The organism is Cupriavidus sp. FW305-F7, from assembly GCF_058782875.1.
This window is the reverse complement of record NZ_JBYSYC010000057.1, coordinates 1-45,015: the sequence shown is the minus strand read 5'-3', so window position 1 is coordinate 45,015 and position 45,015 is coordinate 1. Positions and strand designations below refer to the sequence as shown.

Here is a 45,015-nt window from a genome sequence, read left to right as displayed (position 1 = left end):
TTGTTGTTTCGGTCATAAGGGCGTTTCTTTCGATATCGTCTCATGACCTCAACACACAAGAAATCTGACAGGCTCTGGGGCTCTGGTTCGCGCTGGCCAACTGCTTATCGAACTGCAATAGCGAGAAGCACCGTGGTGCCGGCACCGATGGGTGCCGGCCCACCGGCCAGCTAGTGTTCGACGCCTTCAATGACATCAAGGACGGTGCCGTCCCGATACTCCACGATACCGACCACTTCACCAGACGAGCCGTTTAGAGTCCGCACCTTGCCCAAGCCGTGGTTGGCCTTTGCATGCAGCTCCTCAATTGGCACAACGGGCAATCCGGCGGCGATGAGGCGTTCCTTTACCTCGCCTCGACGGGGATTGACGGAAATGCCAGCTTCGGTGACAACAATGTCGATTGTCGCGCCGGGGGTAGTAACAGTACGGACCTGCTCGACAATTTTTGGAACGTTACCCGCGCGTAGGCGCGTCGTCACAATGGCCAGCTCGGCACCAGCCGCCGTATCGCTGTGACCACCAGAACCGCCAATGATTCTTCCGTCGTTGGCGGTCGTGACGTTGACGTTGAAATCTAGGTCAACTTCAGCTGCGCCGAGAATCATGGTGCTCAGGCGGTTAACGACGGCACCTTTGTTCCAAGGATTGGCGTACATCGACGCCGACATGGCTTGGTGGCGCGGATTGTCACGGAAAGAGTCGACGGCTCGCAGGTCAAAGCACTGGACATCCAGGAGGCTGCGAAACAGGCCTTGCTCGAGCATGTCTACCAGATAGCCGGTGATTCCGCCTGCGGCAAAGCTTCCTATTACGCCTCGCCGGACCATGATTTCGCGAAGGGCGGCTGCTACGGCGAGCGAGATGCCGCCTGCTCCGGTCTGAAAGCCGAAGTTATCATCGAGGAGACCTGCCGCTTCAATGACTTTTGCCGCCTGAGCAGCGATTTCGAGCCCGACTGATTCCCCGGTGGGCCGCGTTGTTCCAGAGACAATCATCCCCCGGTCGCCAATGGACGGAACCGCCACCACATAGTCGACGTCGTCCTGGCTAATCGAAATAGGGCACGCAGGATAGGGAACCAAGTTGTCGGTGACTGCTATCACGGTCGTCGCATAGCGAACGTCCGTCTCAGCGTATCCCAGGGTGCCACACGCTGAAGGACCTTGTACGCCGTTCAGGTTCCCATAGGGGTCGGCAGTAGGCGCGGCAAGGAACGCGGCGTCTATATGCAACGCGCCAGACTCGATGAGCCGTGCGCGACCGCCATGGGTGTGCATCACGATTGGGTTGGGGAGGGCGCCGCGAACGATGGCGTCGGCCACCGGGCCAGACGCGTAGGCCGTGTAGATTCGGCTAATGACCCCGGCTTCGATGAGTGCGACCCACGGGGCGTGTACGGGAAAGATAGAACTGGCGGCAATCGTCAGTCCGCGCAGCCCCATGTTTGCTGCCTCGCACAACACGGCATTGGCCACCGCATCTCCATTCCGAAGGTGGTGCTGAAAGGAGATGGTCGAGCCGTCGCGCAGGCAGGCAGCGTCAAGACTTTCACGTATCGAACTAAGAACCTTCGGCGTGCCTCGGCTAAGTGAGCGAAAACTGGCGCCTACGCGGTGGTGCACTTCTGGGTAAGTGCTGATTCCGGCATATGGCACCAGGCGAAATCCGCCTGCCCACGAGGGAATGACCCGGCCAATAGTGTTCTTCACGACGTTCTCCGATTTGCTGATTATCTAGAGGCTGCCTTCTCGCAGACGCGAAACCGCCTGGAGAGAGACACCAAACCAGTCGTAAAACGACGACTCCAAGTCTCGGCTGTCCGACCAGCCCACTCGCTCCCTAAGGTCGGAGACAGACAGGTTGAACTGGATGGACTCGAACAACGCCCTCATCAATCGTTGTGTGCGGCACAGTTGCGTAAAGGCGGCCCCTTGCCTGAATAAGGTGGCGCGAATCTTGTCCGGGGTCGTGCGAAGGGCACTGGCCATCACTCTTGCATTCCACTCCTGCTGCGGGTGATGGAACACCGTCCCGGAAATCAGCTCACGTAGATACTCAATTTTGGGAGCGGTGCCGCCATCCCACTTCAACCCGGAGCGTGAGTCCGCGATGTCAATCCGTGCGTCGTCGAGCACGAGGACGCAAGCGCTGGGGTAAAAGAGGCTGCCTGCCAGCTGCAGGTCGAGGGACTCGAAGGCGGGAATGCTGACGGTTTGACCTTCGCGAAGTGTGCGAGAAAAGCCGCGCGTGACGAGGGTGTTCTGCCCGCGGGATGACGTAATCCGCATCGGAAAGGCTGGAATGAGCCGATGAAGGGATATCCGGGTGCGGGAACGAATCTGGACTTGCATAGGGGCTGCTCAACGCTATGTCATGTCCAGATGCTGGCCGCACTTTTGTTCACGGTAAATCCATTTCTTCCGAATGCTGCATTCGGATATCCGGGAAGGTCGTGCTTTCTGTCTGGTCGAATGGCTCGTTCCGAACTTTCGAATTGGAAGCGGCTTGCACCCAGTGCATAGTTGAGGCCAAGCAATCAGACCAGAGAGACGTGATGGACGTTGTGAAGTTGAAAGAGTGGGTGGGAAAGACCACGGAAAGCCAGGATGAGGTAACCGCATATCCCGTCAAGGCGCTGGCCGCGACCCTGGACTACGAAGGCCCTGCGCCCGTTCGCGGTGACGCCATAGCGCCGCTCTGGCACTGGCTCTATTTCTTGCCGCTGCACCGACAATCCGAGCTTGGTTCGGACGGCCATGCGAGTCGGGGCGGCTTTCTTCCTCCGGTCCCGCTGCCACGCCGCATGTGGGCGGGTGGCCGCCTGAGGTTTCATCAGCCACTCCGCGTTGGCGATGCCGCTTCCAAGGTATCTACCATTTTGGATGTCAGTGCGAAGACAGGACGCAGCGGCACGCTCGCCTTTGTGACCGTGGAGCACAAGTACTACGGCTCTCAGGGATTGGCGGTTACCGAAGAACACGACATCGTCTACCGGGAGAATGCATCTCCGAACGCGCCCGCACCGGAGGCTATTCCGGCGCCCCAGGGCGAAGAATGGGTTCAGGAGGTGGTGCCTGACCCCGTCATGCTGTTCCGCTTCTCCGCGCTGACCTTCAACGGCCATCGCATCCACTACGACAAAGAGTACGTGAGCGGGGTCGAGCATTACCCCGACCTAGTGGTTCACGGTCCACTGCAGGCGATGCTCTTGCTGGAACTGGTGCGCAAGAACTTGCCGGACGCGGAAGTCAAGAGCTTCTCGTTCCGGGGAGTCCGGCCGACATTCGTGCCTCAGCGCATCTTTGTCTGCGGTAAGCGCAGTGAGGACGGCAAGTCCGTCGAGCTGTGGATTCGTCACGAAGACGGTTCCCTTGCGATGAGCGCATCCGCTGAGCTGAACTAACCCCAAGATTTTGGAGACATGCTGTGCTGAACAGAATTGATGAACACCAGGAAATCCGTGAAGCCATCCGCGATTTGTGCGGTCAGTTCTCATCGGAGTACTTTCGAAAGATTGACGAGGTGCGTGGTTACCCGGAGGAGTTCGTCAATGCGCTGACGGCAGCCGGTTGGCTGGCTGCCCTGATTCCCGAGGAGTACGGTGGCTCTGGCCTGGGCCTGACGCAAGCGTCGGTCATCATGGAGGAAATCAACCGTGCCGGCGGCAATTCGGGTGCCTGCCATGGCCAGATGTACAACATGGGGACGCTGCTGCGTCACGGGTCGGCCGAGCAGAAGAAGCAGTATCTGCCGAAGATTGCAAGCGGGGAACTGCGCCTGCAGTCCATGGCTGTCACGGAGCCGACGACCGGCACTGACACGACAAAAATCAAGACCACCGCGGTGCGCAAGGGCGACAAGTATGTCGTCAATGGCCAGAAGGTCTGGATTTCGCGTGTCCAGCACTCGGACCTGATGATTCTCCTGGCACGGACCACGCCCCTGGCCGAGTGTCAGAAGAAGTCGGAAGGCATGTCCATCTTCCTGGTCGACCTGCGTGAAGCCATTGGGAAGGGCCTGACGGTCCAGCCCATCATCAACATGGTCAATCACGAGACCAATGAACTGTTCTTCGACAACCTGGAGATTCCGGCGGAGAACCTGATTGGTGAGGAGGGCAAGGGCTTCAAGTACATCCTGGACGGCCTCAACGCCGAACGCACGCTGATTGCCGCCGAGTGTATCGGCGACGGTTACTGGTTCATCGACAAGGTGACCAAGTATGTCAACGAGCGTGTAGTTTTCGGCAGGCCCATTGGCCAGAACCAAGGTGTGCAGTTCCCAATTGCCAAGGCCTTCGTGAACGTGGAAGCGGCAAGCCTCATGCGTTTTAAGGCCGCCAAGCTGTTCGACGCACATCAGCCTTGCGGCGCCGAAGCCAACATGGCGAAGCTGCTGGCTGCCGACGCGTCCTGGGAAGCGGCGAACGCGTGCCTGCAATACCATGGCGGCTTTGGTTTCGCAGCTGAGTATGATGTCGAGCGCAAGTTCCGGGAAACCCGTCTGTACCAGGTGGCCCCGATTTCGACGAACCTGATTCTGTCCTACGTCGGCGAGCACATCCTGGGTATGCCGCGTTCCTTCTAATTCAACGCGTTTCTTTAACCCATTTCGCCCCGCGGTAGGGCGGGTCGCCTTTCTCAGCTAGGAGCACTGCGAGAATAACCATTTATCGCTTGTTGACGCCCTCTTGGTTGGGTGGCGTGGGTCCCAGAAGCCCATAGGAGCAAATTTCCAGCCGAAATGCTGGTGTCACGAGGTCATTCGCTGCACTCCGGGCGCCGTATGCAATCCGTCAGGTGGTATGCAATTTCTCGATACGAGCATCAGAAAATGCTATTTCATCGTGAGCTGGTCGAACGAGTAGCATTGAAGTGATACGCAAACGCTCTAGCGTCGAAGAAGAAAAGTGCTACTCAGGCACGGAACGCTACGGAGCAAAGGTGCGATGGCTTCCCTGCCACGCATTCCAGGAGACAAGGATGTTGCACAAAGAGGTCGGCCAAACGACGGCCGTCGGGGCCCCGCTTTCCCCTTACACTTCACTTTCAAGCCGAGTCAAAGGAATTATTGGTGCCTGCTCTGGCAATCTCGTGGAGTGGTTCGATTTCTTCATTTACGCCTACACATCGATTTACTTCGCGTCGGCATTCTTTCCCTCCGGGGATCAGTTGAGTCAGCTTTTGGCGACTGCAGGGGTGTTCGCCGTAGGTTTCTTCATGCGGCCGCTCGGGGGCTGGCTTTTCGGCTGGATTGCGGACACGCGAGGCCGGAAGATCTCTATGATTATTTCAGTCTTCATGATGTGCTTCGGCTCATTGATGATTGCGGTTCTGCCGAGCTACGAAGCTATTGGTGTCGCAGCGCCAGTTCTCCTGGTGGTTGCACGGCTTATTCAAGGTCTGTCCGTAGGTGCGGAGTATGGCACCGGTGCGACTTATCTGAGTGAGGCTTCGGTTGCAGGACGCCGGGGCCTGTTCGGCTCGTTTCAGTACTTCACCATCATTGCAGGCCAGCTGCTTGCCCTGCTCACGGTCGTGATTCTGCAGCACACACTGTCCAACGTCGAACTGAAGGCGTGGGGATGGCGCATTCCCTTCTTCATAGGTGCTGTCAGCTCCGTCGTCGTTGTGTATTTGCGTAGGGCGATGGTAGAGACCCTTTCCAAGCACGACATGAAAAGCAAAGAGGCCGGCTCCATCTCTGGCCTGCTCCATCACAAGCGGGCGGTCCTTCTCGTTCTCGCTTTCACTGCGGGCGGTTCGCTCTACTTCTACACGTTCACTACCTACATGCAGAAGTTCCTGGTTGTGTCGGCTGGAATGAGTCCCGAGGTGGTAAGCGTAGTCATGACCGCATCGCTCATCTGCTTCATGTTGTGCCAACCAATCTTCGGTCTGGTGGCGGACAAGCTCGGAATCAAGACTCACATGCTGCTTTTCTCTGGGCTGGCCGCATTGCTGGTGGTGCCGATTCTCTTAGCGCTGAAGTCAGTGACGAGCCCGTACGCAGCGTTCGGACTGGTTGTGTCGGGCTTGCTCATTGCATCCTTCTACACGCCGATTGCGGGGCTGGTGAAGGCTGACCTGTTCCCGGCTACTGTTCGTGCGCTTGGTGTCGGCCTGCCTTACGCTCTTGCCAATGCATTGTTTGGTGGTACAGCGGAATACGCCGCCCTCGCAATGCGCGCCGCACACGTGGAGTCGTCTTTTTTCTACTATGTTGCGGCGCTGTCAGCAATCACATTCCTCGCCTCGGCATTGATGCCGGACCTCGCGAAGCACGGCTACCTCGATGGGACAGGAGAGGTTGAAGCGAACACTGGGCTAAGAAGGCTCTAGCTGCAGACAGTTGGTGTCTCCCCACCAGGCATAGACGTTTCGGAAGTTTGGTGGACTATGGGGGGTCGTGAGACCTCCCCCTTTTTTCCTCGCAATACGCGACCTCGGAAACCCGTCGTTACACCACGGACGAGTCCCAATGCCCCGTGCCTACGCCTTGTGCCTACGGCTCGCCGAGCAGGGAAGCTGGTGTGGTCTGGAGAATGCCACCTTCCGGGAACTGGTCGGAGTGATGGTATGAGCTGTTCTTACCCATCGCTCAAGCCATACAGCCGACCCGACAGGTCGCCTGTTGATGTCGGCCAAGCTCGCAGTGGCTCGCAGAACTGCTGGATGGCCGAGTGCCCCTGTCGAATCGATTCGGCCACGAGAGTTCAGGTAACCTGGGTATAGGGACAACGCCAAAACGCCTGGGACGTACGACCGCCACATTGGCCGCATCCGGGAACGCTCCCATTCCATCGTCATCGGTGTTCAACATTGTGCTGGCTACCGCTCGTGGGCCGAGAAGGCGCTCGCAGGAGGACGCCGAACTCCGGATGGATATTCTCGACAGCGCTCAGTGCATTGCTTCACCGCGACCCCTTCGAGGTGCGAGTTGGCCTCGCTCCTCATTGGGTTTGAGGAGTCAATCTTCGCCGTCGATTTGGCAAAGTATTCTGTGAGCCAAGCGGAGATGAGGGCGGTCAATCATGGTATCTCCAAGCCGTACAACGCCTGAGGCCCCCACACTAGAGAATGCCGCCACCACCTTCCGTGCCCAGGCTACCTCTTCTTCTTTAGGAAGAAAGGCACGATTGATGGCGGCTATATGCGAGGGGTGCCCGGCGGCCTTGGCAGCAAAGCCATCGCGACGTGCTCGCGCAGCCTCGTCTTCTATCTCCGCTTCGTCGCCAAGCTTCGTGCTCACGGCGTCAATCGCGTCAACGCCAGCCTGCGCTGCAGCAAGCAGGCACATGGTGCGTGCGACCGAAAAGGGCGAAGTCAACTCGCGTCCAGCATGCGAGGAAAAGGCACCTAGGTCAGCGGCAAGGTCATCGACACCCCACATGAGCGCGCGCAGACGCATCGGTGCATTTCGGTAGGAGGCAAGACCGAATACCCCCTCCGATGTCTCCGTGGCCATGGCGATAATTCCAGTCTGCTGCGTACTGCCAAGCAATGCGTGCTCGTAGGCGGAGAGAAAGTCACTGAGCCGATGTACATCATCTGCATTGCGGCATTTTGGCAGGACGATTGCGTCCGGTCGATGGGGAATTATGGCTGCAAGGTCATCCAATAGGTGTGCAGTAGATAGCCCGTTGATACGGATGCAAGCTAATGGTGACATTGAGCCTCGATGGGTTTCAAGGAACTGGGCGAGCAGCCTTCTGGCGTCACCTTTGCGCTCTTCCGGGACTGCGTCCTCAAGGTCGAAAATGAGCGCATCTGCGTCCGAGCGTAATGATGCCTCAAGCTTCCTTTCGCTATCTGAAGGAACGAAGAGGAGCGAGCGCAGGCTTGTGGGAATGGAAGCATTCATATTCGTTCCTAGTCGGGAAGAAAACTACCTGTCGACTGCGTAAGCACGACAGGCGTTCCGGAGGCAACTCTATCGTCAGTGCCATATCGGTAAGATGCCTTCTCAACCATGCACCGTCAAACTGATATTCTGGAACGCCCCATTAGGCGGTATGGAATGCGAGCAGTCGCGCTGTCGATGGACGGTACTCTCTGAGGAGCCTGCACCGTCGGGAGGTAAATGCTATGAACCAGAGGCAAATGCCCTGTACCAGTCGCGGGGCACTTCCTCGCGACGTTCGCCGTGCGCCTGCGTGTATGCGGCGCACGGCGCATACCTCTATCGGAGTGTTGCCACGGCCTTCTTTAGCCGGTCACAGCCTTCCTCAATAGCTTCCAGGGAACTCGCGAACGAGAAGCGCAAGTAGGGCGACAGACCATATGCAGCGCCGTCAAGCGCCGCTACCCCTGCTTTGCTCAGGAAGAACATCACGACGTCCAGGTCGGATTCGAGGAATTTGCCGGTATCCGTCTGCTTTCCGATGAGGCCACTCACCGACACGTACAGGTAGAATGCCCCTGCTGAAGGCGTGCAGGCGATGCCCGGAATCTCGTTCAGCAAGGCTGCCATGTGGTCGCGGCGCTTCTCGAAGATGCTTACCATCTCGTCGACGCAAGCCTGGTCGCTTTCCAACGCTGCCACGGCAGCAGCCTGCGACACGGAGCTGGTACACGTCGAGCTCTGCGAAAAAAGGGTGCTGATGGCCTTGACGAGCTCTCGCGGGCCGGCGCCGTACCCGACCCGCCATCCTGTCATGGCGTAGGCCTTCGACATGCCGTTAATCAGCAGGGAGCGTTGCTTAAGCGAAGGCATTAGCGCAATCGGAGAGAGAGCGCTTCCACCGTCGTACACAAACGGTTCGTAAATTTCATCGCTCATCACCCAGACATGCGGATGCCGCTCGAGCACTCCACAGAGCTCTTGCAGCTCGGCCTCCGTATAAACAGCGCCCGTCGGATTGTTCGGACTGTTCAGGATTAGCCAGCGAGTGCGAGGCGTGATGGCAGCCTCGAGCGCGGACGCCGTAAGCTTGAATCCAACATTCGGTCCGCACGTGACAATTATGGGCTTGCCGCCATTCAGCACAACCATGTCCGGGTAAGAGACCCAGTGGGGTGCACTGATGATGACCTCGTCACCTTCCTCCAACGAGGCCGTCAGGGCGCTGAAGATGACTTGCTTGGCCCCGCAGCCGACAACAACCTCGTCGGGAGCATAGTCCAGCTTCATGGAACGCTTCAGCTTCGCCGAAATCGCCTTGCGCAGCGCCAGGGTTCCCAACGTGTTGGTGTACTTGGTTTCGCCTCGGGCGATGGCGTCGTTAGCGGCCTGGCCAATGTGGGCAGGTGTCGGCAGGTCCGGCTCGCCGATAGTGAAGTCCAGAATGTCATGTCCCTGGGCGCGCATATCGTCAACCATCGATTTCGCGGCGACGCTGGGAGAGGGCTTAATCAGAGCCATGCGGCTGCTGACGATGGATTGGGACATCGTGAATCCTTGATTTTGGCAGTTGGCGACTTCAGTGCGAGCGCAGGTCCGACAAGAAGGCGCGCGCACGCGGATGCTGGGGCGATGCAAAAAAATCGACGGGCGAGGCTTCCTCCAGAATCGCGCCCTTGTCCATAAACCAGACACGGTCGGCCACTTCGCGAGCGAAGTTCATCTCGTGCGTGACGCAGACCATGGTCATACCGTCCTTTGCGAGCGACTTCATCACGTTCAGGACTTCGCCCACCATCTCCGGGTCGAGCGCGCTGGTAGGCTCGTCAAAGAGCATGACCGGCGGGTCCATCGCCAAGGCTCTTGCAATGGCGATGCGCTGTTGCTGCCCACCGGAGAGCTGCTGCGGATAGGCTTCTGCCTTATGCGCAAGTCCGACACGTTCCAGCAGCGACATTGACTTCTCGCGCGCTTCGGCCTTGCTCTTGCCGGCAACCTTCACAGGCGCGAGGCACACGTTGTCAAGCGCGGATAGGTGAGGGAACAGGTTGAACTGCTGGAAGACGAATCCGACGTGGCTGCGGAACTTGTTCAGATTCAGCGACGACGAGTGGATGTCTTCGTTGGCCAAGTGGATGGTTCCCTGCTGAATCTCTTCCAACCGATTGATGGTACGGATGAGTGTGGATTTCCCGGAGCCAGACGGTCCACAAATGACGACGACTTGCCCACGTTCGATTTGTGCGGAGACGTCGACCAGGGCGTGGTAGTCGCCGTACCACTTATTGACTTTGGAGAACTGAATCATTTGCATAGCTCCGTGTGCTTGCGGTACTCCTGGTCCTCTTGCGGGTGACACGACGTTCAAGGGCGTGCGCAAGCTGGGTGAGGCAGAAGCAGACAGTGAAATAGGTCAGGGCCAGGATGAGGAAGACCTCGAACGGCCGTGTCAGAAGATTGGTGTTGACCTGATTGGCGGAGTAGGTGAGCTCCTGGACGCTGATGACATAGCCGAGGGACGTTTCCTTGATGGTCGAGACGAACTGGCTGACGATGCTGGGAATCATGTTGTAGAGCGCCTGCGGTAGGATGACCTTCGTCATGGTCTGCACGTAGCTCAGTCCGAGTGCTCGAGCCGCTTCGGTTTGACCGCGGGGCAATGCCTCAATGCCTGCTCGAACGACTTCCGAGATGTAGGAGGCTTCATAGATGACCAGCGTGCACAGCAACGTGGTGACACCCGAGACGCTATGTCCGACAAGGAGTGGAACGAGGAAGTAGCTCCAGAAAATCAGCATGACCAGCGGCACGCCGCGGACCACGTAGACGATGATGGTTGCCGGGATACGGAAGGCCTTCCACGGGGAAAGCCGTGCCAAGGCGAGCAAAATGCTCGCAGGGAAGGCCAGTATTAGTCCTGCAATGGACAGCAGCAGGGTCAGGACCAGGCCACCTACTGGGCCGTTGGGATACTGGCCAAGCAACAGTAGCTGCCAGTTGTCGCGAATGATGTCGAACATGCTTACCTCGCCGGAATGCGCGTGCGCTGTGCGGTTGCTGCGCCGATGGCCATCAATCCCAGGGATATCGTTAGGTAGAAAGCTGTAGCGAGCATGTAGGCCTCGAACGTGCGGAAGGTGTGGTTCTCGACTTCCCGCACCGCGTAGGTCAGTTCGGCTGCACCCACCGCCATGGCCAGGCTGGTGTTCTTGAACAGAAGCACCGTGTGGTTAATGAAAGGTGGCAACGCTATGCGGAAGGCCTGCGGAAGAATCACGTACCGCATCGACCCGATGTAGCTCAGACCGAGCGAGCGCGATGCTTCGTGCTGCCCGACGGGGATTGAACGAAGGCCGCTGCGGATGTCTTCGGAGAAATAGGCCGCCATGCACAGACCGATTGCAATGCTGGCGAAAATCATCTCCCCGCCATTTGCGTTTGCCCATGTCTGGACCGACTCGGGCAGTATCGTTGGGATACCGAAGTACCAGAGCAGGATGTGAACAAGCATGGGCACGTTCTGGTGGTAGGCGACGTAGCAAGCGACAAACCGCTCGGCGATGGCGCTACCGGATACGCGCACGGTGGCGAGGACGGTGCCAAGTACGAAGGCAAGAATCCAGCTTGAAGCAGTAAGCCAGGCGGTGAGTTCCAGGCCCTTGAGCAGCTGCTCGCCGTATGGTGCGGCGACGATTGCGGAGAAATTCAGATGGGAGAACATAATTCGCTCCTACGCTGGGGCCATGGCGCTTAGCCAGGCCCCCGCCGATGCCTTAGCCCTTGATGGGCTGGATGCGGAACTCGCGCTTCATCTGGAACAGCGTCTTCTCGCCGAGCCACTTGTCGAAGATTTGGTGTGCCTCGCCGGCCTTTTCCATGTCGTCGAGAGCCGCATTCACAGCCTTCTCCAGGGCGGGCTCACCCTTCTTGATACCCAGGCCCCAGTCCTCGCGGCCGATGGATGGCGAGATAACCTTGATGTTGCCGCTCGGGCCGAGCTTCGCGACGAAGCGGCGCAACATCGACTCCGACAGGCCGAAGCCATCCACCTTGCCTTGCACGAGTGCCATGAACGCCGACGGGGCATCGTCGTAGCTGACCAGTTGTGCCGACGGGAGCACCTTCTGGACGAAGAGAGCCGAGCTCGCTCCCTTGATGGTGCTGATGCGTTTGCCGGCCAAGTCATCACGTTGGTTGAATGGGCCGGTGGTCTTCACCGCCAGCCGGTGTTCGCTGACGAAGTAGGCCTCGGAGAAGGCAATCTGTTCGGCACGGGCCGGGGTGTATCCAAGCACAGCTGCAAGGATGTCCACGCGGCCCTGGCTCAGTTCAGGAATGCGTGCTTCGAGCGAAACAGCCTTCAGTTCGGGCTTCACGCCGAGGGACTTTGCGATGGCCTTGCAGAAGTCGACGTCATAGCCGGCCAGCTCGCGCGTATTCGGGTCCTGAAAGCCAAAGGGCTCAAGATTGCTGAGCACGCCACAGACCAGCGTGCCTCGTGCTTTGATATCCGCCAGTTGGTCGGCGTGGGCAGTTCCGACCACGGCTACGGCACAAGCCAGTGCAGCGAAGCTTGCTTTGACGATGGACTTCATGGGGTCTCTCCAAGTGGGGGTGCCTTGGGAAGGGCAGGTGTTATTTCCCAGCGGTGAGCGCCTTGTTGGCTCACCGTTGCACGAATTCTTGCAGACGGATTTGATTAGTTAAAGAGACATTTTCGGAGTATGATTAATTCCAAATTGAGACGAATCGACGGGGTTAGCCCTTAGGTAATGACGACCATCAAGCAGCTGGAAGCCCTTGTGGCGTTTGCGGAATGCGGGTCGGTTGACGCTGCGGCGCGCCGGCTCGGCGTGGTCCACTCGGCGGTGTCGCGCCAAATCCGGGAGTTTGAGGAGGGGTTCGGATTCCCCTTGTTGGACCGGGAGGGGCGCTCGGCGCGGCTGTCGGTTGAGGGTACGGAAGTGCTCAGTCGAGCCAAGGCTGTCCTGCGCCAGCGCGACGTGCTGCTTGAGCGAATCGTCAGCAAGGAGATACTTGTTCGGAAGCTTCGGCTCGGTGTCACCGAGCTCACTGCCCTTACCTGGTTGCCACGGTTGCTGGAGGCAATTCGAGCCGAGTATCCGCAGGTCGTTATTGAACCGGAGGTAGACCACAGCGCCCACCTTCGTGACCGGCTCCAGGCGGGTCATATCGACATGGCCATTCTTCCCGATGCATTCGGTGCGTCGGGCTATGTCAAGGACACCTTGGCAGACGTACAAAATGAGTGGTATTGCAGCCCAATCCTGGTATCCCCGAACGCGAAGCTGTCTCTCCCGGAGCTCTGCGAGTACACGATTCTGACGCAGGGCGAGCTGTCCGGGTCCGGTGTCTTAATCGGTGAGTGGTTGCGCAAGTCCGCCGCATTGCCGCGGATGACCATCACCTGCAACAGCGTCATCGCTTTGGTTGGGCTCGCGGCGGCGGGACAGGGCATTACCTATCTACCCCTGTCTGTCATCGCAAACCTTGTCGAGTCGGGGCAGCTTGTCGCGCTGGACGTTACTCCGCGGATGCCTCCCTTGCGCTACGTCACGATGATTCGTTCCGACGTCGCTACCCCGTTCTTGCGGAACATCGTTGCTATCGCTCGGAAGACTTGCGATTTTGAGGGCTCGTACCAGGTCTTCAACGGGGCGCGCGAAACGGCCACGGGAGGGTCCGCCTCTTGATTACCATTAAGCAAGTCGAGGCGTTCTACTGGACGGCCAAGCTCGGAACGGTGCAGCGTGCAGCGTTCAAGCTGCACGTCACCCAGTCTGCTGCAACCAAACGGCTGCAGGAACTGGAGCGCGTTGCAGGGCTACCGCTTTTTGAGATGTCTGGGCGCAAGTCAGCATTGACGCCGAAAGGTCAGGAGTTGCTAGCGTTGTGTGAGGGTTTCTTGGCTGCTACGGTCCGCTTGGAAGAGGTGAAGGCGTCCGCAAAGCACGTCGCACGTACGCTCCATATCGGCATCACGGAGATGGTGGCGCTCACCTGGTTCCCCGCGCTCGTGCGCAAGCTCAAAAGCATCTATCCGCAGGTCACGTTGCAGCCCGACGTGGACTTGTCTGCGTCGTTGCATGACAAGGTAATGGACGGACGTCTCGATATTGCTGTGATTATCGAGCCCTTTAATGATTCGAAGTTGGCGTCAGTACGCTTAGGCTCAGTTGAGTTCGGCTGGGTGGCGCCGTCAGGTGCTTTCGATGCCACGAAGGTGTACTCACTCCAGCAGTTATCGGAGCTACCTTTAATCCAGCAGGACAAGGGGTCCGGCGCACGTATGCTCTGCGATACCCAGTTCGCCCAAGCCGGCGTTGAACCTCAGCGTATCAATGGCAGCAACAGCCTAGTGGCCCTGGCCGGCCTCGTTGAGGCAGGTGTAGGCGTGAGTTGTGTCCCATTGCGCTTGTTCAACCACGAGATTCGCGAGCGGCGCATACAGGTCGTTCACACGGACCCGGTGGCTCCGAGTCTCACGTACTATGCCGTGTTTTTGAAGCAGCATCAGGCGGGATTGGGCTACGCTGTGGCGGACATCGCGCGCCAATGCTGCGACTTCGAAGCGAAGCACCGGCAGACCAGGCGTCAAAAGGCCAGATGAGCAGACGCCTCACTCAGTCTGGAACATCAAGCTGAAATCGCATGTCTCCTGTGCCAGCGCGATGATGGAAGAAATCAGGATGCTCTTCCTGTCGGCCTTACAGATGGCGGCGTAGTTCGCTGGAGGCAAGGCGGGGGTAACCTGAAGAACTTCGAGGGCGCCTGCCTCCACCATAGGTGCGAGGCATTTCTTGGGCAGATAGCTGATGCCCATACCGGAGACAGTCAGCCCGATGATTGCGAGGACGCTGTTACTGTACAAAGCGTTCTCGGCCTGCACCCCTTGGGCGCGAAGCCATTTGTTGTAGAGCTGGCCGGTACCGGACCGGTCATCCTGCGCCAGCAGTCGCTGGTCTGCCAGTTCGTGCATGCGATGACGACGTCGACGTTGCACCAGGCCTGGTTTGCACATCCATGCGTTCTCGACCGCGCCGACCCGAGTGGACACGAAGCGCTGGTCGTCGAACACCTCAGGCGCAATCATCAAGTCCACCTCATCAGCAAGCAACTTGTCGCGCAGCATCACGCTGACGTCAACGTGAGGCTCAATCACCACTTTCGGATACTTCGTCTGAATGGCACTCACCAGCCGGGGCAGCCATGTCATAGCCGTCAGCTCCGTGACGCCAATCCGGATATGGCGCTCAAGGACCTCGGGACGCTGGAATTGCTCGACGGCAGCGTCCCGTTGCTCCAGCAGTCGCTTAGCGAGCAGGTACATCTCCTCGCCTTTCTCGGTCAGCCGTGCTGAGCGCATTGACCGGTCGAACAGCGGCGTGTCGAACAACGCCTCCAGCTCCTGGATGCGCTTGGAAATGGCCGACTGCGTGGTGTGCATCTTGTTTGCGGCCTGTGCGAAGCCGCCCAAATGCACGACCCAGTAGATGGCTTCGAGTTGCTTGAACGTCATTCTTCCTGTTTCTCCGTGTCCACACACATTGCCGTAAGGAATATATAACTATTCCAATTTATCGCTTTTTTTGGCGCGAATCGAGTACCAAAATACATCCACATCAAGGTTGCCCGCAACGGTGACCCAGAACAGAAACAGTGCTTCCCCACAGCAACCTGCCACCTGCGCAGACGATGTCTGCCTTCAAGTGGCGATGCCTCGGAGCTGCACGTGATTGATTTCAAGCGCGGAAAGCCTGGACTTTCCTAGCCCAAATACCGCGGCACGCGGTCAGGGTTGTACATGGAGACATCAGTATGTTACTGACTGAAGAAGAGACCCAGATGTTGAATGGGGATAAGGGCCCTGCCGTCAAGAAGGCCATGGAAATCCTGGTCGCCTTGGGCGAGAGCTTCGGAGCCGCAAGGCTCCTTCCGGTCAACAACGTGCATATGGCTGGCTCTTCCGTGCTGGTCGCTGAGGAGGCGGGAACGCGTTTCGTCGAAGACATCCGCAAGCAAGGCGGTACGTTCATCACCCGCGTCACGACCAATCCTACGGCTGTCGACCCGACCCAGTGGAAAGACATCGGCATTCCCGAATCGGATGCCGCCCTGCAGACGCGACTCACCGACGCCTATGCTGGAATGGGCGCGAACACTTGCAACACCTGCATCCCGTACCTGACCGGCAACTCGCCGCGCTTCGGCGAACACATGGCCTGGGGGGAATCTTCCGCCGTGGTCTTCGCCAACTCCGTTTGCGGTGCGCGAACCAATCGCGAAGGTGGCCCGAGCGGTCTCGCATCGGCGCTGACCGGCCGGACGCCCGAATACGGCTTCCACCTGAAGGAAAACCGTTACGGCAAGTTCCTCATCAAGGTCGAGGCTCCGCTGAACGACATGACCGACTTCGGCACGCTTGGCTACTTCGCCGGCAAGATTGCTGGCCAGGACACCCCGGTCTTCACCGGCGTCCCGACGACGCCGACCCTGGAAGAACTCAAGGCCCTGAGCGCTGCGCTGGCTGCATCGGGCGCGGTGAGCATGTTCCACGCTGTGGGCGTGACCCCGGAAGCTCCGACGCTCGAGGAAGCGTTTGGTGGCGGCCAACCCGAGAAGGTGCTGGTGTTTGGCCAGGCCGAGAAGGAGCAGGCAGAAGCCGCACTGAACAAGGAACCGTCCGACCATGTGGACTGGATTCTCGTCGGCTGCCCGAATGCCTCCGTCCAGGAAATCCGTGAAGTCGCGGAAGCGCTGGAAGGCAAAAAGGTCCACAAGGACATCACGCTATGGGTCACCACGGCAGGCGCGATGTACGCGATGGCGGAGCGCATGGGCTACATCAAAACCATCGAAGATGCGGGTGGTGTTGTGGTGCGCGAAACCTGCCCGTTCCTGGCTCGCAGCCGCGTGATTGCGCCGACGAAAGGCTACAAGACCCTTACCACCAACTCCGCAAAGATGGCGTTCTATGCGCCGGGCCAATTTGGTCTTCCCACGCACTACGGGAATCTGCAACGGGTAATGAACGCCGCGATTGCCGGCGTCTGGAGGTAAGCATCATGACGACCACTCAATTCGTACTGAAGGGCCGCAAGATTGTCACCGGAAAGGCCAAGGGTGAAGCGGTAGTAACGAGCGAAGCCATCAGCTTCAACGGCGGTGTCGACAACATGACCGGCATCGTGACCGAACCAGGACACGAACTCGAGGGCGTGAATATCGCCGGCAAGGTTCTCGTGTTTCGCACCGGGAAGGGCTCCACTGGCGGCTCGTACAAGATTTACGACATGGTATCGCGTGGTACCGCCCCAGTGGCCTTCATTCAGGTGGACCCGGAACCCATCACCACGATTGGCGCGATTATCGGAAACATTCCTGTCGTCGCAGGTCTGGACCAGAACCCGACGACGGCAATTGCCACCGGCGATTTCATCGAACTCGATGCCGACGCTGGCACCGTGTCGGTGACGAGCGAACGCGCGTAGGAGCAGTCCGAACCCGAGCAGTTTAAGCACCATCGCGAATATCCCCATAACAAGCGATGGGCTAGCAGGATGCGCTGACCCACAGCGCATTCGCAAAGAAAACCACCAATGGAGACAACCATGTCCCGACGTTACTTCCACGTCGCTGTTGCCGCCTGCGCGGCGATTGCAAGCCTCACAGTCAATGCCGCTGACTGGCCATCGCAGAAGCCCATCACGCTAGTGGTGCCGCTTGCAGCAGGCGGTAGCACCGATTCGACTGCACGCTTGCTTGCCGAGAAGCTTGGCAAGGAAATCAAGCAGCAGATTATCGTGGAAAACCGTGCGGGTGCCGGCGGCAACATCGGCGCTGCCTACGTCGCGAAATCTGTCCCAGATGGCTACACGCTGCTAATGGCGACGAGCACGATTGCCAGCAACGTGACGCTGTACAAGAACATGGGGTTCGACCTCCGGAAGGACTTGGCCCCCATTTCTCAAGTGGCCCTGATTCCGAATGTGCTCGTGGTTAACAACGCAGTGCCGGCGAAGACTCTGCCGGAGTTTATCGCCTACGTGAAGAACAAAAAGTCCCCCATTACCTATGGCTCGGCCGGGAACGGTACGGCATCTCATCTCTCGGGCGCTCTGTTTAATAGCATGACCCACGGCGATATGCTCCACGTGCCGTACAAGGGCGGCGCACCTGCTAATGCAGACGTGATTGGTGGCCAAATCCAGGCAGTGTTTGCGCCCATGGTGGAAATCTTGCCGTTCGTCGACAGTGGAAAGCTGCGAGCGCTGGGCGTGACGACAAAGAGCCGTTCGGCGCGCCTGCCCAACGTCCCCGCAGTGAGCGAATCCCTGCCGGGCTTCGAGGTAACGTTGTGGAACGGTGTGTTTGCCCCGGCAGCCACGCCCCGCCCGATTATCGAGAAATTGGCAGCTGGCATTGCGAAGGTAATGCAAGACCCGGCGATGCGTAAGACGCTGGCGGACCAAGGTTCGACCCCCACTAGTAACACGCCGGCTGAGTTCAAGAAAATTGTGGACTCGGAAATCGACAGGTGGGGCAAGCTCGTCAAGCTGTCGGGCGCTAGCATCGAATAACGCGAGGGCGACGAACATGTCCAACGTCTCGATGCTGTCCCTGCGCTACTTCCTGGTGGTCGCCGCGTTCGCTGCTCTGGCTGCTTGCGCGAACACACCGTCCGCGCCGAAGCAGCGCTCGTACTACCTCTCGGTGCAGGACGGTCGCGCAGGTCTGACCGATGGCAAGCCAGTTGTCAGGCAAGCTGACGATTCTCTGGCCGTCATCGAGCTGTCCGAAGGCCGCCTGCGTGTGGCGCAGCAAGTTGCGATGCCGACTTCGCTGGTAGGACCGCCGAGCTCCATCGCCATTGCGCCTGGCGGCCGCATGGCGCTGGTCAGCGCCTCCACCCGTCGCGACCCGGCGGACGCATCCAAGGTTGTTACCTGCGACCTGGTGTCCATTGTCGCGCTCGACCCAAGTGGCGCGACGGCACCGCGCGTCGTTGGCAGCGTGCACACCGGAGCCGGGGCGTCGGGCATCTCCATCAATCGGGCCGGCAATCTCGCGCTCGTCGCCAACCGTACCGAAGGTTCCGTGTCGGTTCTCGCTATCGATGGCGAGAAGGTCGAGGTCGCCGGGAAGGTACAGCTGGGCGGAAAGGCCGGGCCGGCCCACGTTGCCTTTACGCCGGACGGGCGCCGTGCGCTTGTAAGCCGGGACGGTGACAACCGCGTCAGCCTCCTTGCAATCGACGGCCGCTCGGTCACGCTGGAGCAGCGGGAAGTTTATGCAGGCCTTCGCCCCTACGGTTTGGACATTTCGCCCGATGGTTCCTGGGCTGCGGTGACCAACCTTGGCGGCGGCCAGGGTGACGCCGACACGATAAGCCTGATTGACCTGCGTGCCAGGCAGCCGCGCGTTGTCGACACCGTGACCGTAGGCCAGACGCCGGAAGGCATCTTCTTCTCGCCCGACAGCCGGATGTTGGGTGTGACGGTCATTGACGGCAGCAACAAGCCACAAAGCTCGCCTTTCCATGGAACCGCGCGCTACCGCCTGTTCAGCATCGAAGACAGCCACCTGCGTCCGACGGCGCAAGTCGTTGGTGGGCAATGGTTACAAGGCCACGCGTTCTCTCCGGACGGCAGCGCCGTGCTGGTGCAGGACGCGGCCAACCGGCAAATCCGGCTCTATCGCAACACGAGCGGAACGCTGGCCGATAGCGGCGAGCGACTGCAAATGGGTGCGGCGCCATCGGCACTGAAGCTCTGGCGCTGAAGGAACGGCACTGCAATGGGCAATGTGTCCTCAGGGAAAAACAACTACCTGGAATTGCTAATTAAGAGAGGAACAAACGTGAAGACCAACCCTTCCTTGCTCGAGCGCCTTGCGGAGCTCGACACCAATACCGTCTCCGACGCACTTGATTTTCTGGGGTTACCCGGCGCTACGCATGGCCTGCGTCCGCTGTGGGACTGCCCGAAGATTGTGGGTCGTGCCAGCACGATTCAGCTCGGCCCGAAGGCTGACGCGAAGCCGACGGTTCACCTGATTTCGCCCGTTATCGACGCGGTCACGACTGACGACCGCATCCTCGTGATTTCGGGCGGTATCGACGGCATCTCCTGCTGGGGCGACATCCTGGCCAACGCTGCCCTGTCGAAAAACGTCCGCGGCTCGGTCATTGACGGCTACAGCCGTGACATCGAGGGCAGCGAGTCGATTGGCTACCCCGTGTACGGCCGCGGCATCACCATGATTAGCGCGCGCAACCGTGTCATCCAGACCGGTTCCGGCGAGCCCGTGGAAGTCCGCGGCGTGACGGTGCATCAGGACGACTACGTCATCGCTGACCGCTGCGGCACGGTCTTCGTGCCGGCAGCACGTATCGAGGAAGTACTGGACCTGGGTGAGCGCATTGCCCGCCGCCAGGATGGCATGGTCGCCGCCGTACGCGCTGGTCGCTCGGTTGCCGAAGTCATGCACGACAAAGAGTTTGAAGCTATCAATCAAGGGGACAAGAAATGAGCACACCAGCCATGAGCGCAGAAGACAAGGAGCTGGTTGCTCTGTTCGAAGGTCTGGACACGCCGGGCGTGTCGGATGCCATGGACAAGCTGGGCCTGCCCGGCCAGTGCCTCGGCATCGCGCCGCTGGACAACTACAAGGGCACCATCATTGGCCCCGCTTTTACCGTCAAGTACGCTTCCGCAACGACGCCGGCCGGCTCCGTTGGCGACTTTATCGATGACGTCGCCGAAGGCGATGTGGTCGTTCTGGACAACGACGGCCGCACCGACTGCACGGTATGGGGCGACATCATGACCCAGTACGCGGGTCTGCGTCGCATCCGCGCCACCGTTATCGATGGCGTGTGCCGCGACGTATCAAAGGCGCTGGGTGACAACTATCCGCTGTTCACCCGCGGCCGCTTCATGCGCACCGGCAAGGACCGCGTCCAGGTCGAAGGCGTTAACGTACCGGTGTCCATCGGCACGGCTCGCGTGGCCGCACGCGACATCGTTGTCGCGGACGCCAATGGTGTTGTGGTGGTGCCGCGCGGCCGAGCCCGCGAAGTCGCTGACGTGGCCCGCAAAATCGAAGGCGTGGAATCGCAGATTCGCGACCAAATCGCTCAAGGCAAGACCCTCGGCCAGGCGCGCGAAGCGCTGGGCTACCACACGCTGCAAAGGAAGGCATGATGACCGGAACGCAAAACCCCTACAGCGACGCTCAACTGGAGCAGGCACGCAAGTTGGGCACGTCCACGCTGTTCGAAGCCTCCGGCATCGCCACGACGTCCGTCGACCCGCTGGTCCGCACCATTTGGCCGGGTGCATCGGTTGCCGGTCCGGCATATCCGCTGGAATGCTCGCCGGGCGACAACCTGGCCATTCACGTGGCCATGGAAAAGGTACCGCGCGGTAGCGTGCTGGTCGTGTCGACCGGCGGCTTCGTAGCCGGCTACTGGGGCGAGGTTCTGACCGTTGCAGCCGAGGCTGCCGGCGTTGTCGGCCTGGTCATTGACGGTGGCGTCCGTGATATCGCGGCGCTGACCGTCCGTCGTTTCCCGGTGTTCTCGCGTGGCATTTCGGTGCGCGGCACCATCAAGGCAAGCGTACCGTCGATTGGCCAGCCGCTGAGCTTTACCGGCACGCCGGTCGCAACGGGCGACCTCGTGGTTGCTGACGATGACGGCGTGATTGTGATTCCTGCAGCGCACGTCAATGCCACTCTGGACCGCGGTCAGGCCCGCTTCGACAAGGAAGCGCAAATTATGGAAGACCTGACCAAGGGCCGTACGACTCTGGAGCTGCTGGGTCTGTCCCGCTGGCGCGAAGGCGCATAAGCGCCCGTTCCGGTAGGCAAGAAGGCATTGGCTCAGGCCCGCAAGGCTCCTGGTTGATGCTTTTGTCGGCTGCGCACTAGCCCAGCTCGGGCCATGGAAGTCTGAATTCCTCTGGGGAAATGTCGTGCGGCCGTGTATGAGTGCGCAGGACATTTCCCCATATCTATTTGCTCAATCTCTGAGGTAGGTACGGATGTCCAAACAAGGCCTGATTCGCTATCCCTCGACCGTAGCGGCGCCAATTTCTAGAGCAGTGCGAGCGGGTGACTTCGTGTTCCTGTCGGGGCAGACACCCAAGAGCAGTGACCTGACGCCGTTTCGGGGCGACATCTCGGCGCAAACCGAGAACGTTCTTGACCACATCAGGGTCAGCCTGAAGGAACTTGGACTGGAACTGGACTCGGTTGTCCGGGCGACGGTTTGGCTCTCGGACATGAAGACGAAGGCTGAGTTCAATCGGGTCTACGAGAGCTACTTTGTCGGGAACCTTCCCCGCTCGGAGCACCGTGGAGGCTCAATTGGCCAACGGCGTTGGCATTGAGATTGAGGTGATAGCCTGGGCGCCACAGTCCAACGCGTCGTAAGCCTGCTCTCACACTCCCGTTCGGTGAAATCGCTCGGAAACTCCATGACTTCGCATACCAGAAAGGCTGAAATCATCGTGTTGGGCGCTGGCATGGTTGGCGTGTCCACGGCGTTGGCGCTTCAAGACCGCGGACACCGGCTATGCCTGGCAGGTGCATGAGAGGTTGCGGTGTTCGAGAGAGCTCTTCTCCAGGCTGCGATAGACGCTCCAGAGGGGCTGGCCGACATCGGTGCGATCTGTGATTCCGAAGGCTGCAAAATCTAGCAAGGTTATGGCGGGTGGTCGTTTCGAAGACGGTGTATGGACTCATTCTCGGTTCAGTGCCCGGTCTGTGGGATGGCTGTGGGTCGCATAGCGCCCCCTCTCTGGCATTCGCAATCACGCCGACCGATGGCCGCTTCGGGCCGAGCTACGGTCAGCTCGTAGAGCTGCTATCGTCAGCGCGTCCCTTTCCCTCTGATACGCACCCGTCCGAATGGGGGGCATGCAACGCAAGCTGCTGCAAGTTCCCGAGCGAAGAAGCATTGCCCGGGCCTCTGGATGGATCGAGAAGTTCATCGAGCCCTGTTGAGCGACGCCATCTCGGGCCTGAAACGCAGCGGCGGGGCAAGCCGCTCTTTCGGCGTCATCTTGGTGGAACCTCCGCTCTGGCCGGCCATGCCTGTTGTGCGTTGGCGGCGTGCCGCGGCAGGAGGCCGGCGGCCGCAAATGCACCAGCGGTGCGCGAGGAATTTCCGACGCGTCGTGCTGATGGCGCCTCCGTTCAGCATGTTGCGGGAATGACGGGGAGAAGCAGGAACGACGCGTACCTCTCGCCCGTGTGAACGGTGGTCTGACCGGCGAAGCGGTCAGACCTGCGGTCGTCGGGGTGATCGTGCAGCAGCACCGACGAGCCGCGCATCGACTTGCCATAAATCTGCGGATAGGGCCCGGGCAGGTCGTGCTCGAAGTCCGAGCTGCCCACAGTCAGCACCAGCCGGTAGCCCTTCGGGAAGACGAAGCACATGGGCCAGATCTCGACCTGTAGCTCGTAGATCTCGTTCGGTTCGAGAAGTTGGATCTCCTGGTGCGTGTGCACGGGCTGATACGGCCTGGAGGCTTGAGGATCCAGCTTTCGGTGCGACGCTCTAAGCCAGCCTTGCGCGAGGGGGGCATTGGGTTCGACTGCCCCCAAGATCAGGTGCTCCTTGCCGTCCGGAGCGAAAGCCCGCAGCGTCAGGAACAGGTCCGCATCCCGGGCTGTCGTGGAGATCCAGAGCGTGGCAGCCAGCGGGCCGGTCACCTCGGTGTCGCGCTCGAAGGGTGCAGTGCTGAAGCTTGCCTTGCCTGCCATGCCATCAAACGAGAGGCACGAAGCAGTCTCGGCCGGCTCCGATTGCAGGCTCCGCGTGCCAGCATCCAGGTACGCGGGCGTCCATGCGGTGCGCGCCAAGGGCCATTCATGCTCGTCCCGCTCCTGGAAATGGTCCACGTGGCGCACCTGCATCTTGATGGGCGGCTGCCGATCCCAGCCGTTGTCCTCACCCTTAAGGAAATGATCGAAGAACCGCTTCTGGAGCGCTACGCCGTAGTCCGTATAGAATTCCGTCCAATGCTCGAGCCCGTGGAATTCGAGCCACTTCTGCTTCGAGCCGGCCCCCAAGTAGCCTTGGACATTGCCGCGGAGGTGCAGGCCATGGCCACCCCAGTTTGCGCAGGAAAGCACCGGTACCTCGATTGCACCCAAGTCCGCACGGCGGCCGTCGAAGTAGCTATCCGTGATGAGCTCGGCGCTCAACTGCGTAGCGTTGATGTCCACGCGATTGGCGAGCAGTTCCTCGTCGCTGAGCTCGGCTGGCCCGGAGATAGGCAACCCGGTGTTGGGATTCACATGCCCACGCCGTCCGAGGCCGTGCTGCACGTTTTCCACCTGCTTCGGATACCAGGCCACCATGAACGTGTTGAGGATGCCGCCATGCCGGCAGGCGTCGCGATAGTAGTCGGAGAACCCCTCGAACGGGCAGATCGCGGCCAGATGCGGAGGACGTTTCGCCGCCACCAGCCATTGGGTGGCTCCGTAGTAGGAAACGCCGGCCAGGCCGATCTTCCCATTGCTCCACGGTTGTTTCGCTGCCCATTCAATGCAATCGTAGAAGTCCTGCGCCTCGCGCGGGGAGAAGCAATCGATGACGCCCGGCGATCGGCCAGCGCCGCGCGAGTCCACGCGAATGCAGATGTAACCCAACGGCACCCATCTCTCCGGATCCGCGGTTTCCCAGTTCGCGTACTTGCCGCTGCTGCCCTTCAGAATTTCCGGGTGCTTAGTAGTGAGCGATTGCCATTGTGCGGGGAATCCCACCTGGAATGGCAGGCCTTTGGCGTATGGCCCGTAGGACATCAACACCGGGTAGCGTCCTTCCTCTTTCGGGCGAAAGACGTCGGCCCGAACCACCAAACCATCGTCCATGGGGATTTCAACGTCCCAATCGATTTGCATGTCTGTCTCCTGATCGGTTTATCTTGTAAGCGGCTAAAGCTTGTGGCGCATGCCCAGCGCAAAGCTGGTGCCACTGCCTTTTCCGGTAACCTTGTCGAACATCGTCACAGCGTATACGTCCGTGCGTTTCGACAGAGCATAGTCATAACCACCGGCAAGTCCGTGACGCCGATAGTCCGCCATGACATCGCTACGTACGCGTGAAGACACTGCAGAGGCCAGGATCTTCCCGCTGCCGACCGGAATCTGGGCACCCACCTGCAGCGCGTCGGTCGTCGTTGATGCACCGCTGGTACTTGTGTGGACATACTCGGTCAGCAGCTTGATGACCTTGAAGTCATAGGACAATCCCCCGACCATCGCTGTCTGCGCCCAGCTTCCCGCAGGAAGTCCGGGACCAAGCCGGGTTCTCTGGATGGCAAAACTCGCCGATAATGGCCCGCGCTCATAGAGCAGCATACCGACAGCATTGTTCTGCGAACTCGTGCCCGGCTGCTCGCCAAGGCTATACAAGCCCCGGAACGAAATTCCCGCGAATTCCGGTGAGTAGTAGCCAATCGCGTTATTCCACGCGGTATCGCCGGCAATGTATCGGCCCTGCTGGGGCGTCCACAGGACGTTCTGGAGCGGCGAAAACTTCGTCGAGCCGGAAAACGCATCGAAGAGCGCGGTCGCCAGAAACGTCGGATTTGCTAGTCGCCCGAGACGCACTTCGCCAAAACCGCCCTCCAGGCCGACGTAGGCATTTCGGGAAAAGAGGCCATCCGTGGGAGCGCGCCCATTGGCACCCGTGTCTATTTGGAAGAATCCCTCGAGGCGGTAGTTCGCCTTAAGACCGGCTCCCAAATCTTCGCTTCCTGTCATGCCCCAGAAGGACGTCTGCAGACCTCCACTTTCCACGCCAGTTGCAGAACGTTGTCCACTGAGATGGGTAACGGCGACATATGCGTCCGCGAGTCCATATAGCTGTGCGTTGGTCGCGTAGGACGCGCAAGGCAGCGCAAAGAGTGCCAGCGCATACAACCTTACTATCGGTTGCGCCCTCCGTGAGCCACCCGGTTTGCTACCAGCCTTACCATAGACGGCAAAGCTTGCTTGTCGTTCCTTGTACAAAATTGATCTCCTCCGTTTTATTTACTTCGATCACCTCAAAAGAACAGCGTGGTCTTGGCGCATGAGCAGCCTCACTGACGGGGGCGGTCGTCCTTTTCTGCGGCATTGCGAATGCCGGTATTCGCCCGAGGGAGCTGAGCGCGAGGCCCCACTCACCACAGCATCGCAGCCCATAATCGGCGGGGAGTGGCGCGCGCGGCAGTAGTGGGTTGGAGACGGTCAGGCGGACGCAGGGGCCGGCAGCACGGTCCCATGGTTGACGCCGAAGCCGATCCGCGCATAGTCGTCGCGCTCGCACCAGCCACGGAACACGACGGTATCGCCATCCTCAAGGAAGCCGCGTTGTTCGCCGTCGCCGATATCTACCGGTTGCGTCCCGGATACTGTGAGTTCGATCAGCGCACCCGCCTCGCCTGGGGCGGGGCCCGAGATCGTGCCGCTGCCCAGCAGGTCGCCGCTCTGTAGGTTGCAACCGCCCACGGTGTGGTGCGCAATCATCTGGCTCAGCGTCCAGTACTGGTGTCGGAAGCTGGTATGGGTCAGCGTGCGCGGTTGCCGGCCCTGTGTTAGCTGGCGCGCGCTGAGTATCGAGACCTCCAGTTGGATGTCGAAGGCGCCGGCCGCGGCATTGTCCGCCGAGCGAAGGTAGTCGAGCGGTTGCGGGCGCCCTGGGGCGCGCGTCCAGCCTGTACGGTAAGGCAGCAGGGCTTCCAGCGTGACGATCCAGGGCGACAATGTGGTGGCGAAGTTCTTGGCCAGAAAAGGCCCTAACGGTTGCATCTCCCAAGTCTGAATGTCGCGCGCGGACCAATCGTTGAGCAGGCACAGGCCGAATATGTGCTGCTGTGCCTTTGCCAGCGGGATAGGCGTACCACGTGCATTTCCGATGCCAATCACCGCGCCCACTTCCAGTTCGTAGTCCAGACGCTGGCAAGGTCCATACACAGGTGCGCTGCCCGGATCGGCGCGGTACTGCCCCATCGGCCGGTAGACCTGCTGGCCACTGACGCCGATGGAAGACACCCGGCCGTGATACGCGATCGGCAGCCAATCAAAATTGGGGTTCACCTCCAGCCCGAACTGGCGACAGCAGTTCACGGCGTGGTCGAGCGAAGTATAGAAATCCGTGTAGTCGCCAATGCGTATCGGGACCGCAAACTCGGCCGCCGCCTGCGGCACCAGCGTTTCGCGTACTGGACGCTCATGCACACTGTCTGCCTCCAGCAGCGCAAAGATGCCGTGGCGCAATGCGCGCCAGGCGCTCGGACCCAGGTCCAGCAGTGCATTTAGCGTCGGCGCTGCGGCGGCCCGCGTGGCTTCGGCGGCCAGGTCTTGCAGGCAGCCTCTGCCATGCAAGGCGGCCAGGTCGACGATCTGGTCACCGATCGCAACGCCGCCACGCCAGGGCTCCGCGCGGCCAAGCCGACGGAATATGCAGAGCGGAAGATTCTGCAGCGGAAAATCGCAGCCTGCAGCATTGGCTGAGTCCAGCCAGCTGTGGCGGGAGGCATCATGGGTGTGGTTCAGTTCCATGGTGGTATCAGGCGGCATTCAGGGCATCGTCGAAGATGGCAACGGCGCGGGTCCAGCCGGCCGAGGCCCCGCGTATCTTGTGCGGGAAGCAGGAGATGTAGAAGCCATGCGGCGGCAGCGCCTCCAAGTTGTGCAGCTTCTCCAGGTGGCAATAGCCAATGTTGCGGCCCGCCTTGTGGCCTTCCCAGATCAGCGAGGCGTCCTGTGTCTCGGCATACTTGCGGGCCGTGTGCACGAACGGCGCGTCCCAACTCCACGCGTCGGTACCGGTCAGCCGCACGCCACGTTCAAGCAGGTACATGGTGGCGTCGAACCCCATGCCGCAGCCGGACGAGACGTAGTCAGGCTGGCCGTAGCGCTTGCCCGCACGCGTGTTGACCACCACGATCTCCAGTGGCTTGAGCACGTGCCCGATTCTGTCGAGTTCGGCATCAACGTCGTTAGCGGTCACCACATAGCCGTCGTCCAGACCGGTGAAGTCGAGCTTCACGCCTGGCTGGAAGCACCACTCCAGCGGCACCTCGTCAATGGTGATGGCGCGCTCGCGCTGCCCCAATGACTCGTTCATGGTGCTGTGGAAGTGATAGGGCGCATCCAGGTGGGTGCCATTGTGCGTATTGAGCTGGATGCGCTCGATCGCCCAGCCTTCGCTGTCCGGCAGGTCGGACGGCTTCAGTCCCGGGAAAAAAGACGTGACCTGCTCGGCGGTCGAGCGGTGCGACAGGTATTCGATCCGGGGGCCATAGCCGGGAGGATCGGAGACGACATCGTTTTCCAGGTAGATCGAGAGATCGACGAAGCGGCGGGTCATGGTGGGAGGTCCTCTTTGGAGATGCGTGAAAAGGGGGAAGGCGGGCTCAACTGGCATCGAGGGACGGCGCGGTGCCCGGCGCCTTGCGGGCGCCCACACCGGCATCCTGCTCGGCAATTTCGCGTGGCAGCAGGGCAACCACGATCGCGGATAGCAGGAACAAGCCGCCGCACAGCGCGATACCGGGCGCAAAGCCGAACCCAGTCGCCGCCCAGCCCAGCGCCAGCGGAGCAAAGGCGGAGATGCCACGGCCGACGTTGAAGCAGAATCCGGCGCCGGTTGCGCGGATGTGCGTCGGGAACAGTTCGGCGAAGTAGGAGCCCACGAGGCCGGCGAAGGCCATGAAGAAGGCGAATACCGGGCCGAGGACGAGCAGGGTCGCATGGTCCGTGGCGAAAGCGTAGGCCGGTAGCGTCAGTCCGGAGCCGACCAGCGACGCGATCACGGCACGCTGTTTCCCGAGGCGGTCTGCGAGCAGGCCGAAGACGTTATAGCCAAGGAACATGCCGACATTCAGCACGGCCACGAAGCTTGCCATGGTGGTGACATCGAGCCCCCGCTCCTTGACCAGGAAGGTCGGTAGCCAGGTCGAAGCGCCCCAGTACGCGGACAGCGCCAAGGCCGAGGTCGCGGTGCCGAGCAGGGTAATGCGCAGCAAGCTCGGCGCGAACAACTCAGCAAGGGTGGCGCGGCCGGCGCTTGCTCTGGCGGACTGGTCGCCATAGCGTTGCGCGAGCCAGACCTCCGATTCCGGCACGCGCAGCCAGACGTAGAAGATGGCGATGGCCACGGCCCCGCCGCAGAGAAGGAACAACATGCGCCAGCCATGCGTCGGTAGCAGGTAGGCCGCTGCCAGGGCGGCCACGGTTGCGCCCGCCGAGAAGGAACTTAGCACGAAGGCAGTGGCCCGTCCTCGCTGGTGCGCGGGCCAGGTCTCGTTGACATGTGCCGCGGCCGTGCTCCAGACCCCGCCCAGGCCGAGGCCTGAGAGGAAACGCAGGAAGAGGATCTGGCGCCAGTCGGTGGCGCCGGAAATTGCCATCGTGAGCGCGCCGAAAGTCACCAGCGACAGTAGCAGCGCCGTGCGGCGGCCCATGGTATCCGCCAGCCTCCCCATCACCACGCTGCTCAGCCCGATGCCGAGCAGCGTGGCTGTGACCAGCAAGCCGGCCTGCGCCTGTGTGATGTGAAGGGATGCGGTAATGGCCGGCATGGCGATGGCAAGGATGATGATGTCCACCGCGTCGAACATATAGCTCAGGAAGCAGCCGATAAGCACGCGCCACTTCAGCGAAGCAGGATTGGGGGGCATGATGGGTCTCCTGATTTGGTGCCCCTGGCCGAAGCAGGTGACGCACCCGTTTGCACTGACTGTACGATCGTGCAGTCTCGAACGGAACGGACTGTACGCTCGTACAGTCAAACGTTACACTGGGGTAAACTCGGGTGCGAATGTGGCGAAGTGAGGTTCGCTACAATGGCGCGTCTATATGGAGGCAGCATGGAAGGCAGGGAAGCGCGGAAGTCGGCGGTCGGGGCGCGGGGCAGGGCGCGGGAAGAAGTGCAGGGGCTGCCGATCCCGGAAGCGAGCAAGCGCGAACGCGTGCTCGATGCAGCGGAGCGGCTCTTTGCCGAGGGCGGCTTTGACGGCGTGTCGATGCGTGATATCGCGGCGGCCGCGGACGTTGGCTTGCCGCTGATCGTTTACCACTTCGAGACCAAACGAAATCTGTACCGCGCGCTCTTTGAACGGCGTAAGACGCTCTTCGAGGCCCGGCTGGCGGCGCTACACGAACCCCTCATCGCCGGCGAGGATCCGGTGGAGCACATCGTGCGTGCGTTCGTGCAGCCAGTAATGCGGATCCAGGACACGGAGGCCGGCATTGCCTACGCCAAGCTCGTCGCACGCGAGGCATCGGATCCAAGAGAAGCTGAGCGAGGCATTGTTGCGGACTACTTCGACCCCTTTGCCATGGAATTCGTCAAGGCGATCCGCAAGGCCCTGCCAGGCAACAGCGCCGGCTATGCGCATTGGGCCTATCTGTTTGCCGTGGGGGCGCTGGTAATGAGCGTGTTCGACAGCCGTATCGAGCGCATCTCCGGCGGCAAGGTCAAGGCCGGCGACGTGCGGCGCAAGTCCGAGTACCTGGTGACCTTCATCGCAGCGGGGATTCGCGCCGGGGCCGACCGGACCTGAACAGACCCTAATCAACCGGTATCTGGATTATCTAGAAATAGAAATCGTTCTCATGATAAGTCTCTGAGATGACCAGAGCGTTCCGCTTCCGCCGATGGAGCGACTTGCATCGCTGGCCAGCGAAAGTCCGTTAGCTTGGCTGGAGCCGACGTTCGATTGGCCGAGTGATCGCGTGGACCAACTACGCTTCATGGCCGAAACCGGAAATCCATCAGGTCGCCGACGCCGCTGTCGCGTCGAACTTCCGCTCCCGACCCATTGCGATCAGGTGAACTTTCGGATCAGGTGGTGCAGGCGATCGCAAGCGGCTGGAATCTGCTGTTCAATCGCTGTCGCCACCCCGAGTAGCAGCCCCGATCGCTGCGTAGATGTGGAACAGTACCAGCCCGACAACGCCGCGGGCGCGAGCCCATAGGCGTAGGCTTCCCGGGCGATCGTCTTGTCGTCGGCGTCGTCGGGGAGCCGCACCACCATAGCCAGTCCAGCCGGATAGGCCTCGAATTCCCGGGACTCGAGGCCTGCCAGCAGCGCTTGGCTTCGGGCCGCATAGATGCGCTTCATGCGCCGCAAGTGCCGCATGTAATGGCCGTCTCGCATGAACTCTGCCGTCGCCATCTGCACGGCCGGCCCAGGTGCGGAAGCCAGGCAGGCCACAGCTTCATCGAAACGGGATACCAGGGCCGGTGGCACCACGACGAAGCCCAGCCGCAGCGTCGGGCTGATCGTCTTGCTGAACGTCCCGACATGAATGACCCGTCCCGCTCGATCCTGTGATGCCAGCGCCGGCGCCGCGTGGCGTTTGAGCTGGAGTTCACCCAAGTAGTCGTCTTCGATGATCCAGCTCTCCGAGCGGATCGCCCATTCGAGCAGTTGCACCCGGCGGGCCAGCGACAACGTCGGGCCCAGGGGCGCCTGTTGTCCCGCAGTGACAAGCGCCAGCGCGGCATCCGGTGCGTGCGTTTCGCCGTAGCTGACGTCGATGCCTTCATCATCGACAGGCACGGGAACAGTCGTGAGCTGGGAAATGGACAAAGCCCTGCGGCTCGGAAGAAAGCCCGGATTTTCGACCCATGCCTTGCGGCCTTCGGCCTGGAGCACGCGTAAGGCTATACCGAGCGCTCCCGAGAAACCTGCCGTGATGAAGATCTGCGAGGGCTGGCATTCGATGCCGCGTGACAAGGCGAGATGCGCGGCGATTTCCCGGCGGAGTTCATGCTCGCCGCGCGGGTCCGGATAGGACGCCGGCGCTTCGACTTCATCGCGCGCCGCACGGGCGCGCAGTCGTGCAAACAATGTGGTCGGAAAACAGTCCGATGCGGGCACGCCCATCTGAAACACTGCGGGGCCGGGCAGGAAGTGCTGGTATAGATCGGATTGCAGATCCGTCTCGATCGACCGCGTCCGGTCCGTGCTCGGGCGCACTGCCCGCGCGTGCTCGGAAACTCTTGTTCCGCCGGCACGCGACGAGACGATCAACTGCGCGTCGGTCAGCCGCTCGTAGGCGGTCTTGACGGTGCCGCGCGCCACGCCCAGCTGCGCTGCCAGGTCCACCCACGACGGCAGCCTGGCACCTGGAAGCAGTACCCCGCTCTCAATGGCGACGGTGATTCCCGCGCGTATCTGTTCTGCAAGTGCTGTCTTCGACGCGCGGTCGACCTTCAAATCCAGGATTTTCGCCATGGTTCGTGGTGCATTAGGATTTCAGGTTTTTGGTTCTTTTATGCGAACCGCCTGACGTTCATGATTCTAGCCAACACGGAGCTGAACATGAAACGTCAACGCACACTTCTTTCTCTCGTTGTCGCTGCCAGCGTGGCCTATTCCGGGGTCGCTGCTGCTCATGGCGCGGAAACCGGCGGCCCTGGCGATGTCGTCAAGCCGAACTTTTCGCGCGCCATACAAAACATCCCGGGTAAATCGCTCGTTACCGTGGAAGTCATCTATCCACCCGGAGGCGCTTCGCTACCTCATACCCATGCCAAGTCGGCGTTCATCTATGCGTATGTTGTCTCGGGCAGCATCGCCAGCAAGGTGAATGACGAGCGGGAACGCGTCTACAAGGCTGGGGAGGCGTTTTTCGAGGAGCCGGGCTCACGCCATCCCGTGAGCCGGAACGCGAGCAAAACCGAACCAGCAAAGCTGTTGGCGGTATTCGTCGTTGATAGCAACGACAAAGAACTGACCACGCCGCTCAAGTAAGCATCGCCTCGGAACGCGAAGCACTCGCATACCTACATCTGTCCCTTCACCCATAGGGATCACTATGACCAACGCCGTCATCGACTGTATCCTGAGCCGCAGCGCGGCCAAGTACTACGACCCCACCGCGACCTTGAGCGACGAGCAAATCCGCGAGGTGGTGCGGATCGGCACAAGCGCGCCGACATCCTTCCACATGCAGAACTGGCGCTTCATCGCCGTACGCTCGCCTGAAGCCAAGGCTCGGCTGAGTCCGATCGCTTGGAGCCAGCCCCCGATCACCGAAGCAGCCGTTACCTTCATCGTCTGCGGTCAGTTGGCCGATTCCAGCGTAATACCAGATCGCCTGGCGCCGCTGGTGGAAGCGGGCGTCATGCCGGCAGAGATGGTGCCGGAATGGGAAATCCCCGCACGCAATCTGTACATGGAGTACCCGCAGCGCCAGCGCGACGAGGCAGTACGCACTGCCACCTTCGGCGCGGCGGCGATGATCTACGCGGCCCGCTCGCTGGGCCTGGGTTCGACGCCGATGATTGGTTTCGATGCCGAAGGGGTGCACCGCGAGTTCGGACTGGCCCAAGACGAAGTGCCGGTCCTGCTGTTGTCCGTAGGAGCGGAGCGTCCCGGAAACTGGCCGCAGAAGCCGCGCCTGCCAGTGGCCGATGTGTTGGACCTCGTCTAATTGCTGATCACGCCCATCAAATAGACATTCAGACGCACTCGACAGCGCCAGGTATTGAAGGCTTGCACGGTGCAAGACCCGCGAGCGCTGTGAGGGAAGGGCGGTGCACTGCATATATGTCAGAGGCACATTCAACTCAAGGAGGTTCGCAAATGGCCAGTCCGATTCCTCTTCAAATTGCTGAAAAGGGCGCCGGTTCACTCAACTTCTTGGCCCTGCTTAGATGGGCTTTGGTCGTTATCTTTCTTTGGTTCGGCGGAATGAAGTTCACCGCATACGAAGCAGCCGGTATCGCTCCGTTTATCGAACACAGTCCGATCATGAGCTGGCTGCACGCCCTATTTGGAGTTCAAGGGGCAAGCTACGTGATAGGCGTACTTGAGCTATCCACCGCTGCGGCTCTTATTCTTGGGGCCTTCGAGCCCATTTTTTCAGCATTGGGAGCGGCGATGTCCGCCACGACCTATCTTATAACGCTCACCTTCTTCGTGAGCACACCTGGCGTGGCAGAAGCGACGGCGGGTGGATTCCCGGCGATTTCCGCAGCACCGGGCCAGTTCCTTCTTAAGGATCTTGTTCTACTGGCTGCATCGCTTTCTCTTCTCCTGGCATCTCTACGTGGTCCGTGGCTCAGCGATCAGAAGTCCTGAGTGGATAGGGCGATTCGCTGGCGCTAAGTTCTGCCGACGCGCGGAATGCGGCGGATCATCGGTGCCTGCAAATCGCCCGTTGGAGGTATTGGGCCACGTCCGCGCGCCGTCCGCGAGCAGCAGCCGGGCGGCCAGCATCCTCTATTTCGGGAGCATTCTATGCAATCAGTCGAGATCAAAGCCATTGAAAACTACGATTTTGATCTTTGGCTTCCGCTGTGGAAAGGCTATCAGAGGTTTTACGATGTGGATATTCCCGAGTCCGTGACGCTCCGGACCTGGGCACGCTTCTTGGACCCAGCGGAACCGATGCATGCAGCGCTTGCCATGGTTGGGGGGAAAGCATTGGGGCTGGTGCATTCGATCTACCACCGATCCACCTGGGAAACCGGCGACTACTGCTACCTGCAGGACCTGTTTGTTGCCGACCAGGCGCGTGGCGGCGGAATTGGCCGCGCGCTGATCGAGCATGTCTATGCGGATGCGAAACGTCGCGGGGCGTCCCGTGTGCACTGGCTGACGCACGAAGCCAACCATGGGGCCATGCAGCTTTACGACTGCATCGCTGATCGCTCGGAGTTCATCCAGTACCGAAAACTATTTGCGTGACACGCTGGTTCGGGTCCGTCCTCAGGACTCGTGCGGTGCATCGCCGAAAACCAACCGATACTCAGAAAGAGAAGGCCCAAGAAGATGGTCGTGATCGGCGGTACGGGCCTGCTTCAGCCTGCTCGCGCAAAAAGAGCCGGATCAGGCCGTCGCGGGGTGCCTCGACACTGCGCGATACGGCCCGCCCCGTAGCTTAGGTCTTACTCCTTTCGATAGCTTTCATCATGGATCGTCTAGTCTCAATGCAGGCATTCACTCGGGTGGTGGATGTCGGCAGCTTTGCGGGCGCGGCGGAGTCGCTCGACCTGCCAAAGCCTACGCTCACCCGCCAGATCCAGCATCTCGAGACTCACCTTGGAGTCAAGCTGCTGCACCGGACCACGCGCCGCATCAGTTTGACCACCGAAGGCGCTGCCTATTACGAACGCTGCGTCCGCATCCTGGCCGACGTCGAGGAATCGGAACAGTCGTTGACGCATCACAACAACTCGCCACGCGGCACACTGGCAGTGGACACCACGAGCGTACTCGCGCAAATGGTGTTGATGCCGCGACTGCGCGACTTCTTCAATGCGTATCCGGAACTGAAGCTCGAGCTGACCACCAACGGCAAGCCGATCGACATGCTCAAGGAAGGCGTGGATGTGGTCCTGCGCGTGGGTGCGCTAGACGAATCGATGGTGGCACGTCGCATCGGCCAGGTGAAGCTGGCGTTCTATGCATCACCGATCTATCTGCGCCGCTTTGGTACACCTCACGATCTCACAGAACTGGCCCTGCATAAGGCGGTGAACTTCCTGTCGAACCGCACCGGGCGCGAAACGCCGTGGCCGCTGATCCGTGCCGGCGAACGCAGCGAAGTTTTGCTGCCTTCGGCGATCTCCACCAACGATGCCGACGTCTACCTGGGCTGCGCATTGGACGGCCACGGAATCGCCCGCATCTCGCAAGCGATGGCCGATCCCTATATCAACAGTGGCCGGCTGGTGGAAATCATGACCGAGTGGCAATCCGACGAACTGCCAATCTCCGCGATGTATCCACAGAACCGGCACTTGTCGGCCAAGGTGCGCGTATTCGTGAACTGGGCTGCCGAGATTTTCTCGCGGCATCCGCGCTTCGGCGCGGCACGGCGGCAACTGGCCGCGTAGTTTGCGTAGTCGGAGTTTCGGCGCGACAAGCTTTCCGGGCCGGGTCATTCAACAGGAGATCAGATGTGACCAACACGACCGCAGCGAATGGAAAAGAGGTGGCCTCTCATGGTGTGCCTGCGGAAGACGACTATTCGATCTCAGTGCGGAAGCTATTTGATTGGTGTATCGAGGCTGGCCTTTCCTGAGCAGCTCATCGAGGCCGTCTTCAAGGCAGTGCTGCCTACCGCATTGGGCCACCTCGCCCCGGCCTCATCCATCATGCCGCCGGCTACACCGACACCCATTTGGCTGAGATCTCGCTGGCCATCGCGCTCACCGTCTGTACCGACGTTGACTTTCCACCCATCGAGTAAACCGCCTTGCCGGGCGAGCACGACATCACACTTCGAAGTTTCGCTCGGCTGATCCCGACGCGGCGATTTTCCCTGAGCCGTGCCGCCGATGCCGGATGGATTGCCTTGTTGCTTTGATCCTTTTGGGCATTCTTTTGAGTACATGGAGTCTCGAAATCTGCATTCGGTAGACCTAAAGTTGAGGCTCCTAACCACCTGATGAATGAGTCTCGCGCCCATGACCAACGGAACCACCATGACCAACGCTGTCATCGACTGTATCTTGAGCCGCAGCGCGGCCAAGTACTACGACCCCACCGCAACCTTGAGCGACGAGCAAATCCGCGAGCTGGTGCGGATCGGCACAAGCGCGCCGACATCCTTCCACATGCAGAACTGGCGCTTCATCGCCGTACGCTCGCCTGAAGCCAAGGCTCGGCTGAGTCCGATCGCTTGGAGCCAGCCCCCGATCACCGAAGCAGCCGTTACCTTCATCGTCTGCGGTCAGTTGGCCGATTCCAGCGTAATACCAGATCGCCTGGCGCCGCTGGTGGAAGCGGGCGTCATGCCGGCAGAGATGGTGCCGGAATGGGAAATCCCCGCACGCAATCTGTACATGGAGTACCCGCAGCGCCAGCGCGACGAGGCAGTACGCACTGCCACCTTCGGCGCGGCGGCGATGATCTACGCGGCCCGGTCGCTGGGCTTGGGTTCGACGCCGATGATTGGTTTCGATGCCGAAGGGGTGCACCGCGAGTTCGGACTGGCCCAAGACGAAGTGCCGGTCCTGCTGTTGTCCGTAGGAGCGGAGCGTCCCGGAAACTGGCCGCAGAAGCCGCGCCTGCCAGTGGCCGATGTGTTGGATTTGGTATAGGCGCGTCGCCGCGGCAGTGATCACGCCGAACGACCAAGCGGCTTCCAAGTGAGAGGCAAACACAAGGTACCTCCCACTTGAAGGCCTGACCAGCTTCGACCCAAGACTTGGGCACGAAGTAAGCCGGGGGATGGTTCCCACATGGACTTTCCCCAATATTAGTGAAACCAGCAACTTACAGAGATTACGATGCCAAGAACTGCTGCTCTAAAGCCGGAACAGGTGCCGGCCGATTCGAAACCGACCCTCGATGCAATTACCAAGAACATCGGGTTCACCCCAAATATGATGGCGACCTTCGCGCAGAGTCCCGTCGCGTTCAACTCATGGGCCACCCTGCTTGGCTCCTTGAGTAAGGCGCTCGACGTGAAGACGCGCGACAGCATCGGCCTCGCTGTCTCCGAAGTGAATGGCTGCAACTACTGCCTGACAGTTCACAGTTATACGGCCGAGCATCTGGCCAAGCTGCCGGCCGATGAAATCATTCTCGCTCGGAAGGGCCGTGCCAACGACCCGAAGCGCGACGCCGCCGTCCAGTTTGCGCGCAAAGTCATCGAGGCCCGCGGCAACGTCACTGACGCCGATCTGAAAGCCGTCCGCGAAGCCGGCTACACGGATGCGAACGTCATGGAGATCGTCGCGCTGGTTGCCATGTACTCCCTGACGAATTTCTTCAATAACGTGTTCGATCCCGAGAAGGACTTTCCCGCCGTTACGCCGGCTGGCTCGATCTGAACGCTATCCGGTCGCATCGACCCCTCTCCGAGGGGCTTGAAGGTTTGATGCGAGCGCTACACCAAAGCCCGGAGGCACCCGGGAAAGATTCTTGGGAACGCGTCCGGGCTTTTCGTATGACCCGACAAGTCTAGGAGAAAGAATGTGACACTCGATCATCCAATTTTTGCGCGCTGGCCGGTGCAGTACCCCGATCGGCTGCAACTCTTTTCCTTACCGACGCCCAACGGAGTGAAGGTCGGCATCATGCTGGAGGAAACAGGCCTTGCCTATGAGCCTCACCGCATCGACATCATGGCGAACGAAAACCACGATCCGGCCTTCCTGGCACTCAATCCTAATGGCAAGATTCCGGCGATCTACGATCCCGAAGGGCCGGGCGGCCGGCCGCTGGCGTTGTTCGAATCGGGAGCGATCCTGATCTACCTCGCAGACAAGACGGGGCAGTTCCTCTCCACCGATCCCAACACGCGCTACGAAACGATCCAGTGGCTGATGTGGCAGATGGGCGGTGTCGGGCCGATGTTCGGCCAAGTCGGCTTCTTCAACAAGTTTGCCGGCAAAGCCTATGAAGACAAGCGCCCGCGCGACCGCTACGCAACCGAGTCAGCCCGGCTGCTCGGTGTCCTCGACGAACGTCTCGCGGGCCGCGACTGGATGATGGGCGCTGACTACAGCATCGCCGATATTTCGCTGCTCGGCTGGGTGCGTAACCTGATCGGCTTTTACGAAGCGCGTGAGCTCGTCGGCTTCGATCGCTTCCTACATGTGCAGGCATGGCTCGATCGCGGCCTCGCGCGCCCAGCCGTTCAAAAGGGAATCAATATTCCGTCTCGCGACTGAGTGCACGTGGATGGATACCGCAACGGCTGGCGACGCACGGAGCCGTTCAAATTCTATTCAAGCGAGGATATCTATGATTGAAATCACCGCCGACATGGAGGCGATCATCAAGCAGGCGATGCTGTCGTTCGTCGCGACAGTCAACGCGGACGGAACGCCCAATCTTTCGCCGAAGGCGTCCTTGACGGTCACGAACGGCGTTCTCTACTTCGCCGATATCGCATCGCCCCGAACGACACTGAACTTGAGGCGAAATCCCGCCATCGAAATTAACGTGGTCGACATCTTCCAGAGACGCGGTTATCGATTCAAGGGTCGCGCGTTGGTGCTGCCGCCAGGCGATGGTGATTACTTGATGATCGCCGATTGGGTTCGGGCGACGAATGGCCCAGAGTATCCCGTCAATCACGTCGTCAAAATCGAAACCACTTCGATCATCCCGTTACTGTCTCCAGCCCATGTCTTTGCCCGCCCTCCTCGAAGTCAGGACGAAATCAGGAGCACCTACCATCAAAAGTACAGGGTGAAACCCATCGGAGCATAGGTGCAGGGTCCGCGAAGAACGGCATGCGGCTTTAAGACCGCATCGTTCATCGCTCGGGCTTTCCAGCCGGCATGCAAGTGCCTGGATGGCGGCGCGCACGCGAAGGAATTCCTTGGCGTCCAGTTGCCCGGACGAGCTTGCGCGCTACGTGTCCGATCGGCTCGAGCACTGAGGCCATTTGCTTCGCACAACCGGTGTGCAATCGCAATATGATGCTTGAGCGTTTCAAATTCTCGAGGTCCTATGTCCCAAGTCGACTGGCTGAGCCAGCTCCTGCAAATGATCACCATCACTGGCCGGCTGGAGGTCCGTTGTGTCTACGGCGAGCCATGGCGTGTGGCCTGGCCCCAGTCCGCAGCGCACGAGATTCCCTACCACGTCGTGCTCAAGGGCCGGGCGATTATCGAGAATCCGGAGACCGAGACGACCATGGAGCTGGTGGGAGGAGATGTCGTGCTGTTACCTCACGGGTCGGCGCACGTCCTGCACGATGGCAGCGGACATGCGCCGGGTCTTACCTACAATCGCCAAGGTTCTGCAGGGTGGATGCTTAGCCAGAATGACGGCCAGGGCGATCATCTGGACCTGTTGTGCGGGCGATTTTTCATCGAGCCGCCCCATGATCGGCTGATTCGCAATTATCTACCCACGAATCTGGTGGTACGGGCCATGGACGGCCATGATGATGACGCCATCGGGTCCGCTTCGAACCACCTGGCCAGTCTCGTGGGGCTGATGCGCATGGAGGCCACCGGAGACAAACTGGGCGGATATGCCATGCTCAACGCGCTTACCTCGGCGCTATTCACACTGGTACTGCGCGCAGCAAGCGAATCCGAGCAGGCCCCGGCAGGCTTGTTGGCGCTTGCCGGCCATCCACGTCTGGCTCCGGCTATTTCGGCGATGTTCGCCGATCCGGCGCGACCCTGGAACCTGCCTGATCTGGCCGACTTGTGCAGCATGTCGCGCGCCACCTTCATGCGGCACTTTCAGGACAAGCTGGGGCGCTCGGCCATCGAATTGCTGACCGATATCCGCATGAGCCTGGCCGCCAACGAACTGAGGAAGCCGATGATGACCACCGAGGCCGTGGCCGACTCAGTCGGGTATCGATCCGTGGCAGCGTTCCGGCGTGTGTTCACCGACACGATGGGGATGACGCCGGGGGAATGGCGCCGTCTGGCGCGCGAGGGCCAGTAATGCGATTCGGTTTCGGTGTGCAGCCTGGATGAGGCGCTAGACACGCCGGCCTTCCGCGATTCAACGCGACCTCATAGGAGGGGTCGTCCAATAAGAAAGAGCGCCGCTGCGAATAGTGCGGCTGTATGGTATCGAATGTGTCTCTGGGTCATGACTAAATTGAGGGTCGGCTACGTTGCAGAAGTCGCGACACGCTACTTCAGCGCAAGCGAACAGCTTGCTGGCCTCCGACCTCGGTCGATTGAGGGGAGGGTGGCGGTCGGCTCTTGCCGGCTGCACTCCGGCCGCTGGACCAGACACCACCTCATCGGCAGCTCTTGAGGGTACAGCTGTCATTCATGCCTTCGGGTCGGTCGGCAGATCATCCGCCAAACTCGCCATTCGTGCATTCCCCGTTGCAGCCGGTCCGCAATGTCCAGTATCGTACACAGGTGCGTGATCGACCTGTTGCGGCCGTCCGAGAAGCCCGAAACCGGACGTTCTTCCCACGATGCGTAAGCCTTAAACAATCAGCTGCTGCCAAGGACGTGTTTCGTCGGCCTGCCCGATTAGTCTCTCTGCTTCGTGAGTTGCTCGCGGATCTCGGATAATTCCTTTTTCCGCTCGGCGGTCGTCTTCGGGTACTCCAATTTCAGCTCACCGAGGGTGTCGAGGATGATCTGCGACACGATCAGCCGCGCGTCCTCCTTGTCGTCGGCGGGTACTACGTACCAGGGCGCGAGTTCCGTGCTAGTCGCGCTCAGACATTTCTCGTACGCCGTCATGTATTTCGTCCAGAATTTTCGCTCCTCGACGTCGGCCATGCTGAATTTCCAGTTCTTATTCGGATCGTCAATGCGCGCGAGAAAGCGCTTACGCTGTTCCTCCTTCGAAAGATGCAGGAAGAACTTCACGACACGCGTGCCGTTACGGTAAAGATGGGCTTCCAAATCAGCGATCGAACGGTAGCGGCCATGCCAGAGGGATTCGCCAGAACCCGACACAAGCGATAGACCCTCGCCGCGAAGGATCTCGGGATGCACGCGAAGGATCAACACCTCCTCATAGTAAGAGCGGTTGAAGATGCCGATGCGGCCGCGCTCCGGCAGGTCGTGGGTGGTGCGCCAGAGGAAATCGTGCTGAAGTTCGTTTGCGCTCGGATGCTTGAAGCTGAACACCTGGCATCCCTGCGGGTTGACGCCCGACATGACGTGTTTGATGACGCCGTCCTTGCCCGCCGCATCCATTGCCTGGAAGATGAGGAGAACAGAGTAGCGGTTGTCCGCATAGAGCAAACTTTGTAGCTTGCTGAGCCTCTCGATGTGCTCGGCGAGCAGAGTACGATACTGGTCCCTCGACCCGTGGAGGGGAGTCACGCGCGTCGGCCATTTCGTAAGCAAAACCGTGTCGCCCTCGCGCACTCGGAAATCGTCGGAATTGAAATTCATGGTCGTTCTCCCAGCGGGACGAATGGCGAATCTGACGCGTCCTAATAGATCAACGAGCGCAGTCGGTATCCAATATGCGCGCACCGCCTCCTTAATCCGGCCGTCGATTCGGAAACCGCAAGCGCCCCCTGGCCGAACTCAGACTGCGGCACCGCGCGCGAGGGATGCGGCTGTCGCGCGTGACGACGATCGAGCTGGCGGTTGCCTGCAATCTCCGCGGGTCTTCGCAATCGCGGTGTCGGAAACAATAGGCGATCGACCAACTATGAAAAATAGCCGAGTCACGGCATTATCGCAATTTGTCCAGTTGAGCAATATTGCCACTGGAGCACTTCGGGGTCCCGGTTGCATTCCTACAGCCGAATAGAGGATGAGCGATCACGAACTGCAACGGCATGCCGCATGCGGGACACGCGCTCGCTCAGTACGTCGGGGAATGTCCAATGGCGGCCCAGCGATGTTCCGGCTCATCCTAGTAATCTGAAGCGCCCCAGCGAAAAGCAGTGGTACTTCGCCAGTTCCTTCGAGCCAACGTGATACCGTTATCCTGCATAGCTAATGCAAAACGACCGGAAGGGTATGAAAAAGTATCCATGCAAGGCGTCCGTGCGCGTTCTCGCGGGCCATTACTTGCCCGACCTGCGCGCCGGGCTGTCTGTCGCTGGCCTGCTCGTTCCCGAGGCGATCGCGTATTCAACCATTGCGAACCTACCACCTCAGACTGGCGTCATAGCGCTGCTCGCGGGACTCGTCGCCTACGGCCTGCTGGGCAACAGCCGCTTTGCGATTGTGTCGGCCACGTCATCGTCGGCAGCCGTCGTTGCAGCCGTAGCAGTGGGAATGGCCGGTGACAGCCTGCCGATGCGCATGCTGCTGGCCGCCGGGCTCGTATTGATTACCGGGTTGATCTTCGTGAGCGCGTCGCTCGCACGCTTGGGCAGCGCTTCTGAGTTCATCGCCAAACCCGTGCTGCGAGGCTACGCGTTCGGTCTAGCAATTGTCATCATTATAAGACAGATCCCGAGTTTTCTCGGCGTGAGCCTCAAGCACACCGATTCTGCCGGCTTCCTGATCGAGCTTGCCCGTAGCTACCCGCAGTGGAACGTCTGGCAGTTAGCAACCGGGCTCGTCGCGCTGGTCCTGCTATTCGCTTTCGGTCGCTCACGCCAGGTGCCGGGCGCGTTCGTCGTCATCTCGCTAGGCATCGTCGCCAGTCGTTGGTTCGGCCTTCACGCCCATGGGGTGTCGGTGGTCGGCACAATCGAACTGTCGGGCCAAATGCCTTCCCTGCCCAGCCTTGACCACCACCAATGGGCCCAACTTGGCGAATTCGCCTTTGCGCTGGCGCTGATCCTTTACGCCGAATCGTATAGCTCGATCCGCACGTTAGCACTCAAGCATGGAGACTTGACGGTGCCGAATCGTGAGTTGCTCGCGCTCGGCGCTGCAAATATGCTGTCAGGGCTCTTTCATGGTCTGCCTGTAGGCGCGGGCTATTCGGCAAGTGCCACTAGTGAAGCGGCTGGTGCCCAGTCGCGCTGGGCAGGTTGGTTCGCTGCGGTAGTGGTGGCCGTCATCATGCTCCCCTTGCTGCCATTGGTGGCGCTCACGCCCACCGCGGTTCTCGCTGCTGTCGTTTGCCATGCGCTTAGTCACGCGTTGAACCCATCAGTATTCACCCCGTATTTGCGCTTGCATCGCGACCGTATCCTCGTCGCCGCCGCCGTGCTGGCAGTGCTCGTACTAGGCGTGCTCTACGGGTTGCTCGCCGCGATTGGGCTCAGCCTGCTGATGCTTTTGCGAGGGCTCTCGGTTCCGAACGTGAGCACCCTCGGCCGCCTTGGCGAAGGACACGATTTCCTTGTTCTCGCAGCGCATTCTGATGCGCGACCGGTCCCGGGCGTGATCGTCCTGCGTCCGGAGGCACCGCTCTTTTTTGGCAATGTCGAAGTCATGATGCAGCATGTGAGGACGTTGGTCGTCAACGCGGGCGACAGCACGCAATCGATTGTTCTCAGTCTGGAAGAGTCCCCCGATCTGGATAGCACCAGCGTGGAGGCATTGATGGAATTCGAACGCTTTGCTGCAGCGCGCGGCAAGAGGTTGTTCTTCGCGCGCCTGAAGGAGCCCGCGCTGGCGTTGCTGACTTTGGCAGGCATGCCTGGTCTCACCCCGTCATACGTGCATTACAGCGTCGACGATGCGGTCGCCGCCGCGCTCGCTCAGTCGAGTTGACGCACGGACGCTTGTCAGACGAGGGGACGAATGTCGCTTATGGTGGCCGAAGATGCAACTGACATGGGCCGCGCACGAATGTCCGTTGTCTGGTGGAGCCGCCGTTTGGATGTCCGTCTGCGCGCGCTGGCGAATGGAAGGAGATGGCCGGCTACGGTCGTTGCACTCCACGCTGTCCGTCGCAAGGCATGGGCGGGGAGAAGAGCGTGAGCCGGGGGCATGGCAATAAGATCCGATAACGGTGCCTTATGGCGAGTTGGCGAGCACCGGGGCAACGTTGTTACTGCACGTACGCCGCCTAACGGATAGCTCCGACTAGGCGTCGCCATCGGGAACCGCATGACCTTGGTCCCGCAAGGCCTTCGTCCAGCGCGCAGTCGTCCCTGTGCAGCTTTTTCTATCGGCATGTCCTCGACGCGGCTGAGCGCTGCGCGTGGCGAAACATAGCCGTATTGAATTAGGGCCATACAGAAGACGCGGTCCTTGTCGCGAGCCGCTACCGCCTTCGCCATAAAGAGGTCAACGACGTCCAAGCAATAGCCAACCCGTCCATTCGTGCCCGCCGTCTGGATGCGCTGCAGGCGGCGCTGCCATCCGGCCGGCAGGCAGGCGGTCTCTGGCCCGACGCCCTGCGCGTAGTAACCGTACGTCTCGTGAAAACGCGAGCCTTCTCCGATGGCCGTGTCAATCGCATCCGCCTTGTCGATGGCATTGAGCGGGGTAGATGTCGGCCTCCGCAGACATCGGGAAAACCGCCGGCGGGTTGGGGATCGGCCTAGGCTCGATTGGCCGCCAACGACAACGAACTTGTATTCATTCGTGACGTCGGCCGCAGCCTGAATGATGTGTTCCAAATCTTCCCGGTTCATTCCTGATCCCCGATCACAACGCCTTTCTTCAACGCCTGGATCTGTGCAAGCACGTCCTGCCGAAGGGCGTCGGGTAGAATCGCCGGCAGGGGAGAGGCTTGGCGAAGCTCTTGAGCACGTCGAGTTCGGCCAAGCGCTTTGCGCCACGACTGGTTCGCAAGAATCGTTTCCCACTCGGACCAAAGTGAATCAGACCGTGAGTCTCCCTGCGAGCGCCATCGCCTGAGC

Annotated in this window: 43 protein-coding genes and 1 pseudogene; 25 read left to right on the top strand and 19 right to left on the bottom strand. The window is 60.3% G+C overall.

All coding sequences use genetic code 11. The annotated features are described in order from the left end of the window. Positions 1-170: 170 nt before the first annotated feature. Both citF and AC3WL8_RS34805 read right to left on the bottom strand, forming a co-directional pair. Positions 171-1,712, bottom strand: a complete 1,542-nt coding sequence (gene citF, locus AC3WL8_RS34810) for a citrate lyase subunit alpha (protein WP_492379790.1) — start codon at positions 1,710-1,712, stop codon at positions 171-173. A gap of 24 nt (positions 1,713-1,736) precedes the next feature. Further along, positions 1,737-2,354 carry a helix-turn-helix transcriptional regulator gene (locus tag AC3WL8_RS34805; protein ID WP_492379789.1) on the bottom strand — a complete coding sequence of 206 codons (618 nt, stop codon included), beginning with the start codon at positions 2,352-2,354 and terminating at the stop codon, positions 1,737-1,739. Between the two features lie 203 nt (positions 2,355-2,557). Here AC3WL8_RS34805 and AC3WL8_RS34800 point away from each other — a divergent pair, with 203 nt between their 5' ends. From AC3WL8_RS34800 to AC3WL8_RS34790, 3 genes are all read left to right on the top strand, one after another. Next, positions 2,558-3,406, top strand: a complete 849-nt coding sequence (locus tag AC3WL8_RS34800; RefSeq protein ID WP_492379788.1) for an HTD2 family dehydratase — start codon at positions 2,558-2,560, stop codon at positions 3,404-3,406. A 23-nt stretch (positions 3,407-3,429) separates the two neighbouring features. Further along, the gene (locus AC3WL8_RS34795; RefSeq protein WP_492379787.1) at positions 3,430-4,590 is read left to right on the top strand and encodes an acyl-CoA dehydrogenase family protein; all 1,161 of its coding nucleotides are present in this window, start codon (positions 3,430-3,432) and stop codon (positions 4,588-4,590) included. A 395-nt stretch (positions 4,591-4,985) separates the two neighbouring features. After that, positions 4,986-6,344, top strand: a complete 1,359-nt coding sequence (locus AC3WL8_RS34790) for an MFS family transporter (protein ID WP_492379786.1) — start codon at positions 4,986-4,988, stop codon at positions 6,342-6,344. A 628-nt stretch (positions 6,345-6,972) separates the two neighbouring features. On the opposite strand, the gene AC3WL8_RS34785 is transcribed toward AC3WL8_RS34790, so the two are convergent. The 6 genes from AC3WL8_RS34785 to AC3WL8_RS34760 all read right to left on the bottom strand — a co-directional run bounded on the left by AC3WL8_RS34785 (position 6,973) and on the right by AC3WL8_RS34760 (position 12,440). Further along, a complete protein-coding gene (locus AC3WL8_RS34785; protein WP_492379785.1) occupies positions 6,973-7,866 on the bottom strand; it encodes an HpcH/HpaI aldolase/citrate lyase family protein in 894 nt (297 codons plus the stop codon). Between the two features lie 318 nt (positions 7,867-8,184). Next, positions 8,185-9,393, bottom strand: coding sequence for an aminotransferase class I/II-fold pyridoxal phosphate-dependent enzyme (locus tag AC3WL8_RS34780; protein WP_492379784.1), 1,209 nt, complete (start codon positions 9,391-9,393; stop codon positions 8,185-8,187). Positions 9,394-9,424: 31 nt separating this feature from the next. Further along, complete coding sequence (locus AC3WL8_RS34775) at positions 9,425-10,153, bottom strand: amino acid ABC transporter ATP-binding protein (protein WP_492379783.1); 729 nt, start codon at positions 10,151-10,153, stop codon at positions 9,425-9,427. After that, positions 10,128-10,865, bottom strand: coding sequence for an amino acid ABC transporter permease (locus AC3WL8_RS34770; protein ID WP_492379782.1), 738 nt, complete (start codon positions 10,863-10,865; stop codon positions 10,128-10,130). The genes AC3WL8_RS34775 and AC3WL8_RS34770 overlap by 26 nt, the downstream gene beginning before the upstream one ends. 2 nt (positions 10,866-10,867) lie before the next feature. After that, on the bottom strand, positions 10,868-11,566 hold the full coding sequence (locus AC3WL8_RS34765) for an amino acid ABC transporter permease (RefSeq protein WP_492379781.1): 699 nt from the start codon (positions 11,564-11,566) through the stop codon (positions 10,868-10,870). A gap of 52 nt (positions 11,567-11,618) precedes the next feature. Next, positions 11,619-12,440: an ABC transporter substrate-binding protein gene (locus tag AC3WL8_RS34760; RefSeq protein ID WP_492379780.1), complete on the bottom strand. Its 822-nt coding sequence runs from the start codon at positions 12,438-12,440 to the stop codon at positions 11,619-11,621. A 177-nt stretch (positions 12,441-12,617) separates the two neighbouring features. On the opposite strand from AC3WL8_RS34760, the gene AC3WL8_RS34755 reads away from it, so the two are divergent. Beyond that, on the top strand, positions 12,618-13,559 hold the full coding sequence (locus tag AC3WL8_RS34755) for a LysR family transcriptional regulator (protein ID WP_492379779.1): 942 nt from the start codon (positions 12,618-12,620) through the stop codon (positions 13,557-13,559). Next, positions 13,556-14,476 carry a LysR family transcriptional regulator gene (locus AC3WL8_RS34750; RefSeq protein WP_492379778.1) on the top strand — a complete coding sequence of 307 codons (921 nt, stop codon included), beginning with the start codon at positions 13,556-13,558 and terminating at the stop codon, positions 14,474-14,476. The genes AC3WL8_RS34755 and AC3WL8_RS34750 overlap by 4 nt, the downstream gene beginning before the upstream one ends. Before the next feature lie 9 nt (positions 14,477-14,485). Here the strand turns inward: AC3WL8_RS34750 and AC3WL8_RS34745 are convergent, their stop codons facing one another. Next, positions 14,486-15,385 carry a LysR family transcriptional regulator gene (locus tag AC3WL8_RS34745; protein WP_492379777.1) on the bottom strand — a complete coding sequence of 300 codons (900 nt, stop codon included), beginning with the start codon at positions 15,383-15,385 and terminating at the stop codon, positions 14,486-14,488. A 299-nt stretch (positions 15,386-15,684) separates the two neighbouring features. Between AC3WL8_RS34745 and AC3WL8_RS34740 the strand changes: the two genes are divergently transcribed. The 8 genes from AC3WL8_RS34740 to AC3WL8_RS34705 all read left to right on the top strand — a co-directional run bounded on the left by AC3WL8_RS34740 (position 15,685) and on the right by AC3WL8_RS34705 (position 22,259). Continuing rightward, entirely contained in the window at positions 15,685-16,926 is a 1,242-nt protein-coding gene (locus AC3WL8_RS34740; protein WP_492379776.1) for an aconitase X, read from the top strand. Between the two features lie 5 nt (positions 16,927-16,931). Beyond that, a complete protein-coding gene (locus AC3WL8_RS34735; RefSeq protein WP_492379775.1) occupies positions 16,932-17,357 on the top strand; it encodes an aconitase X swivel domain-containing protein in 426 nt (141 codons plus the stop codon). Between the two features lie 120 nt (positions 17,358-17,477). Continuing rightward, positions 17,478-18,446 (top strand): tripartite tricarboxylate transporter substrate binding protein, encoded by a 969-nt coding sequence (locus AC3WL8_RS34730; RefSeq protein ID WP_492379774.1) that lies wholly within the window; start codon positions 17,478-17,480, stop codon positions 18,444-18,446. A gap of 16 nt (positions 18,447-18,462) precedes the next feature. Next, positions 18,463-19,647 carry a YncE family protein gene (locus tag AC3WL8_RS34725; protein WP_492379773.1) on the top strand — a complete coding sequence of 395 codons (1,185 nt, stop codon included), beginning with the start codon at positions 18,463-18,465 and terminating at the stop codon, positions 19,645-19,647. A 78-nt stretch (positions 19,648-19,725) separates the two neighbouring features. Further along, the gene (locus AC3WL8_RS34720) at positions 19,726-20,397 is read left to right on the top strand and encodes an RraA family protein (RefSeq protein WP_492379772.1); all 672 of its coding nucleotides are present in this window, start codon (positions 19,726-19,728) and stop codon (positions 20,395-20,397) included. A gap of 11 nt (positions 20,398-20,408) precedes the next feature. Further along, positions 20,409-21,071: an RraA family protein gene (locus tag AC3WL8_RS34715; protein ID WP_492379771.1), complete on the top strand. Its 663-nt coding sequence runs from the start codon at positions 20,409-20,411 to the stop codon at positions 21,069-21,071. Then, positions 21,068-21,718 (top strand): RraA family protein, encoded by a 651-nt coding sequence (locus AC3WL8_RS34710; protein ID WP_492379770.1) that lies wholly within the window; start codon positions 21,068-21,070, stop codon positions 21,716-21,718. Before AC3WL8_RS34715 ends, AC3WL8_RS34710 begins: the two co-directional genes overlap by 4 nt. A gap of 193 nt (positions 21,719-21,911) precedes the next feature. Beyond that, positions 21,912-22,259: a RidA family protein gene (locus AC3WL8_RS34705; protein WP_492379769.1), complete on the top strand. Its 348-nt coding sequence runs from the start codon at positions 21,912-21,914 to the stop codon at positions 22,257-22,259. Between the two features lie 808 nt (positions 22,260-23,067). Here AC3WL8_RS34705 and AC3WL8_RS34700 read toward each other — a convergent pair. The 5 genes from AC3WL8_RS34700 to AC3WL8_RS34680 form a co-directional block, all read right to left on the bottom strand. Continuing rightward, positions 23,068-24,780, bottom strand: coding sequence for a CocE/NonD family hydrolase (locus AC3WL8_RS34700; protein ID WP_492379768.1), 1,713 nt, complete (start codon positions 24,778-24,780; stop codon positions 23,068-23,070). Between the two features lie 33 nt (positions 24,781-24,813). After that, positions 24,814-25,803 (bottom strand): porin, encoded by a 990-nt coding sequence (locus tag AC3WL8_RS34695; protein WP_492379792.1) that lies wholly within the window; start codon positions 25,801-25,803, stop codon positions 24,814-24,816. Between the two features lie 309 nt (positions 25,804-26,112). Further along, entirely contained in the window at positions 26,113-27,426 is a 1,314-nt protein-coding gene (gene fahA, locus AC3WL8_RS34690; protein ID WP_492379791.1) for a fumarylacetoacetase, read from the bottom strand. Between the two features lie 7 nt (positions 27,427-27,433). Further along, the gene (locus AC3WL8_RS34685) at positions 27,434-28,237 is read right to left on the bottom strand and encodes a cyclase family protein (RefSeq protein ID WP_041228959.1); all 804 of its coding nucleotides are present in this window, start codon (positions 28,235-28,237) and stop codon (positions 27,434-27,436) included. A 46-nt stretch (positions 28,238-28,283) separates the two neighbouring features. After that, positions 28,284-29,549, bottom strand: coding sequence for an MFS transporter (locus tag AC3WL8_RS34680; RefSeq protein WP_492379767.1), 1,266 nt, complete (start codon positions 29,547-29,549; stop codon positions 28,284-28,286). Positions 29,550-29,738: 189 nt separating this feature from the next. On the opposite strand from AC3WL8_RS34680, the gene AC3WL8_RS34675 reads away from it, so the two are divergent. After that, positions 29,739-30,434, top strand: a complete 696-nt coding sequence (locus AC3WL8_RS34675) for a TetR/AcrR family transcriptional regulator (RefSeq protein WP_041228960.1) — start codon at positions 29,739-29,741, stop codon at positions 30,432-30,434. A gap of 264 nt (positions 30,435-30,698) precedes the next feature. Here AC3WL8_RS34675 and pdxR read toward each other — a convergent pair whose 3' ends face one another. Continuing rightward, entirely contained in the window at positions 30,699-32,114 is a 1,416-nt protein-coding gene (gene pdxR, locus AC3WL8_RS34670; protein ID WP_492379766.1) for a MocR-like pyridoxine biosynthesis transcription factor PdxR, read from the bottom strand. Positions 32,115-32,201: 87 nt separating this feature from the next. On the opposite strand from pdxR, the gene AC3WL8_RS34665 reads away from it, so the two are divergent. The 5 genes from AC3WL8_RS34665 to AC3WL8_RS34645 all read left to right on the top strand — a co-directional run bounded on the left by AC3WL8_RS34665 (position 32,202) and on the right by AC3WL8_RS34645 (position 35,725). Further along, a complete protein-coding gene (locus AC3WL8_RS34665; RefSeq protein WP_041229135.1) occupies positions 32,202-32,633 on the top strand; it encodes a cupin domain-containing protein in 432 nt (143 codons plus the stop codon). Positions 32,634-32,697: 64 nt separating this feature from the next. Beyond that, positions 32,698-33,315: a nitroreductase family protein gene (locus tag AC3WL8_RS34660; protein WP_492379765.1), complete on the top strand. Its 618-nt coding sequence runs from the start codon at positions 32,698-32,700 to the stop codon at positions 33,313-33,315. 152 nt (positions 33,316-33,467) lie between these two features. After that, positions 33,468-33,965: a YkgB family protein gene (locus AC3WL8_RS34655; protein ID WP_013958579.1), complete on the top strand. Its 498-nt coding sequence runs from the start codon at positions 33,468-33,470 to the stop codon at positions 33,963-33,965. Positions 33,966-34,124: 159 nt separating this feature from the next. Further along, positions 34,125-34,574 (top strand): GNAT family N-acetyltransferase, encoded by a 450-nt coding sequence (locus tag AC3WL8_RS34650; RefSeq protein ID WP_013958580.1) that lies wholly within the window; start codon positions 34,125-34,127, stop codon positions 34,572-34,574. A gap of 224 nt (positions 34,575-34,798) precedes the next feature. After that, positions 34,799-35,725: a LysR family transcriptional regulator gene (locus tag AC3WL8_RS34645; RefSeq protein ID WP_492379764.1), complete on the top strand. Its 927-nt coding sequence runs from the start codon at positions 34,799-34,801 to the stop codon at positions 35,723-35,725. A gap of 152 nt (positions 35,726-35,877) precedes the next feature. On the opposite strand, the gene AC3WL8_RS34640 is transcribed toward AC3WL8_RS34645, so the two are convergent. Further along, positions 35,878-36,225, bottom strand: a complete 348-nt coding sequence (locus AC3WL8_RS34640; protein ID WP_158310030.1) for a hypothetical protein — start codon at positions 36,223-36,225, stop codon at positions 35,878-35,880. Positions 36,226-36,298: 73 nt separating this feature from the next. On the opposite strand from AC3WL8_RS34640, the gene AC3WL8_RS34635 reads away from it, so the two are divergent. The 5 genes from AC3WL8_RS34635 (at position 36,299) to AC3WL8_RS34615 (ending at position 40,256) form a co-directional block, all read left to right on the top strand. Continuing rightward, a complete protein-coding gene (locus AC3WL8_RS34635; RefSeq protein WP_492379763.1) occupies positions 36,299-36,934 on the top strand; it encodes a nitroreductase family protein in 636 nt (211 codons plus the stop codon). A 189-nt stretch (positions 36,935-37,123) separates the two neighbouring features. Beyond that, positions 37,124-37,669 (top strand): carboxymuconolactone decarboxylase family protein, encoded by a 546-nt coding sequence (locus AC3WL8_RS34630; RefSeq protein WP_492379762.1) that lies wholly within the window; start codon positions 37,124-37,126, stop codon positions 37,667-37,669. A 144-nt stretch (positions 37,670-37,813) separates the two neighbouring features. Beyond that, positions 37,814-38,512 (top strand): glutathione S-transferase N-terminal domain-containing protein, encoded by a 699-nt coding sequence (locus AC3WL8_RS34625; RefSeq protein ID WP_492379761.1) that lies wholly within the window; start codon positions 37,814-37,816, stop codon positions 38,510-38,512. Between the two features lie 73 nt (positions 38,513-38,585). Beyond that, positions 38,586-39,056, top strand: a complete 471-nt coding sequence (locus AC3WL8_RS34620) for a pyridoxamine 5'-phosphate oxidase family protein (RefSeq protein WP_492379760.1) — start codon at positions 38,586-38,588, stop codon at positions 39,054-39,056. 243 nt (positions 39,057-39,299) lie between these two features. Further along, positions 39,300-40,256 carry an AraC family transcriptional regulator gene (locus tag AC3WL8_RS34615; protein ID WP_492379759.1) on the top strand — a complete coding sequence of 319 codons (957 nt, stop codon included), beginning with the start codon at positions 39,300-39,302 and terminating at the stop codon, positions 40,254-40,256. A gap of 548 nt (positions 40,257-40,804) precedes the next feature. Here the strand turns inward: AC3WL8_RS34615 and AC3WL8_RS34610 are convergent. Next, complete coding sequence (locus AC3WL8_RS34610; protein WP_492379758.1) at positions 40,805-41,683, bottom strand: ADP-polyphosphate phosphotransferase; 879 nt, start codon at positions 41,681-41,683, stop codon at positions 40,805-40,807. A 579-nt stretch (positions 41,684-42,262) separates the two neighbouring features. Between AC3WL8_RS34610 and AC3WL8_RS34605 the strand changes: the two genes are divergently transcribed. Then, positions 42,263-43,918 carry a SulP family inorganic anion transporter gene (locus AC3WL8_RS34605; RefSeq protein WP_492379757.1) on the top strand — a complete coding sequence of 552 codons (1,656 nt, stop codon included), beginning with the start codon at positions 42,263-42,265 and terminating at the stop codon, positions 43,916-43,918. A 14-nt stretch (positions 43,919-43,932) separates the two neighbouring features. Here the strand turns inward: AC3WL8_RS34605 and AC3WL8_RS34600 are convergent, their stop codons facing one another. Then, positions 43,933-44,787, bottom strand: coding sequence for a DUF6036 family nucleotidyltransferase (locus AC3WL8_RS34600; protein ID WP_492379756.1), 855 nt, complete (start codon positions 44,785-44,787; stop codon positions 43,933-43,935). Further along, positions 44,784-45,015 (bottom strand): annotated as a pseudogene (locus tag AC3WL8_RS34595) (helix-turn-helix transcriptional regulator); the annotation flags it as partial. The gene AC3WL8_RS34600 and the pseudogene AC3WL8_RS34595, both read right to left, overlap by 4 nt.

Coding starts and splice junctions, on each gene's coding strand:
- AC3WL8_RS34805 (WP_492379789.1), bottom strand. CDS start 2,354: ATGCAAGTCCAGATTCGTTCCCGCACCCGGATATCCCTTCATCGGCTC.
- AC3WL8_RS34800 (WP_492379788.1), top strand. CDS start 2,558: ATGGACGTTGTGAAGTTGAAAGAGTGGGTGGGAAAGACCACGGAAAGC.
- AC3WL8_RS34790 (WP_492379786.1), top strand. CDS start 4,986: ATGTTGCACAAAGAGGTCGGCCAAACGACGGCCGTCGGGGCCCCGCTT.
- AC3WL8_RS34785 (WP_492379785.1), bottom strand. CDS start 7,866: ATGAATGCTTCCATTCCCACAAGCCTGCGCTCGCTCCTCTTCGTTCCT.
- AC3WL8_RS34780 (WP_492379784.1), bottom strand. CDS start 9,393: ATGTCCCAATCCATCGTCAGCAGCCGCATGGCTCTGATTAAGCCCTCT.
- AC3WL8_RS34775 (WP_492379783.1), bottom strand. CDS start 10,153: ATGATTCAGTTCTCCAAAGTCAATAAGTGGTACGGCGACTACCACGCC.
- AC3WL8_RS34770 (WP_492379782.1), bottom strand. CDS start 10,865: ATGTTCGACATCATTCGCGACAACTGGCAGCTACTGTTGCTTGGCCAG.
- AC3WL8_RS34765 (WP_492379781.1), bottom strand. CDS start 11,566: ATGTTCTCCCATCTGAATTTCTCCGCAATCGTCGCCGCACCATACGGC.
- AC3WL8_RS34760 (WP_492379780.1), bottom strand. CDS start 12,440: ATGAAGTCCATCGTCAAAGCAAGCTTCGCTGCACTGGCTTGTGCCGTA.
- AC3WL8_RS34755 (WP_492379779.1), top strand. CDS start 12,618: ATGACGACCATCAAGCAGCTGGAAGCCCTTGTGGCGTTTGCGGAATGC.
- AC3WL8_RS34745 (WP_492379777.1), bottom strand. CDS start 15,385: ATGACGTTCAAGCAACTCGAAGCCATCTACTGGGTCGTGCATTTGGGC.
- AC3WL8_RS34740 (WP_492379776.1), top strand. CDS start 15,685: ATGTTACTGACTGAAGAAGAGACCCAGATGTTGAATGGGGATAAGGGC.
- AC3WL8_RS34735 (WP_492379775.1), top strand. CDS start 16,932: ATGACGACCACTCAATTCGTACTGAAGGGCCGCAAGATTGTCACCGGA.
- AC3WL8_RS34730 (WP_492379774.1), top strand. CDS start 17,478: ATGTCCCGACGTTACTTCCACGTCGCTGTTGCCGCCTGCGCGGCGATT.
- AC3WL8_RS34725 (WP_492379773.1), top strand. CDS start 18,463: ATGTCCAACGTCTCGATGCTGTCCCTGCGCTACTTCCTGGTGGTCGCC.
- AC3WL8_RS34715 (WP_492379771.1), top strand. CDS start 20,409: ATGAGCGCAGAAGACAAGGAGCTGGTTGCTCTGTTCGAAGGTCTGGAC.
- AC3WL8_RS34710 (WP_492379770.1), top strand. CDS start 21,068: ATGATGACCGGAACGCAAAACCCCTACAGCGACGCTCAACTGGAGCAG.
- AC3WL8_RS34705 (WP_492379769.1), top strand. CDS start 21,912: ATGTCCAAACAAGGCCTGATTCGCTATCCCTCGACCGTAGCGGCGCCA.
- AC3WL8_RS34700 (WP_492379768.1), bottom strand. CDS start 24,780: ATGCAAATCGATTGGGACGTTGAAATCCCCATGGACGATGGTTTGGTG.
- fahA (WP_492379791.1), bottom strand. CDS start 27,426: ATGGAACTGAACCACACCCATGATGCCTCCCGCCACAGCTGGCTGGAC.
- AC3WL8_RS34685 (WP_041228959.1), bottom strand. CDS start 28,237: ATGACCCGCCGCTTCGTCGATCTCTCGATCTACCTGGAAAACGATGTC.
- AC3WL8_RS34680 (WP_492379767.1), bottom strand. CDS start 29,549: ATGCCCCCCAATCCTGCTTCGCTGAAGTGGCGCGTGCTTATCGGCTGC.
- AC3WL8_RS34675 (WP_041228960.1), top strand. CDS start 29,739: ATGGAAGGCAGGGAAGCGCGGAAGTCGGCGGTCGGGGCGCGGGGCAGG.
- pdxR (WP_492379766.1), bottom strand. CDS start 32,114: ATGGCGAAAATCCTGGATTTGAAGGTCGACCGCGCGTCGAAGACAGCA.
- AC3WL8_RS34665 (WP_041229135.1), top strand. CDS start 32,202: ATGAAACGTCAACGCACACTTCTTTCTCTCGTTGTCGCTGCCAGCGTG.
- AC3WL8_RS34660 (WP_492379765.1), top strand. CDS start 32,698: ATGACCAACGCCGTCATCGACTGTATCCTGAGCCGCAGCGCGGCCAAG.
- AC3WL8_RS34655 (WP_013958579.1), top strand. CDS start 33,468: ATGGCCAGTCCGATTCCTCTTCAAATTGCTGAAAAGGGCGCCGGTTCA.
- AC3WL8_RS34650 (WP_013958580.1), top strand. CDS start 34,125: ATGCAATCAGTCGAGATCAAAGCCATTGAAAACTACGATTTTGATCTT.
- AC3WL8_RS34645 (WP_492379764.1), top strand. CDS start 34,799: ATGGATCGTCTAGTCTCAATGCAGGCATTCACTCGGGTGGTGGATGTC.
- AC3WL8_RS34640 (WP_158310030.1), bottom strand. CDS start 36,225: ATGTACTCAAAAGAATGCCCAAAAGGATCAAAGCAACAAGGCAATCCA.
- AC3WL8_RS34635 (WP_492379763.1), top strand. CDS start 36,299: ATGACCAACGGAACCACCATGACCAACGCTGTCATCGACTGTATCTTG.
- AC3WL8_RS34630 (WP_492379762.1), top strand. CDS start 37,124: ATGCCAAGAACTGCTGCTCTAAAGCCGGAACAGGTGCCGGCCGATTCG.
- AC3WL8_RS34620 (WP_492379760.1), top strand. CDS start 38,586: ATGATTGAAATCACCGCCGACATGGAGGCGATCATCAAGCAGGCGATG.
- AC3WL8_RS34615 (WP_492379759.1), top strand. CDS start 39,300: ATGTCCCAAGTCGACTGGCTGAGCCAGCTCCTGCAAATGATCACCATC.
- AC3WL8_RS34610 (WP_492379758.1), bottom strand. CDS start 41,683: ATGAATTTCAATTCCGACGATTTCCGAGTGCGCGAGGGCGACACGGTT.
- AC3WL8_RS34605 (WP_492379757.1), top strand. CDS start 42,263: ATGAAAAAGTATCCATGCAAGGCGTCCGTGCGCGTTCTCGCGGGCCAT.
- AC3WL8_RS34600 (WP_492379756.1), bottom strand. CDS start 44,787: ATGAACCGGGAAGATTTGGAACACATCATTCAGGCTGCGGCCGACGTC.